Annotated in this window: 58 protein-coding genes, 4 tRNA genes and 1 other RNA gene (1 of these 63 running past the window's edge); 12 read left to right on the forward strand and 51 right to left on the reverse strand. The window is 39.6% G+C overall.

Going from position 1 to position 57,671, the window contains the following annotated elements; genetic code table 11:
* The 8 genes from LC040_08420 to LC040_08455 form a co-directional block, all read right to left on the reverse strand.
* Positions 1-289 carry the 5' portion of a chromate transporter gene (locus LC040_08420; protein WLR52900.1) on the reverse strand. 242 nt of this gene lie to the left of the window's left edge, so the window shows 289 of its 531 coding nt (coding positions 1-289); its start codon is at positions 287-289; its stop codon lies off the left edge, out of view.
* A complete protein-coding gene (locus LC040_08425; protein WLR52901.1) occupies positions 286-882 on the reverse strand; it encodes a chromate transporter in 597 nt (198 codons plus the stop codon). Before LC040_08425 ends, LC040_08420 begins: the two co-directional genes overlap by 4 nt.
* A 105-nt stretch (positions 883-987) precedes the next feature.
* Positions 988-1,467: a heme-binding protein gene (locus tag LC040_08430; protein ID WLR52902.1), complete on the reverse strand. Its 480-nt coding sequence runs from the start codon at positions 1,465-1,467 to the stop codon at positions 988-990.
* A gap of 50 nt (positions 1,468-1,517) precedes the next feature.
* The gene (locus tag LC040_08435) at positions 1,518-2,987 is read right to left on the reverse strand and encodes an aldehyde dehydrogenase family protein (protein ID WLR52903.1); all 1,470 of its coding nucleotides are present in this window, start codon (positions 2,985-2,987) and stop codon (positions 1,518-1,520) included.
* A 96-nt stretch (positions 2,988-3,083) separates the two neighbouring features.
* Positions 3,084-3,812, reverse strand: coding sequence for an iron-containing redox enzyme family protein (locus LC040_08440; GenBank protein WLR52904.1), 729 nt, complete (start codon positions 3,810-3,812; stop codon positions 3,084-3,086).
* A gap of 266 nt (positions 3,813-4,078) precedes the next feature.
* On the reverse strand, positions 4,079-5,527 hold the full coding sequence (locus tag LC040_08445) for a hypothetical protein (GenBank protein ID WLR53233.1): 1,449 nt from the start codon (positions 5,525-5,527) through the stop codon (positions 4,079-4,081).
* Positions 5,528-5,642: 115 nt separating this feature from the next.
* Entirely contained in the window at positions 5,643-6,416 is a 774-nt protein-coding gene (locus LC040_08450) for a creatininase family protein (GenBank protein ID WLR52905.1), read from the reverse strand.
* A 53-nt stretch (positions 6,417-6,469) separates the two neighbouring features.
* Entirely contained in the window at positions 6,470-6,802 is a 333-nt protein-coding gene (locus LC040_08455) for a 2Fe-2S iron-sulfur cluster-binding protein (GenBank protein ID WLR52906.1), read from the reverse strand.
* 236 nt (positions 6,803-7,038) lie between these two features.
* Between LC040_08455 and LC040_08460 the strand changes: the two genes are divergently transcribed.
* The 4 genes from LC040_08460 to LC040_08475 all read left to right on the forward strand — a co-directional run bounded on the left by LC040_08460 (position 7,039) and on the right by LC040_08475 (position 8,924).
* Entirely contained in the window at positions 7,039-7,314 is a 276-nt protein-coding gene (locus LC040_08460; GenBank protein ID WLR52907.1) for a glutaredoxin family protein, read from the forward strand.
* Positions 7,307-7,642: a hypothetical protein gene (locus LC040_08465; GenBank protein WLR52908.1), complete on the forward strand. Its 336-nt coding sequence runs from the start codon at positions 7,307-7,309 to the stop codon at positions 7,640-7,642. The genes LC040_08460 and LC040_08465 overlap by 8 nt, the downstream gene beginning before the upstream one ends.
* Before the next feature lie 232 nt (positions 7,643-7,874).
* A complete protein-coding gene (locus LC040_08470; GenBank protein ID WLR52909.1) occupies positions 7,875-8,594 on the forward strand; it encodes a TerC family protein in 720 nt (239 codons plus the stop codon).
* Between the two features lie 24 nt (positions 8,595-8,618).
* The gene (locus LC040_08475) at positions 8,619-8,924 is read left to right on the forward strand and encodes a hypothetical protein (protein ID WLR52910.1); all 306 of its coding nucleotides are present in this window, start codon (positions 8,619-8,621) and stop codon (positions 8,922-8,924) included.
* Positions 8,925-8,959: 35 nt separating this feature from the next.
* Here the strand turns inward: LC040_08475 and LC040_08480 are convergent, their stop codons facing one another.
* The 3 genes from LC040_08480 to LC040_08490 form a co-directional block, all read right to left on the reverse strand.
* Positions 8,960-10,348 (reverse strand): hypothetical protein, encoded by a 1,389-nt coding sequence (locus tag LC040_08480; GenBank protein ID WLR52911.1) that lies wholly within the window; start codon positions 10,346-10,348, stop codon positions 8,960-8,962.
* Between the two features lie 629 nt (positions 10,349-10,977).
* The gene (gene lepB / locus LC040_08485; GenBank protein WLR52912.1) at positions 10,978-11,523 is read right to left on the reverse strand and encodes a signal peptidase I; all 546 of its coding nucleotides are present in this window, start codon (positions 11,521-11,523) and stop codon (positions 10,978-10,980) included.
* 101 nt (positions 11,524-11,624) lie between these two features.
* Complete coding sequence (locus LC040_08490) at positions 11,625-13,511, reverse strand: ABC-F family ATP-binding cassette domain-containing protein (protein WLR52913.1); 1,887 nt, start codon at positions 13,509-13,511, stop codon at positions 11,625-11,627.
* Between the two features lie 356 nt (positions 13,512-13,867).
* Between LC040_08490 and LC040_08495 the strand changes: the two genes are divergently transcribed.
* Positions 13,868-14,434 carry a hypothetical protein gene (locus LC040_08495; GenBank protein ID WLR52914.1) on the forward strand — a complete coding sequence of 189 codons (567 nt, stop codon included), beginning with the start codon at positions 13,868-13,870 and terminating at the stop codon, positions 14,432-14,434.
* A 21-nt stretch (positions 14,435-14,455) separates the two neighbouring features.
* Here the strand turns inward: LC040_08495 and LC040_08500 are convergent, their stop codons facing one another.
* Entirely contained in the window at positions 14,456-15,289 is an 834-nt protein-coding gene (locus LC040_08500; protein WLR52915.1) for a metallophosphoesterase, read from the reverse strand.
* Positions 15,290-15,379: 90 nt separating this feature from the next.
* On the reverse strand, positions 15,380-16,282 hold the full coding sequence (locus LC040_08505) for an aldo/keto reductase (protein WLR53234.1): 903 nt from the start codon (positions 16,280-16,282) through the stop codon (positions 15,380-15,382).
* Between the two features lie 177 nt (positions 16,283-16,459).
* On the opposite strand from LC040_08505, the gene fdhD reads away from it, so the two are divergent.
* From fdhD to LC040_08520, 3 genes are read left to right on the forward strand one after another with little or no spacing between them, the layout of a single operon-like run.
* Complete coding sequence (gene fdhD / locus LC040_08510; protein WLR52916.1) at positions 16,460-17,266, forward strand: formate dehydrogenase accessory sulfurtransferase FdhD; 807 nt, start codon at positions 16,460-16,462, stop codon at positions 17,264-17,266.
* On the forward strand, positions 17,250-20,237 hold the full coding sequence (gene fdhF / locus LC040_08515) for a formate dehydrogenase subunit alpha (protein WLR52917.1): 2,988 nt from the start codon (positions 17,250-17,252) through the stop codon (positions 20,235-20,237). The genes fdhD and fdhF overlap by 17 nt, the downstream gene beginning before the upstream one ends.
* Positions 20,227-20,697 carry a DUF1641 domain-containing protein gene (locus tag LC040_08520; protein ID WLR52918.1) on the forward strand — a complete coding sequence of 157 codons (471 nt, stop codon included), beginning with the start codon at positions 20,227-20,229 and terminating at the stop codon, positions 20,695-20,697. The genes fdhF and LC040_08520 overlap by 11 nt, the downstream gene beginning before the upstream one ends.
* A gap of 38 nt (positions 20,698-20,735) precedes the next feature.
* On the opposite strand, the gene LC040_08525 is transcribed toward LC040_08520, so the two are convergent.
* The 5 genes from LC040_08525 to LC040_08545 all read right to left on the reverse strand — a co-directional run bounded on the left by LC040_08525 (position 20,736) and on the right by LC040_08545 (position 25,791).
* The gene (locus LC040_08525; protein WLR52919.1) at positions 20,736-22,217 is read right to left on the reverse strand and encodes a UDP-N-acetylmuramoyl-L-alanyl-D-glutamate--2,6-diaminopimelate ligase; all 1,482 of its coding nucleotides are present in this window, start codon (positions 22,215-22,217) and stop codon (positions 20,736-20,738) included.
* Between the two features lie 669 nt (positions 22,218-22,886).
* Positions 22,887-23,279, reverse strand: coding sequence for a hypothetical protein (locus tag LC040_08530; protein ID WLR53235.1), 393 nt, complete (start codon positions 23,277-23,279; stop codon positions 22,887-22,889).
* Entirely contained in the window at positions 23,279-23,530 is a 252-nt protein-coding gene (locus LC040_08535; protein ID WLR52920.1) for a hypothetical protein, read from the reverse strand. The genes LC040_08530 and LC040_08535 overlap by 1 nt, the downstream gene beginning before the upstream one ends.
* A 706-nt stretch (positions 23,531-24,236) precedes the next feature.
* Complete coding sequence (locus LC040_08540; GenBank protein ID WLR52921.1) at positions 24,237-24,899, reverse strand: hypothetical protein; 663 nt, start codon at positions 24,897-24,899, stop codon at positions 24,237-24,239.
* 304 nt (positions 24,900-25,203) lie between these two features.
* Entirely contained in the window at positions 25,204-25,791 is a 588-nt protein-coding gene (locus tag LC040_08545) for a hypothetical protein (protein ID WLR52922.1), read from the reverse strand.
* 363 nt (positions 25,792-26,154) lie between these two features.
* On the opposite strand from LC040_08545, the gene LC040_08550 reads away from it, so the two are divergent.
* Positions 26,155-27,396 carry a type I restriction endonuclease gene (locus tag LC040_08550; GenBank protein ID WLR52923.1) on the forward strand — a complete coding sequence of 414 codons (1,242 nt, stop codon included), beginning with the start codon at positions 26,155-26,157 and terminating at the stop codon, positions 27,394-27,396.
* 72 nt (positions 27,397-27,468) lie between these two features.
* Here LC040_08550 and ssrA read toward each other — a convergent pair.
* From ssrA to LC040_08585, 7 genes are all read right to left on the reverse strand, one after another.
* Positions 27,469-27,831, reverse strand: a transfer-messenger RNA (tmRNA) gene (gene ssrA, locus LC040_08555).
* Positions 27,832-27,939: 108 nt separating this feature from the next.
* Positions 27,940-28,016 (reverse strand) — tRNA-Arg (locus LC040_08560).
* Positions 28,017-28,021: 5 nt separating this feature from the next.
* Positions 28,022-28,095: transfer RNA gene (locus tag LC040_08565), tRNA-Trp, on the reverse strand.
* 1 nt (position 28,096) lies between these two features.
* Positions 28,097-28,189 (reverse strand) — tRNA-Ser (locus tag LC040_08570).
* 13 nt (positions 28,190-28,202) lie between these two features.
* A tRNA-Lys gene (locus LC040_08575) sits at positions 28,203-28,278 on the reverse strand.
* Positions 28,279-28,423: 145 nt separating this feature from the next.
* Entirely contained in the window at positions 28,424-29,440 is a 1,017-nt protein-coding gene (locus LC040_08580; protein WLR52924.1) for an ABC transporter substrate-binding protein, read from the reverse strand.
* 164 nt (positions 29,441-29,604) lie between these two features.
* On the reverse strand, positions 29,605-29,823 hold the full coding sequence (locus tag LC040_08585) for a YozE family protein (protein ID WLR52925.1): 219 nt from the start codon (positions 29,821-29,823) through the stop codon (positions 29,605-29,607).
* 280 nt (positions 29,824-30,103) lie between these two features.
* Here LC040_08585 and LC040_08590 point away from each other — a divergent pair, with 280 nt between their 5' ends.
* Entirely contained in the window at positions 30,104-30,772 is a 669-nt protein-coding gene (locus LC040_08590) for a cell wall hydrolase (protein ID WLR52926.1), read from the forward strand.
* A gap of 69 nt (positions 30,773-30,841) precedes the next feature.
* Here LC040_08590 and LC040_08595 read toward each other — a convergent pair whose 3' ends face one another.
* From LC040_08595 to LC040_08610, 4 genes are read right to left on the reverse strand one after another with little or no spacing between them, the layout of a single operon-like run.
* Positions 30,842-31,141: an STAS domain-containing protein gene (locus LC040_08595; protein ID WLR52927.1), complete on the reverse strand. Its 300-nt coding sequence runs from the start codon at positions 31,139-31,141 to the stop codon at positions 30,842-30,844.
* Positions 31,142-31,153: 12 nt separating this feature from the next.
* Positions 31,154-31,564: an ATP-binding protein gene (locus LC040_08600; GenBank protein ID WLR52928.1), complete on the reverse strand. Its 411-nt coding sequence runs from the start codon at positions 31,562-31,564 to the stop codon at positions 31,154-31,156.
* Positions 31,561-31,884 (reverse strand): hypothetical protein, encoded by a 324-nt coding sequence (locus LC040_08605; protein ID WLR52929.1) that lies wholly within the window; start codon positions 31,882-31,884, stop codon positions 31,561-31,563. Before LC040_08605 ends, LC040_08600 begins: the two co-directional genes overlap by 4 nt.
* Before the next feature lie 27 nt (positions 31,885-31,911).
* Positions 31,912-33,300 (reverse strand): globin-coupled sensor protein, encoded by a 1,389-nt coding sequence (locus tag LC040_08610; protein WLR52930.1) that lies wholly within the window; start codon positions 33,298-33,300, stop codon positions 31,912-31,914.
* Between the two features lie 355 nt (positions 33,301-33,655).
* Here LC040_08610 and LC040_08615 point away from each other — a divergent pair, with 355 nt between their 5' ends.
* A complete protein-coding gene (locus tag LC040_08615; GenBank protein WLR52931.1) occupies positions 33,656-34,831 on the forward strand; it encodes a SpoIIE family protein phosphatase in 1,176 nt (391 codons plus the stop codon).
* A 30-nt stretch (positions 34,832-34,861) separates the two neighbouring features.
* Here LC040_08615 and hypE read toward each other — a convergent pair whose 3' ends face one another.
* The 19 genes from hypE to LC040_08710 all read right to left on the reverse strand — a co-directional run bounded on the left by hypE (position 34,862) and on the right by LC040_08710 (position 53,436).
* Complete coding sequence (gene hypE / locus LC040_08620; GenBank protein WLR52932.1) at positions 34,862-35,857, reverse strand: hydrogenase expression/formation protein HypE; 996 nt, start codon at positions 35,855-35,857, stop codon at positions 34,862-34,864.
* The gene (hypD, locus tag LC040_08625) at positions 35,854-36,969 is read right to left on the reverse strand and encodes a hydrogenase formation protein HypD (GenBank protein WLR52933.1); all 1,116 of its coding nucleotides are present in this window, start codon (positions 36,967-36,969) and stop codon (positions 35,854-35,856) included. The genes hypE and hypD overlap by 4 nt, the downstream gene beginning before the upstream one ends.
* Positions 36,953-37,177 (reverse strand): HypC/HybG/HupF family hydrogenase formation chaperone, encoded by a 225-nt coding sequence (locus LC040_08630; GenBank protein ID WLR52934.1) that lies wholly within the window; start codon positions 37,175-37,177, stop codon positions 36,953-36,955. The genes hypD and LC040_08630 overlap by 17 nt, the downstream gene beginning before the upstream one ends.
* Before the next feature lie 12 nt (positions 37,178-37,189).
* On the reverse strand, positions 37,190-39,478 hold the full coding sequence (hypF, locus tag LC040_08635; GenBank protein ID WLR52935.1) for a carbamoyltransferase HypF: 2,289 nt from the start codon (positions 39,476-39,478) through the stop codon (positions 37,190-37,192).
* Positions 39,454-40,122, reverse strand: a complete 669-nt coding sequence (hypB, locus tag LC040_08640; GenBank protein ID WLR52936.1) for a hydrogenase nickel incorporation protein HypB — start codon at positions 40,120-40,122, stop codon at positions 39,454-39,456. Before hypB ends, hypF begins: the two co-directional genes overlap by 25 nt.
* Before the next feature lie 15 nt (positions 40,123-40,137).
* Positions 40,138-40,491 carry a hydrogenase maturation nickel metallochaperone HypA gene (locus LC040_08645; GenBank protein WLR52937.1) on the reverse strand — a complete coding sequence of 118 codons (354 nt, stop codon included), beginning with the start codon at positions 40,489-40,491 and terminating at the stop codon, positions 40,138-40,140.
* Positions 40,492-40,503: 12 nt separating this feature from the next.
* On the reverse strand, positions 40,504-40,920 hold the full coding sequence (locus LC040_08650) for a Rieske (2Fe-2S) protein (protein ID WLR52938.1): 417 nt from the start codon (positions 40,918-40,920) through the stop codon (positions 40,504-40,506).
* Entirely contained in the window at positions 40,907-41,413 is a 507-nt protein-coding gene (locus LC040_08655; GenBank protein ID WLR52939.1) for a HyaD/HybD family hydrogenase maturation endopeptidase, read from the reverse strand. Before LC040_08655 ends, LC040_08650 begins: the two co-directional genes overlap by 14 nt.
* Positions 41,382-42,146, reverse strand: coding sequence for a Ni/Fe-hydrogenase, b-type cytochrome subunit (cybH, locus tag LC040_08660; protein ID WLR52940.1), 765 nt, complete (start codon positions 42,144-42,146; stop codon positions 41,382-41,384). The genes LC040_08655 and cybH overlap by 32 nt, the downstream gene beginning before the upstream one ends.
* A 13-nt stretch (positions 42,147-42,159) precedes the next feature.
* On the reverse strand, positions 42,160-43,872 hold the full coding sequence (locus LC040_08665; GenBank protein ID WLR52941.1) for a nickel-dependent hydrogenase large subunit: 1,713 nt from the start codon (positions 43,870-43,872) through the stop codon (positions 42,160-42,162).
* An 11-nt stretch (positions 43,873-43,883) separates the two neighbouring features.
* A complete protein-coding gene (locus LC040_08670) occupies positions 43,884-44,951 on the reverse strand; it encodes a hydrogenase small subunit (protein WLR52942.1) in 1,068 nt (355 codons plus the stop codon).
* Positions 44,952-45,142: 191 nt separating this feature from the next.
* The gene (gene tatC / locus LC040_08675; GenBank protein WLR53236.1) at positions 45,143-45,904 is read right to left on the reverse strand and encodes a twin-arginine translocase subunit TatC; all 762 of its coding nucleotides are present in this window, start codon (positions 45,902-45,904) and stop codon (positions 45,143-45,145) included.
* 108 nt (positions 45,905-46,012) lie between these two features.
* Positions 46,013-46,201, reverse strand: coding sequence for a twin-arginine translocase TatA/TatE family subunit (locus LC040_08680; protein ID WLR52943.1), 189 nt, complete (start codon positions 46,199-46,201; stop codon positions 46,013-46,015).
* 23 nt (positions 46,202-46,224) lie between these two features.
* Complete coding sequence (gene tatA, locus LC040_08685) at positions 46,225-46,419, reverse strand: twin-arginine translocase TatA/TatE family subunit (GenBank protein WLR52944.1); 195 nt, start codon at positions 46,417-46,419, stop codon at positions 46,225-46,227.
* A 471-nt stretch (positions 46,420-46,890) separates the two neighbouring features.
* On the reverse strand, positions 46,891-48,156 hold the full coding sequence (ilvA, locus tag LC040_08690) for a threonine ammonia-lyase IlvA (GenBank protein ID WLR52945.1): 1,266 nt from the start codon (positions 48,154-48,156) through the stop codon (positions 46,891-46,893).
* Between the two features lie 318 nt (positions 48,157-48,474).
* Positions 48,475-49,956, reverse strand: a complete 1,482-nt coding sequence (locus LC040_08695; protein ID WLR52946.1) for an FAD-dependent oxidoreductase — start codon at positions 49,954-49,956, stop codon at positions 48,475-48,477.
* Positions 49,957-50,086: 130 nt separating this feature from the next.
* Complete coding sequence (locus LC040_08700; GenBank protein ID WLR52947.1) at positions 50,087-52,090, reverse strand: methyl-accepting chemotaxis protein; 2,004 nt, start codon at positions 52,088-52,090, stop codon at positions 50,087-50,089.
* 220 nt (positions 52,091-52,310) lie between these two features.
* Positions 52,311-52,988 (reverse strand): putative metalloprotease CJM1_0395 family protein, encoded by a 678-nt coding sequence (locus LC040_08705; protein WLR52948.1) that lies wholly within the window; start codon positions 52,986-52,988, stop codon positions 52,311-52,313.
* Positions 52,989-52,998: 10 nt separating this feature from the next.
* Positions 52,999-53,436: a universal stress protein gene (locus LC040_08710; GenBank protein WLR52949.1), complete on the reverse strand. Its 438-nt coding sequence runs from the start codon at positions 53,434-53,436 to the stop codon at positions 52,999-53,001.
* A gap of 149 nt (positions 53,437-53,585) precedes the next feature.
* Between LC040_08710 and LC040_08715 the strand changes: the two genes are divergently transcribed.
* A complete protein-coding gene (locus LC040_08715; GenBank protein ID WLR52950.1) occupies positions 53,586-55,103 on the forward strand; it encodes an FAD-dependent oxidoreductase in 1,518 nt (505 codons plus the stop codon).
* Positions 55,104-55,132: 29 nt separating this feature from the next.
* Here LC040_08715 and LC040_08720 read toward each other — a convergent pair whose 3' ends face one another.
* From LC040_08720 to LC040_08730, 3 genes are all read right to left on the reverse strand, one after another.
* The gene (locus LC040_08720; GenBank protein WLR52951.1) at positions 55,133-55,621 is read right to left on the reverse strand and encodes a dihydrofolate reductase; all 489 of its coding nucleotides are present in this window, start codon (positions 55,619-55,621) and stop codon (positions 55,133-55,135) included.
* A gap of 100 nt (positions 55,622-55,721) precedes the next feature.
* Positions 55,722-56,669 carry a thymidylate synthase gene (locus LC040_08725; protein WLR52952.1) on the reverse strand — a complete coding sequence of 316 codons (948 nt, stop codon included), beginning with the start codon at positions 56,667-56,669 and terminating at the stop codon, positions 55,722-55,724.
* 111 nt (positions 56,670-56,780) lie between these two features.
* Positions 56,781-57,551 carry a LysM peptidoglycan-binding domain-containing protein gene (locus LC040_08730; GenBank protein ID WLR52953.1) on the reverse strand — a complete coding sequence of 257 codons (771 nt, stop codon included), beginning with the start codon at positions 57,549-57,551 and terminating at the stop codon, positions 56,781-56,783.
* Positions 57,552-57,671 lie beyond the last annotated feature (120 nt).

Consider the following 57,671-nt stretch of genomic DNA (forward strand, 5'->3'; position numbering starts at 1 on the left):
ATTTATAGAGAATAATAACAGCAATTGCAGATGGAAGAATCGTTGCTAATAGTGCAATAACCGCGCCTAAAACGCCTCCCAATTGAAACCCGATAAAGCCAGCCATTTTTGTTGCAATTGGACCTGGCAAGACATTTGCGATCGCCAGCAGGTCACTGAATTCCCCTAACGTCATCCAGCCATAATGATTCACAACTTCATTTTGCACAAGCGGAATTGTCGATGGTCCCCCGCCATAACCTAATAAATTTGAAATGAAAAATGCTAAAAAGATATCCCAATAAATCATACGCTCTCTCTCTTTCTTTTCATGTTCGTATCCTCAACAGGCTCGTTCTTTTTCTTTTGGTACGACGCAATCGCAAAAGCAGAACCGAGCACAACAGCAATCAATATACCAGGATGAATCTTCAAAAGCTCAAGAACGACAAACGAAACGCCAGCAAGCATTAGCATTTTCGACATGCCGAGCCCTTTTTTTGCTTTATCGATAAATTTATAGGCCATCCCGGCGAGCATAATCCCGATAATCGGCATCACCCCCGTTACCATCCCACTGACAATTGGGGAATTCCGATAAGAATACAATAAACCGAGCAGTGAAACCATGCCGATAAGCGAAGGAATAATATGAGAGAGAATGGCGATAACCGCCCCCCATGCGCCGCTTACTTTATATCCGATATAGGCTGCCATTTTCGTTGCAATTGGACCTGGCAATGTATTCGCCAATGCAAGCGTCTCGCCAAACTCGTCCTCGGTCATCCAACCGTATTTTTTTACGGCTTCATATTCAATTAAAGGGATTGTCGCAGGTCCTCCGCCATAACCAGTCACCCCTGTTCGCGCAAAGCCAATTACTAACTGCATGTACTTATTCATTCAGATACGCCTCTTTCATCCTTTAATCGTCTAAGACGAAATAGATAATAAATGGGGGAACGTATTCTATCCATTGGATAAATAGCTCCCCTCGTTTGTGACCTTTTATTTTTTAATATCTGCTTCAGTAATGACCTCAAAGCCATCCTTTTGAAGATGTTGTTGCAGTGCTTTAAGTGCAGCTGTTCCAACAGCTGTATCTTGTTCACCATTTCCACCGCTGATTCCGATTCCACCAACAACTTCACCATTTACAACAATTGGAAACCCACCTACAAAGACCGCAAATTTGCCTGGAATCATAAGTTGAATGCCAAATGCCTCATTTCCTGGCAGGACAGGTCCATTCGGTTCTTTATTGAACAAGTGTGTAGAACGACGGTGACCTGCAGCAGTATATGCTTTTGCAATCGCAATTTCAGCGCCTGTAATACGTGCACCATTCATCCGTTCAAGTGCAATGACATTTCCGCCGTCATCACTTACACAAATCGTTTCACATACATTGATTTCAGTCGATTTCTTCTTCGCTTCCTCTATCATTAACTTCGCTTCTTCTAATTCTAGTTTATAGACTTGCTTCACGTTCTACTCCCCCTATTATAAGTTCTATTATTGCAAATCACTAGCATTTCTTAGTAACCAACATAGACTGTTTTTACTTGTGTGAAAAACTCAAGCCCAGCTCTGCCAGACTCTCTAAATGTAGAGGTACTGGACATCTTCACGCCGCCAAAAGGTGCATTAATTAAGTTTCCAGTTGTTGTACGATTCACTTTCACCGTTCCTGCTTGACTTTCTTTCGTAAACTGATGTGCCAGCTTAATGTTATTTGTAACAATTGATGCTGATAAGCCATATTCCACGTCATTTGCGACTTGAACCGCTTCTTCATAGCTGTCCACTTCAATTACCGCTACAACAGGTCCAAAGATTTCTTCCTGAGCAATTCGCATAGATGGGTTCACGTCTGTAAAAATTGCCGGCTCAACAAAATAGCCATTATCATAGGAGTCACCTGTTAATTGATTTCCTCCATAGACAAGCTTTGCACCTTCATCTTTACCGATTTGGACGTAGTTTAAGACATTGTTTAACTGCTTTTCGTTCGCTAATGGTCCAAGGATAACGCCTTCTTCAAAGCCATCACCGATTTTTAGTGCCTTTGTTTTTTCAACTAGCGCTTGAACGTATTTGTCTTTCACTTCTTTCATGACAATTACACGGCTTGTTCCTGTGCACGCTTGACCTGTTAAGGAAAAACCACCATTAATTGTTAAGGTAGCTGCTTGTTCAACATCTGCATCATCCATGACAACAAGCGGATTTTTTCCACCTAGTTCCATCTGTGTTCTCGTTGTGAGCGATGTTGCTTGATCAATTGCTTTACCTGCTCCAGTTGAACCCGTAAATGTTACCGCACGAATTGCTGGGTGTGTGACAAGAGAATGACCAATTTGTGAAGAGCTCCCAGTTACAAAGTTTAGTACGCCTTCAGGCAAGCCTGCTTCATGAAGCGCTTCAACTAAACGGTAAGCAATTAAAGGTGTCTCAGAGGAAGGCTTGAAGATGACTGTATTTCCTGTGATTAATGCAGGAGCAATCTTTCGTGCGGGAATCGAAATTGGGAAATTCCATGGCGTAATAACAGAGATAACACCGAGTGGTTCCCGCAATGTTGAAACAGTCATATTTGGGTCATCTTGTGGGAAAGTTTCACCTGTGAAGCTTTGACCCTCGACTGCATAATAACGAAGCGTTTGCGCAGACCGTAACACTTCCTTCTTACTAGCACCAATAATTTTTCCTTCTTCCCGCGTCAATTCCTCAGCAAGCTGTTCAACACGCTCTTCTAATATCGATGCTGCTTTATTTAAAATAGCTGCTCTCTTTGAAGGAGCTGTTTTCACCCATGCTGGAAAAGCATTGCTTGCTGATTCAATGGCTGCCTGCACATCTTCTTCAGTTGAAGCTTGAAAGATACCGACAACCTCTTTTTTATTGGCTGGATTAACGCTTTCAAATGTTTGATTACTGACGGAGTCTGTAAATTTTCCCCCAATATAATTTTTAAATGTTTCTACTTTTGTCGTTAACAAAATCATCACCCTTTCCTTGTTACGCACATATCGTTGTTGGAATAAAGGAGGCAGCTTTCTTCAAGTAAGAAAACTGCCATATTATTCTGAACATTATCATTCTTACGATTGAACAAGTTGTCCAAGATCTTCTTCTAAATATTCTCTCCACAGTCCGTCCATGTACATCCGACGCATTTTAGCACCTACACGAACAATCTCTAGGCAGCGCTGTTGAAGCTCTGGGGTATCTGCATGGTCAAGAACGATTTTGTAACCACGCTCACCGTGAATTTCATCTGATACGATGTGTAAGTCAAAGAATTCAATTTCTTCATCTGTAAAACCATATTTCTCACGAAGTGCAGGTGTTTGTTTACGATAGATATCTGGAACTTGGGATTCAAGCCCAACAACTAGCGCAGCAGTTGCTACAACGAAATTTTCTCTTGCTGCGACTGCGTAACACCAGCTTTGCAGTCCTAGTGTTGTTGGTGCCATATTTGCTTTGTCTGTAACACGCTCACGAGTTGTGCCACACGCTTCAGCAAAGCGGATAAGTAAGTCTGTATGACGGTCAGCCGCAATTTCTTCTTCATACATATTTTGAAGTGTAAAATCTTTTGCATCTTCATATTGTGGTAGGTCTGGAGTGTTGTGATAAATATAAGCTAAGTAGTCTGCGAACGGGCCAACGTAGTGGTAGTGGTTTTCAGCCCATTTAGCAAAGTGCTTTCTTTCAAGCTTTCCTTCTGACCAAGCTACAGTAAACGGTGCCTTCTGGCTATGATTTCCTTTAATCGCTTCTTCCAATTGTTTTCTGAATTCATCTTTCGGTAGTAATGCAGTCATTCTCAAATTCCTCCTTTTTTTCTTTACACATTTTTCATAATTAAGGTATTTTGTATTTGGTATACCAAATAGTTTGAAATAAAAGCAACTATATCAATAAGGTTGGGAAAGATATAGTTGGCTGTTCATACGATTATCCAACAAAAGGTGTTTTGCCTTTATTTCTATTTGGTATACCATTTGATAATTATACTAACCTATTCTTTTTGAATTGTAAACACTATTTTAAATATTTTTATAATTTTAACTTTTTTAATAGTGTAATCTCACCAAATGAACACTGCGACACCTGTGGCAATCACTAAACCGCTAATAACTGGTGCAAAGTTCTTCCTTGCTAAATCAATAACTGACACACCGCAGAACCCGGCAATTGCAACAAGTGAAGACCATGCGATTAGAGTACCGCCACCTGTCCAAATTGAACCCATTTGACCAATTGCAGCAAGTGTCGATGAATCAATGCCCGCTCCTTCAGCCATCGCACCTGATAATGCACCTACTAACGGAAGACCTGAGAAGCCAGAGCCATCTAACCCGGTAATAATACCAACAATTAGTACACCAAATGCCGTTAAGAAAGCATTTTGCGGAATAACACTTTGCGTTGCTTGAACTAAATCAAATAAGAATGCAGGTGTTGTTGCATCTTCACCTAATGAAAGAATCGCACCTGTAAAGTCTGAGCTACCTAAGAAGAAGAAACCTGCAATCGGAATAACTGGCCCCATCGCTCGGAAGGCGAATACGAAGCCTTCTGTTAAATGGTCACTGATCTTATCAAGCGCATTTACACGTCCGAATGCTAATGTTGCTAGAACAAGCAATAGTGTTGCGACGCCACCGATAAAGGCTGCTCCATCGCCACCTTCAAAACCACCTGATGCATTTGGACCTACTTTCGTTGAGAACATGAAAATCATAACAGCAAGCATTGATGCTGGTACAAGGACAGCAAACCACTTAGCCCACTTGTCTTTCACACTTTCTGGAAGTGTTTGTTCACCTTCTGATACTTCTTCATTTTTTGATACACCTTGAATATTTTGAAGCTCAAGCATTGATTGCTCACTATTTGGTGTTCGGATCGTTTTACGAACTGTCACGTAAGCAATGAGAATTGCCACGCCCCCTACAATCAATGAAAGAATAAGTGCCTTATCAACTACTTGCACAGTTTCAATTCCTGCAGATTTTGCACTTAACATTGGAGCAATTTGCATAATATAGTCTGAGGAAAGCGCCATTCCTTGTCCAGCAATTGCTACTGTCATTGCAGCTCCCATTGCTGGTAAACCTGCCCGTATCGCTGCCGGTACAAGAAGTGCGCAAATTAATGGTACAGCTGGCGTAGGCCAGAAGAATAAAGAAATAACAAATGTTACGCCAATAAGAACAAAAAATGCAATATGACCATTTTTAATCAAGTTTTGAATTGGCGTAATCATCTTTTCATCTGCCCCAAGGTCTCGTAAAGAGTGTAAAAGGGCTACCATAAGGGTAATGATTAGAAAGATACTGAATAATTCTTTCGCAGCAACAAGGTTTGCATTAAATACTGCCTGGAAAGCACCTACAAAGGAAGAGTTATAGATCCATGCAACTAAGAATGTCCCTAAGATTGTAGGTAAAACAACACCCTTTCTAAATAACATCGTAGCAATGACAACAACTGTAACCAACGCATACACCCAATGAGCTATAGTTAGTTCCAACATTAACCACCCTTCCTGAACTGTTTATTATTAAAATCCTAATGTTTAACTTTTTAGCAGACGTTTAAATCTTATTCTCTCTTTTTTATTTTTCTTATTTTAATAGCAAAGGATATTACGAATGAACAGAACCAACTTCAAGTTCTAATATGTGTTCTAAGCTGCTTGCAATGTTTTCAACAGCTTCTTCCACTATTTCTCTACCAATCAACTCGCTTCCTTTCGTCCCGTTTCCAATACAGCCGTTTGCTGTCATCTCTTCATATTTATATGCACCTTGTATCGGATTACCAGGACGTAAGCGCTTCCATCTTCCATTATCATTAATTTCTCCTTTTGTTAACTTCTCTTTTCGAATTAATTGTGGTGCAAGATAGAGCGCCTCAGAGATTTCTCGTTCACAGCTATGGCCAAAAAGCGTGGATTCAATGTGTGTGCCAATCGCTTGTTTAGCTGATGCTGTAGTTTTTGCATAGTAGATTTCAACATTTAATTCCGCAGACAATGTCGTGCTTGCGATATTAAGTGTAGATTGGTTGCCACCATGAGCATTAAGAAATAAAAACTTTTCAATACCATGATGTTTAAGAGATGTAATGATATCTCTAATAAGTGCGAGCAGCGTAGACGGCTGCAATGTAATCGTTCCAGGAAAATTAATATGATGTTGCGAAACCCCCATATTAATCGTCGGGGTAATCAGTACATGTGGAAACATTCTCTTACCTAATCGTTTCGACATTTCCTCCGCCAGAACAGCATCACAGCTTTCAACCATATGTGGTCCATGCTGCTCATGCGCTCCGACCGGAACAATTGCCATCTTCACCGTCTGTAATGAATCCTTCACCTCCTCCCAAGTCATATCTGTTAAGTCATAGATTTCCACTTGACTTTCACCCTCTCTTCACTTGGCATATTGTATACCGTTAAATGCCAAATTTAAGACTCTTTAACTTTTTCTAACTTCTTTTCCTTTTTTACAATAATATTCTCTTGGGTAATTTCAATATCTTCTGTAATTGTCAACTGACAAGTTAAGCGATAACCTTCCTCAACTTTATCACCAAGCATTTTCTTCTCTTTCCAATTTGGCGGTGCCAGCTTGTCCTCTCCTTCTAGCACTTGGCATGTACATTTTGTACATTTCCCCATTCCACAACCATACTTAAGCTTTGGAAACTGGCGAATTCCTGCAAGAACAACAAGGTTAGCGTTGTCTTTCACTTGTTGTTCAATCGTTTCCCCATCGACATGTAGTTTTACATTTGGCACGTTTTTCACCCCTTTTGCAAATTTTTAGATTCATGAAATTTTTCTGAATCTTTCTTAAATTATAACAAGTTTTTGAATTATGTAAAGTGTTTCTCTTATTTAGATAGTGATAATATTTTCTATTTTTCTAATTTTCTATTAATTTAAAAAATTATATTGATTATTCTTTATGCTTCATTTACACTATAGAAAAGTTGGTATACAAAATACCGATTAATAATTTGGAGGTGAATCTTTTGGCAAAAAACATTACATTATGGAGCTCTTATTCTTGTCAGCTCTGCACAGACATTAAAGAGTATTTTGGTGAACAAAATATTTCTTACACTAACAAAGACATGAAAGCTAACCCTGAATTACGCGATCAATTAGAAGAAAAGTATCAAGTTCGTAAAGCACCTGTTATTGAAGTGGACAATGAAGTCGTCATTGGCGCTGGAAAGTTCAATGAAGAAGATTGGACAAAACTTAAGCAGCTAGTGAAAGAAAAGGAGGTTACGAACAATGGGTAAGTATATTGTATTAACAAATAAAGATACGTTTCAAACAAAAGTTGATGGAGAAGGCTTAAAGCCAATTGAAACCTATCACTTCTACTTCTTTGACACAATTAAAGCGACTTACACGATCGCAGAAGTACTAGATGATAACATTAAGATTAATCTTTATGAAGAATATGAAGGCAAAGAGTTCGTCAACAATATTAAAGTCAAATTCTTTGAAACATTTGCGACGATTGAAGAAGCACAAGAAGAATTAGATGAAATCGTTAAAGCTTCCGGGAATAGTGAAGATTCAAAGGATTCAAAGTTAGTTAAAGCTGATAATGCTGTTGTCTAACCTTTTAATTAACAAAACTTCATAACAAAGGGGAGTAGCTAGAGACAATAAAGTCGTCATTACGGGTGTTCAATAACCCCGGCTTTATTGGCAGCGTGTCTGACGCTGTTAGCGAGACCTTTGCCGATAGCTGGCAAAGGTGATGTATGCCCTTCTCCCCTACTCCCCTTAAACCTTGCCCTATCGGCAAGGTTTTTTTATTCATTTTACGTCTATAAAGGAGCGAACTGTAATGGATGCAGCCATGCTTGATTTCTTAGGAAAATTATTTTCAATTGTCATTATTGATCTTGTGTTAGCAGGAGACAACGCCATTCTAATTGGACTAGCCGCTCGTAACCTGCCTGCTCATCAGCAGAAGAAAGTTATTATTTGGGGTGCTGCCGGCGCGATCTTAATCCGTTCTGTCGCCACAATCGGTGTTGTTTGGCTTCTCAAAATTCCTGGTCTGTTGCTAATAGGCGGCCTCGTTCTTATCTTAATTGCGTATCGACTCTTAATCGAGGACCAAGAAGAAGAAAAAACAATTCAATCAAAAGCAAACCTATGGGGTGCCATCAAAACGATTATTATTGCGGATGCAGCGATGGGCTTAGATAACGTTATTGCCGTAGCAGGAGCAGCACATGGTAACTTTACACTTGTCATTCTCGGGTTATTGATCAGTATTCCGTTTGTCGTCTGGGGAAGCACGCTAATTCTGAAATTAATTAATCGTTTCCCAGCGATTATCTATATCGGCTCAGGGGTTCTCGCTTTTACAGCTGGAAAAATGCTTTTTGAAGATCCATACCTTACAGGCGGGGCCCATGATGCGGTGAACCCTCTATTAAAATGGAGCGTAACACTTATCATCGTTTCAGGTGTACTCGGTTTTGGCTATCTTAAGAAAAAACAAAAGCGCTCAGAAAGAGAACTTGTTACGAAAGAAAAGCAAGCTGTAAATAATTAACCTAGACTAAAGGGAGGAATAAAAATGGAGATTTGGGAATTGATTGAGGAAAGAGAATATCTAACTGGTGAAACAACAGACAATTACAAAGTAATCTATAAAAAGTATTGGAAACGAGAAATGGATATCAATCACCCGCTTGTATATGAAAAGAAAAAGAAAGTCGAAGAAACGATTCAACTTATTAGCGGAAAAGAACATGATTCCGTTCAAGTTGTCGCTGAATTTCAAGTAGGAGAAACCTACCCTTCAATTGACAACATCTTAAGCACGCTGAAAGCAGACTACAGTAATGTCTTTCAAGCCCTTCTACTACATGAATCTATATAATAAGAAGCCCTCCACTAAAATGGAGGGCTTCTTATTTATATAACGATTTGCAATGTCACAAGATACATCATTAACACAACCAAATAAATGACAGTGAATTGGATATTCCAATTAGAAATCTTAAATGGACTTTCATTTACAATACTAGACATTAACCCGATTGTTGCGTTGTATGGTCCCATTAAGAATGCTGAAACTGCTCCACCAAGCATCGAAACAGTTAATATATGCGGGGAGATATCTAATATATTTGGATCTAAGGAACCCGCCATTAAAGCTAAGGCGACTGCTGGATGAAGACCAGTAAACGCTAAAAGTAACGGAATGACTGGAATTAGTACAAGGAAGATTTCACTGCCAATTACCCCTTTAAATGTACCAATCCAGCCGTTCAGCAAATGATCCATACCTGATACTTGGATAGTTGATATGAAAAAACCGGCTGATAGGAATATAACAAATTGTGCTCTCATTTTTAAAAGATGTGTTTGAAAATGCTCTTTCAATCCAGAGAAAAACGCTGATGTTTTCTTTAAAAATAGTGACCAAATAAGTGCAAACGGAATAACCGTTAATGCCACTAAGACAATAAAACTAAAATGGAAAACCTGTTCAAGAATCGAAATGATCACATTAAAAATAAGAATGGCTACAAAAATCTGCAATATCCTTCTCGCGCTACCCTTCTTTCCAACCTTTTCTTCTGTTATTGCCAATTCCTCAGCAGTCTTCCCTTCTACAAGGCCTTGATTTTCTCTTTTTGAAGAAACACGCAAACCTAAAAACCAATCAAGGGCTAATCCAAAAATACTTAAAGGGATTACATAAGGAAGCACAGAACCCCAGCTCACACCTGTCATTTCAATTACAATCCCTACAATTGGCGTGACCGGAGCCCACAGAAGCGGCATCGCAAATCCATGAGTTATTGCCCGGCTCATAAAGCGTTCACGGTTTTGCAGCGTGAAAATATCAAGTGCTGGACGCATTGAATAATACGTCATCGGCAAGGTTGCCAAATTCATGAAAATACTAAAGAAATACGAAATACCAGAAGTCATCATATATAAATGTCCAGTATTCTTTACACGCTTTTCAACAAGTCCTTGAATACCTGTTGCATATTCTCCTAATCGAATTGGCAGCGCCAAAATTGGAATCAACGTAAAAAGCGTTAATAAATTCAACATTGGTCCAAACGATAAAACGTAATGCTTCCAGCCTGCACCAGCTGAAATAAGCATGATCACCCCTAACGATAAAAAAATAAGGCCAAGCACTTTGACGAATCGTTTTACATAGAAGAAACTCGTTAAGACAATGACAAGACAAATTGAGGAAAGTAGAAAGTCAATTTGCACTTTAGGAAAAATCGTCTTTACTAAATAAAGAAGGATTGATAATCCATACAAATAAATAATCATTGCATCACCAGTCTATTATTTTTTTGAAAATTTAATAATTTCTATTATAGCACTACTGGTTTGATTTTGGTATACATTATACCAAAATGACTTCATGTTATTTTTCTTATTTTTTTATCCTTCCCTACCAGCATTTCTATTATGACGATTAGCAATTTAAATAGACACCCTTTACCTTTCTCACATAACCTCAAAATATTAAAAGAAGTTATTATAATTTTGCTCCTCAAAACACCATATTGTATACCAAATACCTTTTTTAACGTCTTTTTTGTGAACATTTTATAAAAAAATCGCATTTTGGTATACAATTTTGTTCAAATGATATTGATTATCATCAGATTTTTGTTATAATAGCATTAAGCAAGATGATAATTACTACTAAGGAGGAATCCTAATGTTTAACTTCCTATTTGGTTCAAAAAAAGCTTTGAACAAAGCGGAGCGTAAGTATAAAACACTTCAAAAGATTTTAAAGTTTTAATCAGCTCACCACCCAATGAGCACTTGAACGTTTAAATTTTTTTATAGCAGACGATATAGAAAAACCACACCAATTTTTCGGTGTGGTTCTTTTTTGTATAACAAAAAAAGCTTGCAATTTTGCTGCAAGCTTTTCTGCACTCTTCTTATTGAATAAACCGAAATGTATCAAAAGGATAAAAGACGAACTCTGCTTTTCCGATTACTTTCTGGACTTCAAATGAACCGAGCTCTTCACTATCTAGGCTATTTGGACGATTATCTCCAAGCACAAAAACATGACCTTTTGGAATCACTTGCGGTGGTATATCATTTGTTAAGTTCAGGCCTTGCTGTTTTGCTTGTTTTTTCTTTTCTTCTAGGTAATCTTCTTTTACAGGTTGATCATTAATATAAAGCGTGTCGTCCCGTACTTCTACCTTATCACCAGCAATCGCAATAACGCGCTTCACATAATTCTCATCTTCCGTTGCCCGTAATATAACAACATCGCCCCGTTTTGGTTCATCAAATAAATAGACAGCTGAGTTCACCAACACCCGATCATGGTTTTTTAATGTACCTTCCATTGATGAACCTTCAACTAAGTATGGCGCAAATAAGAAGATTTTTACAAAAAGAGCGATTCCAAACACGATGAGAAATGTTTTACCCCAATCCCACGTTTCTTTCAGTAGTTGTTCTTTTTTCAACCTTGTCACATCCTCGATTTGATCCTGTTACCTCTAATATTACATAACAATAACGTTTTCTACAATATTTAACATTACGAGGGAGTACAATAGATTTCCAATCATTCTTCTTCCATTAATAATGAGAGCTCTTCCCACCGCTCCATCGCTTGCTCTAATTCTTCTTCGACTTGTTGCTGTTCTTTGAACAAGTCATTGACTGCCCCAATGTCACTGCCAGCCTCTGCGATTTTTTGCTGTAGTTCCTCATTACATTGTTCGAGGTTTGTAATGCGGTCTTCAATTTCATTCCACTCAATTTGGTCTTTATAAGATAGCTTCTTTCGTTTTTTCGGTTTTGCTTCTACTTTTGGTGCCTCGTGCTTTTCTTTTGGTTGCTTTGTACTGCTTTCTTTTTCAAGCTTTTGTTTTTCTAAATAGTCACTGTAATTACCTTGAAAACGGTCAATCACACCATTTCCATGAAAACAAATCAGATGGTCAACAACTTTATCTAAGAAATAGCGATCATGGGATACAGTAATAACAACGCCAGGAAATGATTCTAAATAGTCCTCGAGGATTGCTAATGTCTGGACATCCAAATCATTGGTCGGCTCATCTAAAAACAGCACATTTGGTTCGCCCATTAACACGCGAAGCAAATACAAACGACGCCGTTCCCCGCCTGACAGCTTATGAATGTACGTCCACTGCATACTTCGTGGGAACAAAAACCGTTCTAGCATCTGTTCAGCTGTAATGACTTGCCCATCTGCTGTCTGAACAACCTCTGCTTCTTCCTTAATATATTCCACAACGCGTAAGCTTTCATCTAAATCAAGGTTTTCTTGTGTATAGTAGCCAATTTTGACGGTTTGACCTGTTTTGATGGTGCCGCTGTCTGGTTCTACACGTCCGGCCATCATATTCAGTAAGGTTGTTTTTCCGCTTCCGTTTGGTCCGATAATGCCAAGACGCTCATTTGGCACAACAAGATAATTGAAATCATTCAGAACAGTTTGTTCACCATAGCTTTTTGTCACGTCCTCAAGCTCAAGCACATCATTTCCAAGCCTTGTTGAGCCAATCGCAATATCAAGCTGGCCTCCTGCAGCTGGTCCCTTCGTATCTTGAAGCTTATCAACTCGTTGAATACGGGCTTTTTGTTTTGTCGTCCGTGCTTTTGCACCGCGTCTTAGCCATGCTAATTCTTTGCGAAGAAGGTTTTGACGTTTGCGCTCATCACTGATTTCAAGCTCTTCCCTTTCAGCCTTCTTCTCCAGAAAGACCTCATAGTTGCCCTCATATGTATACAGCTTTCCTTTGTCTAGCTCAAAAATACGATTCGTTACGCGGTTAAGAAAATACCTGTCATGCGTAACGACGATAAGTGAGCCCTTATATTGTGACAGAGCGGTTTCAAGCCATTCAATTGTTTCATTATCAAGATGGTTAGTCGGCTCATCCAAAATCAATAAGTCTGCTGGCTGGATTAATGACCTCGCAATCGCAATCCGCTTCTTCTGTCCGCCTGATACTTCATTTACCTTCTTTGTAAAGTCTTTAATACCTAGCTTCGTGAGTATAGTTTTTGCTAATGTATTGGCTTCCCATGCATTTTGTTCATCCATCTTTTGTTGCATTTGAAGAAGCTGCTCTTGTTTTGCTGAATTTGTCGCATCTTCATTTAACTCAAGCAATGCTTCTTCATAAGCCCTCATCACCCGCATAAGCGGTGAATCACCATAATAAATTTGCTCAAGCACTGTCAGTTCTTCCTCAAAATCAGGATCCTGGTCTAAATATTCGATACGGAATTGGTTAGAATGAAACATCTGACCTTCTTCAGCTGACTCAATACCCGCAAGGACCTTCAAGAGGGTTGACTTCCCTGTGCCGTTCACCCCTATTAAACCAATTCGCTCCCTTTCAGATACCGAAAACGAAATGTGATCAAATAATACTTTTTCACCATATGTTTTTAATAAATTTTCTACAACAAGCATTCTGAGCTCCCCCTCTCAACCCAGGAATGGAAATAAGCATAATGGGTAAGCTCAGCACCAACTTAAGAAAAGAGGTGTGAGCCAAATTTCGCCTCATTCTTTATTTCATAAAAGGCTGTCAACGTGGATAATGGATAGGCTCTTTTCCACGAAAAAATACTCATCGCTCAACTCATTCCTTGCTTCCAATGATATGTCTAACTGCTATTTTACTATCTCACACTTTTCTTGAAAACAAAACAAAAAACGATACGTCCTTTCAGGCGGTATCACGGTTAAATATTTTACCACCCATATTCTTAACTCAGTCTAACCACAATATTAGAAACAGGACGACTACAAAGGATGAAGAAGAGATGAGAATACATTTGCTTAATTTATGGACGTTTTTTGATCCGCTTTACTTTCGGTGTACACGTTTAACTTACCTGCAAGAAAAGAAAAATATCCTTCGTATTCGGCTTACCACTTATAAAGGCCGGCCCGTTACACTGGCAGATGGCACACGTATTCACAGAAAAGATACACTTATTAAGGTCCATTTGCACAACTGCCGTCTGCTTCAAGAGCTGAATGCGCTCGAACATGAGCTAAAAAAAGTACGCTACCTTTATCGTTCTGTTCAGGAGTCATTACCAGAGCTTGTCTCGTATATCCAAAGCCATCCACAGCGAGATAAAATAAAAGGGATCGTCGGAATTACAGCCTTAAATAAAAGCTGTGAACGACTTGGCTTTGAAGTACATGCGATTTCCAATCCATTTTATAAATGGTTCAAAGTGTTTGCCCACCTGCCAATTCACTTAATTTCTATGCCGCAGCCTACACTTTCAAGCATCGCAAAACACGAGCCTACCTACTTATTCATGTCAACGGAAACGCTATTTGATAAATATAAAAATGAAAAAGCCAAAAGCACCTAAATTGGACTTTTGGCTTTTTTGTTATCCAGCACTCGCAGCTGTTTGTGATGGAATCATTAGTTTGTGAATCGTGATTTCAGGCCGACTTCCGACCCTAATATTGACGCCGGTTTGGCCTAATCCTTCATTAATATAGAAGCGTTTTCCGTCGTATTCCTGTAATCCTTTCACCATATCCATCCGCGGCAGCTTTCCCATCTTCACAAGGTGATACGCCTTCGGATAGCAAATCTGCCCGCCATGAAAGTGACCAGCAAGTAAATAGTCAACACGATAACCCTTCATGTGAAGGACAACGTTTGGATCGTGAGTTAAGACGAAATGATAGCCGCTTCCTACTTGTTGATAAGCAGCTTCTACATCACTACGGTTTGTACTATGATCATCAATTCCAATTAATTGAATCGTATGCCCATCAATTTCAAGTGTCTTCGATTCGTTTTGTAATGTCTTACAATGATACGCTTCTAATATTTGTTGTAATGCTGTAAAGTTTTTCTTGCGTAAGACATAATCATGGTTGCCAAATACAGCATAGATTCCATGCTTTGGATTTAATTTGTTAAAGGCTTTCAAGTAAGGAATGAGCTTAGGAATGCTTCTTTTACGGTCAAGGAAATCACCTGTTAAGGCAATGAGGTCAATCGGTTCGTCTTTTAGCTGTTCATAAATGTCTTGAGCTGAGACAGAAATGTTTTCAAGGTGCATATCAGAGATTTGAAGTACGTTTAAGTGAAGAGATGATTCACCATCATTATCTATTTGAACATGATTTAATTGGACTTGCTTTGTATTATGATGCGCTCGGTATAGTAATGAAGCGAGCGGTATAAACAATAAAAACAATAAGGCCATGAAGCAACACCTCCATGGTCCATTATACATAAAAATAAGTTAATTTCTGTTAGTAATTCATGGAGGCATTACCACTGCCAAAAATACTCTTTAATCAACTTCCTTGCCTGTTGAGCTTTGCCAAACCTCAAACCATTGCTGACGTGTTAGTTTGATCTCTAATGCCTTTACAGCAGAGCGAATACGTTCTATGTTGCCAGTTCCGATAACAGGAAGAATGTTGGCTGGATGATTTAATAACCATGCATAGGCAACTTGGTCGATGGAATCTGCCCCTACTTCTTCCATAATTTTTTCTAATGTTGAGCGGACACGTACAGCCTGCTCATTAGCTGCTTTAAATAATTTCCCGCCAGCAAGAGGCGACCATGCCATTGGTGAAATGCCCTTTTGCTGGCACTGCTCAATCGCCCCATTGTCAAAGCTGCCTAAATACAACGGTGAAATCTCAATTTGATTTGTTACAAGCGGGAAGCTCAAATATTCACTCAGCATATTAAATTGTGAAGGGGTAAAGTTTGAGACTCCAAAGTGTAGCACCTTTCCTTGTTTCTTAAGTGTTGTAAAGGCTTCAGCTACTTCTTCAGGGTCCATATATGGGTCTGGTCTATGTATAAGCAATGTATCAATATAATCTGTCTGAAAGTTTTTTAATGAATTTTCGACTGACTGGAAGATGTGCTCTTTGCTTGTATCATAATATTTGATTTGATGTTCTGGCCGGTTTTTTGATTTTAATTTTATTCCGCACTTTGTAATGATTTGAAGGTCTTTTCTTAATCCTGGCTTTAGTGCTAATGCTTCTCCAAATAACTGCTCACATGTATAACTACCATATATATCCGCATGGTCAATGGATGTAATGCCAAGCTCAGCTGTTTGCTCAACTAATTGTACTCGTTCTTCCTTGGTCATGTTCCAATCTGCCATTCTCCAATGCCCATGCACTAATCTTGAAAGCTTTAAATTATCACTTAATTTCACTTTTTCCATTATCAATGCCTCACTTTCTTCATGTTGGTACAACATTTCACGTCCTTCATTCTAACAAACTTGTACTCGAAATCTCTCCTATTTCGTTTTCCCCTATTTAATGAAAAGATGTTTCACCTCCTGCACAATAGGAAAAAAATTTTATATAAAACCTTTTATGAAAAGAGGGAGGGTGAAATGGAAAAAGGAACAAACGTTTGGAAGACACTTAAATTTCAAAAACACTTAATGAGCTATGAAGATGACGTGATCGCTGAAGAATTTCCACTAACTATTCTAATTAATGGTCAAGAATTTGCTACGATGGCCTGCACACCTGCCAATCTCAAGGAGCTTGTCGTTGGCTTTCTTGCTTCAGAAGGCATTATCCTTACTTATTCTGATATTCAGACGATATCCATTGATTCTACAGATGGATTTGCTTATGTAGAACTAAATAAACCTTTTACAAATGATCAAGCATCTCAAAAACGCTGGATCGGCTCCTGTTGCGGGAAAAGCAGAGTTTTTTATTTTAAAAATGATGTCAAAACAGCAAGAACGATTACATCACAAATGACCATCACTCCAGCGCAATGTATGGAGCTTATGAACACATTTCAATACGAAGCAACAATGTTTCAGCAAACAGGCGGCGTCCATCAAGCATCCATAGCAACAGAACACGGGTTAATGATTAGTTTCGCGGATATAGGCAGGCATAATGCACTCGATAAGCTGTATGGAAAAGTGCTCATAGACAGAATTCCTTTACGTAACAAATTGATTATTTTCAGTGGAAGAATTTCTTCAGAAGTATTGTTGAAAGTCTCAAAAATGAGAATCGGGCTCGTTCTTTCTAAGTCAGCCCCTACTAACCTTGCATTACAGCTTGCACAAGACTTAAATATTACTGCTATCGGGTTTATAAGAGGGGACCGTATGAATGTCTACACTCACGAAAAGCGAATAAACAGTTCTCATCATTATGAAGAAAAAGCCTAGCAGAAGGAGGAATTTCATTTTGCCTGAGAAGGAACATACGACCGTTACGATTAATGGCCATGATTACACTGCAGCTCGAGACCAAAACTTGTTAGAACTGATCAATGAAACCGACGAAACCATCCCACAAATTTGTTATAACGAGGCGCTTGGTCCAATTGAAACGTGCGATACATGTATCATTGAAGTAAATGGTGAATTAAAACGTGCCTGCGGAACAAGAATAGACGCCGGCATGCAAATCAACACCCAAATCCCCCAAGTGAAAGAAGCCCAAAAAGAAGCGCTCGATAATATCTTAGAAAAGCATGAACTCTATTGCACAGTATGTGATTACAACAATGGCGAATGCGAGATTCATAACACAGTGGCTGATTTCGGCTTAGATCATCAATCTAAAGAATTCAAACCTTCCACATATGAAGTTGATCGTTCACACCCTTTCTATCGTTATGATCCAAACCAATGTATACTTTGTGCCCGCTGTGTTGAAGTGTGTCAGGATGTTGAAGTGAATGAAACACTGACCATTGATTGGGAGCGCAATGAACCTCGCGTTATATGGGACAATGATGTATCAATTGATCAATCTTCATGTGTGAGCTGCGGTCAGTGTGTGACTGTTTGTCCATGTAATGCATTGATTGAGAAGGATATGGAGCATGAAGCTGGCTTTTTAACAGACCAAAAACCAGGCACACTCCGCTCGATGATTGATCTAACGAAAAAAGCAGAATCAGGATACGGGCCTTTATTTGCAGCTTCCGATACAGAAGCCGCAATGCGCCAGGAACGAATTAAGAAAACAAAGACTGTCTGCACGTATTGCGGTGTTGGATGTAGCTTTGATATTTGGACAAAAGATCGGAAAATATTAAAAGTACATCCACATTCAGAAGCACCAGCAAACGGAATCTCCACCTGTATTAAAGGGAAGTTTGGCTGGGATTACGTGAATAGTGAAGAACGGCTTACAAAACCTCTTATCCGTCGTGGCGACTCGTTTGAAGAAGTCGAGTGGGATGAAGCCATTACATATATAGCGAATCGCTTTCGTGAAATTAAAGATGAGCACGGAGCCGACGCATTAGGTTTCATCGCCTCTTCTAAAGCAACAAATGAAGAATCCTATCTTATGCAAAAATTAGCACGGCAAGTTATTGGAACAAACAATGTCGACAACTGTTCCCGTTATTGTCAAAGCCCCGCTACAAAAGGGTTGTTTCGGACAGTTGGGCACGGCGGAGACAGCGGTTCAATTGACGATATTGCTTCAGCTGACCTCGTTATAACAATCGGATCAAACACTGCTGAATCACACCCTGTATTAGCATCCAGAATTAAACGTTCTCAAAAGCTTCACGGACAAAAGCTACTTGTATTTGACTTACGTAAGCACGAAATGGCTGAGCGTGCAGATCACTTCTATCAACCAAAGTCTGGAACCGACCTCGTCTGGGTCTCAGCTATTACAAAATATATTCTGGACAAAGGATGGGAAGATAAGCAATTTCTCAAAGAATGGGTAAATGGCTTAGATGAATACCGAGAAAGCCTGCAAAAATTCACGCTTGATTATGCCGAACAGCTAACAGGAATTTCCGCAGAAACGCTTAAACAATTAGCAGAAGAAATTGCTCATACAGATAAGGTCGCCATTTGCTGGGCAATGGGCGTAACTCAGCATTCATTAGGAAGCGATACAAGTACAGCCATTTCAAACCTTCTCTTAGTCACAGGAAATTATCGAAGACCAGGCACAGGTGCTTATCCACTGCGCGGTCACAACAATGTTCAAGGGTGCAGTGACTTTGGCAGTATGCCGAACTTCTTCCCTGGTTATGAGAAAACAACGGATGAGCAAGCTCGTAAGCGTTATGAACAAGCTTGGCGTGTGAACTTGCCGAGCGAACCAGGCATGGATAATCACGAAATGATTAAAGCCATCCATGAAGATAAATTAAAATCATTTTATGTCATAGGTGAAGATACTGGAATCGTTGATGCAAATATTAACTATGTGACAGATGCGTTTGAAAAGCTTGAATTTTTTATCGTTCAAGATTTGTTTTTCACTGCAACTGCACAGTATGCAGATGTCGTTCTACCTGCTGTACCGAGCTTGGAAAAGGAAGGGACATTTACGAACACAGAACGTCGTATTCAGCGACTCTACAAAGCGCTTGAACCTGTTGGTGACTCAAAGCCTGATTGGGAAATCTTAATGATGCTCGCAAAAGAATTTGGCTATGATTGGGGCTACACACACCCGAGTGAAATTATGGAGGAATCAGCCAAGATTTCACCGCTATTTGCCGGGGTCAACTATGAAAGGTTAGAAGGGTACCAATCATTGCAATGGCCAGTAGCGGAAGATGGCACAGACGAGCCGATGCTCTTTACAGAAGGGTTTCCGTTTGATGATGGGAAAGCAAAGCTTTATCCATTAGATTTTGAACTACCATTTGATACAACCGAAGAATATGATTTGCATGTCAATAACGGCCGGCTTCTTGAACATTTCCATGAAGGAAACATGACCTATAAGGTGCCGGGCATTGTAAGCAAGACTCCAAACCCATTCATTGAAGTCTCGCCAACACTTGCGAAAGAACGCGACATAGAGGAAGGTGCTGAAGTCAAGCTCATTTCCGATGCAGGTGAAGCAACCGGCACTGTTACCATTACCGACCGTGTCCGCGACAATGAATTATTTATACCGTTAAGTGCAAATGGAAAATCAGCGGTCAATTATTTGACAGATAATCGTGTTGATAAAGACTCCGACACACCAACCTACAAGGAAATTGCCGTGAAAATGAAAGTACTGAAGAAAAAAGGAAAATCGCCTATTCCATCTAACAACCATCGACGTGGAAATCGACAGCCACAAATAAGTGTAAAGGTGAATGAAAAATGGCAGCGCGATGACTACCAATTCCCGGGAAGAAAGGTGGATCATGATGGCTAAAGCAATCTCAAATATCAAAAAAATGGACGTCCCTAAAGAAATTCAAGTCGATAAAGACGTACAAGAAATCAAAGAAGCCCTCTCTGAAAACAAAGAGGCTGTGCTAAAAGGAATTAAGCTACTTCGCGCTTTAGATGATGGCGATACATTAGATTTACTGTATGCTCTTACGAAGCAAAAAAAAGAAGCCATTCATAACTTCTCGGAAGAATTAAATAGACCCCAATATTCAAAGATATTCGAAAACCTTCCAGAGATGATGTTTCTATTTGGAGAGCTTGATTTACCTGCTATTCGAAACATTACAGGCCGTATTAACGAAGGATTGAAAACAGCTGAAGCTGAAAGCCAATCCCATAAGACAAGCTATATGGACTTAGCAAAAGCATTAAAAGACCCTGATATTAATCGAAGCATCACCATGGCCCTCTACTTTCTTAAAGGAATGGGCCGAGAGTAAATGGAAAAAATCCCGCACAACCGTTTGTGCGGGACCTTTTATCTTGCCATTTGATTGATCTCCTTCTCCAATGACCATTCATTGTCGACAAACCTTACCGTTTCATTGTCATTCTTTGTCGCTAAGGCATAGTCTTGCTGATAAGGCTCATTTCCTTTCCCGGTTATAATCACCCAGTCTCCTTCCTCAGCACGTTCAAGCGCTTCTTTTATCGCAAGTGTTCGATCTGAACAGAACGTACCATTGGAATGCCCACAGCCGCGCTGCAGTCGGTTCATCTCTGCTTCCATAATCTCTTTCGGCACATGATTCAAATCATCAAGCGTTAAGATATATTCATCACTAAGCTTCGAAGAAACAGCCAGCATCTCTTCTCGTTTGCTTGTATCCCGATTTCCACGATAGCCAAACACATGCATAATACGCCGAGCGCCAGACTTCTTCGCCGTATTCAAGCAATGATAAATAGCAGAAGCCGTATGGGCATAATCGACAACAACCGTTATCCCTTGCGTTGTTTTCATTAATTCAAACCGCCCAGGGACGTGTTGAAGATGCTTCAAAGACGCAGTTATTTCATTCGCTTCTACTCCACATTCATTTGCTACGATATACGCAAGCGACGCATTGCAAATATTATGCTGACCTGGAATCGATAAGGCAAGCGTTAAGTTTGTCCCTTTTCGATTCAGCGTGCCAATTGATTTAAATGATTTGAAATGATGCGTAAGCTGAATATCATTTGTTTCCTCTTCCCCAACCGAAAGCGTCGCAACACCTTTTGCACGAAGATCTTCCGCTAATCGCTTCGCCCACTGGTCTTCTGCATAAATAATTGCTCTACCGTCTTCTTTCAGCTGATCAAACAGCTTACATTTCGTTTCAAAGTAATTCTCCATCGTCTTATGGTAGTCTAAATGATCACGATCCAGGTTTGTAAACAGCGCATAATCAAAGCTAATCCCTTCAATCCGATGCTGTGAGATCCCATGTGAAGACACTTCCATAATGACAAAATCATCTTCACTTTCACTCAACAGCCTGTTTAACTCCAACGGTTCTGGGGTAGTGTTAATTGATGGAAATTCTTGTCCGTTTACAATATTTTTCACTGAGCCAAATAAAGCACACGAATAACCGGCAGTCTCTAAGATATGCTTCACCATATAGGAAGTCGTCGTCTTCCCGTTCGTACCAGTTATGCCGATCATCCTCTTCCGTCGTGAAGGCTCTCCATAAAACTTACTCGCTAGCTTCGCAAGTACTTTACGACTATTGGACACTCGTATATATGGAACATCTAACGCAAGGTCCTTTTCTCCAACAATCAAGCTCGCCCCTGCTTGTATCGCGTCCGCTATATAATCATGGCCATCAGCAGCATGTCCACTTATCGCTACAAAAAGGAATCCTTCCTCTACCTTTAACGAATTCGCTGTGATGCCTTTAATCATGAAGTTATTATCTCTTTCTATTCCTTCCACCTCTTCAATACCAGTAATCAATTCATGAATATTCATCTCGGTATTCCCCTTAGCAGTAATTTAGTTTTATTCCGTATTCCCTTATTCTTTGATTAACCTTGATTATCAATTCGTAAACTTGTATTATTTTTTAGTCGATTGGGAAGTGGAAGTTATGGGAAGGTTGAGGTGAAAATTAAATTAAATACGGTAAGTGAAATTTTAAATTTTGAATTGATTGTTCCTCTTCTGCTCATATGAGAGCGTTCTATAAACGATTAAGAAGAAAAGGTTGAGCTGCTTGATCGCCCCAACCTTTTATTTGTTATTTCTTTTGCTATTATCCGCTACGAAAAATGTGATTAGTGAAATTTTAACCCACGCACTCATATAGAGTGCGACGAAACATCTCAACACTTATCAGACATTATGTTGATTTCAATCCACACACTCATATAGAGTGCGACCAGGCAGATTAGGAGTATCGTTGCCCCACACAAATTTCAATCCACACACTCATAAGAGTGCGACAGCGATTTCTGAACAAATCTATTTATTATTAGGTAGATTCAGTTCAAAATCCGCTATTTTCTTTGATAAAATAAAGAACCTAATAATAATTATAGCAAATAATGTTTATAAAGTTACAATATAAAGAAATATAAGTGTCTTTTTTAAAGAAAGAGCTATAGTGAGCTATTAAATGACTCATAGTTGTGTTGGTATTTACCCTTTAATTAATTCTGCTGCAACCTTCACTGTTATATCTTTTAGTTCATTATAACCCCATTCTGTTAATCTCTTAACTACTGTACTAGTTTTTTCTTCACCAGTATCCGTTGGGTTGATGTTCAATTTACTCTCTACATAACTAAGACCTCTTGGTGACACCATTAGAAGCTTAGTATTCACCATCACCGGTAATTTCTCACGTCCACCTACTACAAACTCCACATTAGTGATCAAACCTTCGTTGACTAACTTTTGTAACGCAACAATAAAAACATCATTACTTAATTCAAGTTTTTCTGCTGTTATGCTTTCCATATCAGGCAAGTCCTTTTGGTACTCAGTATAATATGCTAATAAAACTTTTTGTTTAATATCTAACCCCTTCATCACTTATACATATCTCCTATTTTAATTTGAACATCAACATAGATATCCCCAGCTTCTTTTGGTGTAATACCAAATTTTTCACTAGCTAATTTCGCAACAATTTGATCATGTACCTCAGGTAAATAATTCTCCCCTTCGTTCGTGATAGCATTATAATTACTATCCATATAAACAAAAATACTCTTAATTTGGTCCTCTAATTCGTTAACCATTTTTTCAACTGCAGAATGCGGATTTCTGTATTTATACAAGTCAACACTCTCCTTCCACCTACTCTATTTAACAAAAGGATATATTTCCCTTTATATAAAAATTTCATGTTTTTCAAAAATAGATACCAAATATAACAATGCAATAATGGAGTATATTGATACAATCTTAACAGTAACCTTTCGAGGAATATTAATCATTATTAATATTTTCCCTATCAACATGCTTGTCACAATAACAATTAAAGAAATACCCCCAAGCGCATATGCGATATTGTCAAATGTTTCAGTATATACTTTAAAAAATACATCCATACTCTTCAATCCCCTTTAAATCAGATACAGGATGCTATGAAATAAGTTAACGAAGCAACAAAAGGTCGAGTTGAGTGAGAAAAGCGCTCTTTTCAACTAATACTCTAATAAAAATTAGGAAAAACTGAGGTAGACTTTTTAAAAAATTTACAAAATACACAAATATGCTCTTTATAGTGATAATCCAAGCATAACAGTTCCAAGTGCTCGTGGTTCAATAAGACATCCACATTATAAATTTAATCTGGAGTAAACCAGGTCTTATGATGAACTATATTCCCCGCTCTTACCCAGTTTGCATAAACCAAACTGACTGATAAAATATGAATTCCTACAATCTAGCTATGCTTTTGGTTTATAAAACTTTTTACTAAATAGTTTCATTAGAATCAACTACTAAAATAAACAGCGTTTCTTATGAGATAATACTTTGTTACCAATATAGTGCCATATTAAATTTATCCTCTTGATTACCAATTAACATACAGTGTAACTGATAGCCCTTAATATCTGGGGTTAAAGAATCTCTTACAGTGTGAGCCACATCATATGCAATTTCAAGGTCTTTTGCTTTAGAGCCATGTGTTCTAAGGAACGGAAAATAATCTACTTTTGTTTGATCATAATCAGGTATTGAACCTGCACCTTTCCCTAATTGAACTATCTGAGAAAAATAATCAAAGTAATTAAACCACCCGATTACAAATACACTTTTGTACTTCTTACCATGCTTAATTTCACTTATTAACCAATCAAAATCATACTTTATTTGTTTCCAAGGGGTACTGTTTGAATTCGACTTTTTATTGCTTGCAAAATAATTTCTCAAATACTTTACTTCTATTTTAAAATCTTTGTCTTTAATATAAATATCTGTTTTAGGTAAGTTTCCTCTTTTATCTTTGTTCTCAAAGTAAGCCATTTGTTTAAAGGGAAAGCCTACTCTAAAAGCTAAGTCAGTCTCATTAAATTCATTATTCGCAATCTCCTTAAGTTCTTCTTTAGATTTTACATGCCGGAATTGCTCATTAAATTCATCAATGATAAACAAACAAGTAGATATTAAATATTGGTCTATAGTTGGGTTCTTTCCCATACTTTATTCCTCCCTTTTCTTTATCATAATTTCGATAAAAAGATCTAAACACCTTCAATATTTTGTAAATTCTCCTCTAACTATAAATTGGAAAGCGAGTGACAAAGTTTCCTTCAGTGAATAAACTGAACTGGGTAAAACGCTAAAATTATTCCTTTCCACTCAATAGATACATATTTTCATAAATTCTGATTTAGTTTTATCAAACGCAAAGTGGCATATTGAAAAAATAATTTATCAAACTCTCTCTGATTTTCTTTGGAAAAAGTGTTGTTCACATCAATTGCATGGGGTGATGAGACTATTAATTATAATTATTTATTCTCTTATTTAATAATTCAGTTTCTTTTAATGATAGCTCTAACAACTCAATATTTTCCTTGTTGACACTTTGTGCTGGCTCAATTTGTGCTTTCATTTTTTCTAAAAGCAATTGTTGTTCTACAATTTGAGGTTCTAATTTTTTAAAATCTTTTTTTATTGCACTCAATTCATTCTTTATCTTACTATCGCTTTTTCCTTTAAAATAAAAGATTATTAATAAAAAAGAAAAACTAATTATCGTTATTTCTGATACAATTTCAGGTTTTATCCCTTCTGTGACCATTGGAAAAACAACAAAACAAAAAACCGCCAAAAAGTTCCACACTTCTGTTTTTAACAACCAATTAACTAATTTAACCAACAAATTTAATAGCCAATTTTTTTCTTCTTTAATTCTCGGAGTATATGAAAGTAGCTCTCCCATTGTAAAGAAAAAACTAGACACAGCTAGTGAGGATACATATTTTTCTGAAATTTCTACTAGTCCAATATATTTATAGACTAGCGCTGATAAATAAGCCCAAGCTATATATAATAAAAACTTGTCACCAAGGTGATTGCTCTTCAAAATTCTTCCCCCTCACAATATCCTCAAGTTTGTAACTACTTAAGGGCTTTTTTGCTACAGTGTAAATAATTTCAATAGTTCTATCTTTTTCCATATAAAACAAGAGGAATACTGGCTTTTTAACTTACATTATTTTGGTCGGGCCTATAGGATAATCGTTTTCCAAGCCTTCTGTCCCAGCAAAAGGAATTAAGGCTATCCCAACCCCCATAACAAACCAGCCTATGACACCAATTTTCCTCCATACATCTCTTACAATAAATCTTTGTAAATTTCTACCTTATTTTGTCGAAACTCCTATAATTATTGGATAATATGGTATATTATAGTTATATTTTACTAATCGTGCAAGGAGTGTTTACTATGAACTTAAAAGAAACACTAGCAGCGCTGGCAAAAGTAATTGATGACAACCATGAATTAATCAAAAATGAAGAATCTACGAAACAATTTTTAGTTTTGCCGTTATTAAGAGGTCTTGGCTATGACACATTTAGCCCGCAAGAAGTTACGCCTGAATTTACAGCTGACTTTCATAAGAAAAAAGAAAAAGTAGACTACGCTATTTCAATGGATAGTGTGCCCAAAATTTTTATTGAGGTTAAAGCAAAGGATCGATCCATTAACAAAAGCACACCACAGCTAAGTCGTTATTTTAGTACTTTCCCGAGTGTTCGTTTAGGAATTTTAACAAATGGTATTGAATATCGCTTTTTTACAGACTTAAATAACGCAAATATTATGGATGCGAAGCCGTTCTTCATTTTTAACTTGTTAGATTACAAGGAAGAAGATTTCAATAATTTAATCCAGTTTTCAAAGAATATTTATGACTATGAAAGAATTAAATCATTAGCTGAGTCACTCATGTATTATCAATCTTTCAAATCTGTGATTAAAGAGATTTTAGAAGACCCAAGTGATGATTTTGTTAAGTTTGTTATTAAAGAAAGATTTCGGTTTAAAGTCACACAACAGTTCATTAACACTGCAAAGCCATTAGTAAAAAAAGGTATTCAGGAGTCTTTATCAGAGATGATTAGCGAAAAACTTGGGACAAACTTAAAGCAAACTTCCATTGGACACGAGAGTGTGGCAGAAGAAACCGATGGAGAACTTCAGAAGAAGGACAAGAAAAAAACATACTCTGCAGAGGAAATCAATTCATTAGGACGTTCTGAGGAGTTTGAAAACATACGTGTTGTATTACCTAATGCAAATGCTTACGATAACCTGTTAAAAGCCACAAAAGCCGAGTACTCCGTAGAAAAAGGTAATCCATTCAGTAAGTTTTTTGTCTCTTCAGTTCTTACTCAAGGAAGCAGTATTGTTGGATACTTAATTGGACAATATGTGGATGAAAAAAATGAAGATGTTACACTGTACGCAGTAAAGTCAAATGGAATTGAAAAGTTCTTAGAAGAAAACCCGGTTGTGAAAGAGGCAGGCTTTATAAATGCAAAGCTTGGCTCACGTACAAAGAAAGATACTCAAGAAACGACTTACTATCTTAAAAGTAGCATTACAAACCTATCTTTCCGTGATGTTCCAAACTTAGTTTCTCAAATTGAAAATATTGATGAGTTCTTCATGTGTCTCCAATAAAGCCTCAACCATCGAGGCTTTTTTTGTGCTTGGGAGCTAAAAAACCCCATAAAAAAACCACCAATTATGTATTGGTGGAGACGGTGGGAGTCGAACCCACGTCCAGAGACATCGCCACTTAGGCATCTACGAGTGTAGTTGGCATATTTGCAATTCGCTCTCTCTTATGCCTACCAACAGGCGTCCGAGGAGCTAGTCTGATTAGTCTCTTCTAACATCCTCAGACGGTGGATGTTAGCGTAGCCCGTTCAGTTTGAGACCCTGCAATCTTCCACACGGGCGATGGAAGCCAGGATCCTCTAGGCAGCTTACGCTGCTGCTAGAGAGTAGTTGTTTTCTTTGCCAGTTATAATTTAGGCGACGTTATTAACGAGGACGGTCCCCTCGACTCGCAGCCTAAGCTCGAACTATCCCTGTCGAATCCGTAACGTCCCCATATGAGGAATGGAGCAATTGAGCTTAAGAAGCTTCACGATAACTGGCACTACATCTATCATACCAAATATAAAACATTTGTAAAGTGGTAAGTCTTAGTCGTGCGATTGGCGCGCCCTAGAGGATTCGAACCTCTGACCGACGGCTTAGAAGGCCGTTGCTCTATCCTGCTGAGCTAAGGGCGCAGAATTGGCAGGGGTAGTAGGAATCGAACCCACATCGAAGGTTTTGGAGACCTTTGTTTTACCATTAAACTATACCCCTATGGCGGAGGAGGAGGGATTCGAACCCCCGCGAGCCGCAAAGCCCCTGGCGGTTTTCAAGACCGCTCCCTTCAGCCAGACTTGGGTACTCCTCCGCGTAAATGAAAATGGTGAGCCATGAAGGATTCGAACCTTCGACCCTCTGATTAAAAGTCAGATGCTCTACCAACTGAGCTAATGGCTCGTATATTGTTCCCTTGAAGCGACAGTGAATATAATAGCAAAGCTTTCTTTTTTCGTCAAGAATCTTTTAATAGGAAATCTTCCTACACTCATATGATAAAAGCTTGCAGACGATTCTGCAAGCTTTTATCAATCATTCTTTTTGTTTATTCGACAATAACTGCGTCCTTCTTCATTTCCTCTGTTAATTCAATGCCTTGTTCTTCGGCTGCCTTTTTGTTGATAACAAGCTCTAAGTTATCAGGGTAACCGACAGGCAGATCACTTGGTGCTTTTCCTTCTAACACTTCGATCGCCATTTGGCCCGTTTTGTAGCCTAAGTCTGTGTATTCAAAGCCGTAGCCTGCAAAGCCGCCTCGTTTTACAGAATCAGATTCACCGACAAATAGTGGAATATCATTTTCATTTGCAATGGCGATAACGGATTCAAGTCCTGCCACAACTGTGTTGTCTTTCGGAATGTAGATAATATCTGCGCGGCCGACAAGTGATTCTGCGGCTTGCTTTACTTCTGCGGTTGTTGAAATTGATGCTTCAACAGGTGTTAAGCCTAGTTCATCCATTGCTTTCTTTGCATTTTTCACATTAACTTCAGAGTTTTGTTCTCCTGAGTTATAGATAACCCCAATGTTTTTCGCTTCTGGGAAGTATTTCGTAATTGCTTCCATCGTCTTCGGAATAGCATCTGGATGTGTGTCAGATGTACCTGTTGCATTGCCGCCTGGGCTTTCAAAGCTTTGGACGAGTTGTGCACCAACTGGGTCTGTAATTGCTGTAAATAAGACTGGGATATCAGCTGTTTCGCTTAATACACTTTGTGCGCTTGGCGTTGAAATCGCTAAGATGAGATCAACTTGGTCCCCCACAAACTTTTGAGCAATTGTTTTGTTTGTATTCATATCGCCTTGGGCAATTTGTGTATCAATCTTTACATTTTCATAGCCGTTTTCTTCAAGTGCCTTCACAAAGCCTTCTCTCGCTGCATCAAGTGATGGATGTTCAACAATCTGTGTAATTCCAATTGTAATGTCTTCTTTCCCACCAGCAGCTTGTCCACTGCTTCCTTCTTTCTCTTCTTCTGGTGGTGATTGTGTGCTCTGGCCCCCACAGGCTGTTAACACAAGCATAAAAATTGTTAATACGAGTACTCCTAGACGTTTCATTCGTCTTCTCCCCCTCCAAGATGTTAAAATGTTCTGAATTTTATACACTATCATAAAAGAAAACCCAGGCAATTACAATGCCTGGGAGCAAAAAATATTATCACTTTAACGCGTTTATGCATTTTCGTACTAAATACCGTAAGAATGATGGGTCATTCAGCTTCTTATCCTTCGATTTCGTAACGTTCCCATAGCTCATCAAATACAGAAATCGCATCCAAAGCAGGGCTGTTTGTTTCTAAATATTGGCTAATTTCATGATAAGATGTTGAATGCTTTGGAAAGGCTCCATCCTTGTAAATATTATTCGCAAATTCACGGTACGAATTAGGACTTCCAGGTGGTCTGAAAGTCATTACATATTGATAAAACGTCTTGCGCATCTTTTCTTCCCCCTATACTTACATGACTGACCTTAACTCATTACTCTAACATGTTGTCTCACAGTATTCATGTTTGAGCTGCAATATTCGATGTTTTATTTTTCAATTATACAACGCTTCTTTTTTCCATTCTCAACGAAATTATGTACATATGCTAGCATTTCCTTCTGTTACCTTCACCCTACTATTGAGAGGGTTAATTTTCCCTCTCTATAATAATACATGTGCAAAAAATCATGGCTCCAGTAAATCTACAATAAATGATTAGGAGGTTCTTAGAATGAAAAAATGGCTTAAAACATTAACAGTAGCTGCACTGTTAACCGGAACGGCATATACGGCAATGCCAGCAGAACAAGTTCAAGCTTACACAGTCTCAGCGAAACCACTTCTACAGCAGGGAAGTCAAGCTGGATACGTATGGGATTTGCAGCACCGTCTTAATCAGCTTGGCTTGTACAACGGGCAAATGGACGGTATTTTTGGTCCGATCACAAAGCAAGCTGTCCTTAACTTTCAGAAATATAACGGCCTTGGTGTTGACGGAGTTGTCGGAACAAGTACGTGGACAGCACTTGATCGCGTAACACTAGAGGCAAATGAAATTGATTTACTTGCACGGATGGTTCACGGGGAAGCGCGTGGTGAATCTTTTAAAGGAAAAGTAGCGGTAGCATCTGTCGTGTTAAACCGCGTAGCATCAGAGGACTTTCCAAACACGGTAAAAGGTGTTCTTTATGAGCCATACGCCTTTACAGCGATTGCAGACGGCCAATTTTATGCTGCTAATCCTACACCAAGTGAATATAAGGCAGTTTACAAAGCGATTCAAGGCTGGGACCCGTCACATGGCTCCCTCTTCTATTTCAATCCTGCAAAAGCAGAGTCTGATTGGATGTATACACGTCAAACCGTAACTCGAATTGGCGGACATATCTTCATGAAATAAAAAAAGACGCCTATAACGTCTTCTTAAAATAAATAAAAGCAGGAGGCTTTGCGATTCTCCTGCTCTTTTTTACATTACTTCTACAAATTGTTCTAATTTACATATCCGTAATACGTTTTTTATCGGTGCTGACGCATTATGAATGCGGACGATTTTTGAATTAGTTAACGGGTGAAGCCACTTGATTAACAAACTTACTCCTGTACTATCGACAAACCTTACACCTTTGAAATCAAGGTTAAGCTCTGTGATATTACTTGAAATGTCATAATCTTGAAGAATAAGCTCCATTTCTCTTGTTGTTTCGAAATTAATATCAGTGTTAATTGTAATGTTTAATGTTGAGTTTGCTTCTTGGAATGTGATCAACTTGATTCCCCCTTAGTTTTGACCATCATATTTAAATATCAACGTTGCCGTTTTTCCTTCTCTATCAAAGGTGAACGTATCACATAAGGTTTTTGTCATTAACAGGCCTCGACCACCAATTTGAGTAAAGTCGGGCGGTTCTTCTGGAATACATTCACTCCATTTAAAACCCTTTCCATAATCCGTAATGGTGATCGTGATTGTTTCATCTGTCCAGTTCAACGTCATATCAATCTGGTTGTCAATATTCCCCTCAGAATGTTCAATGATATTGCATAAAACTTCCCATATGGCTAAGCGTACGTTGTAAAAGAGAAGGCTGTCTTCATTTAAGCTCAATTCCGTTTGTAACGGAGCGATCATCTTATTCATTTGTTCTGTTAAGCCTTCTCTTTTTAATTTACAGTGTTCAAATTTAATCATCGAACATCACGTTGGGTTTGTAATTTCATTATCATTTCTTTTAAATAAGGATGCTTAAATTCATCTTGATGTTCGAGTCTATACAGTTGACTCCACAGTGAGTTATACATTGAACGGTAATCGATAGGTGTAAAATTGCGATACGCACGCTGCAGGTGCATTAAACGAAACTTTGCAATGTTGCGCTCTTCTTTTGTATTTCGTTTTTCACCCATGTCAATATACAAAATTTGTTCATTTACCTCATGCAAAAGTACATCTGACATCTCTTCGAGTGAAGAGAATGTGCGGTCTTTATATTTGAGTTGGAGATTTCCCATATTCTCCCCTTCTTTCTATAGCCGTTATCAGGATTTAAATTTGTCACGTAATTCATTATTCAAGTAAGCCAGTTGTTCTGCCATATCTGTTACTTGGTGCGAAGCAGTGGAGATCTCACGGAATGTTTCTTTAAATGACATAATGAAGCGTCCAAGGTCATGGATTTTCTCATCATTTTCTTTCACGCCGCCAATCGAATCTTCAAGCACCTCAATAATGCCGCGGTTAATGTCTCGGAAGCTCCCAGCCTGTTCAACAATTTGTTGGAACGCACTCTCGAAATGATGAACTTTCCCTTGCACATTTGCAATTTGTTCTTGGATATGATCAAGCGCCTCTTCTGTTTGATGAGCTAAATTTCGGACTTCTTTTGCTACGACAGTGAAGCCTCGTCCGTGTTCCCCTGCACGTGCCGCTTCAATGGTTGCATTCAAAGATAAAACGTTTGTCTGGCTAGAGATATCTCGAATGACCTTAACGACCTGCCCAATTTTATTCGAACTATCTGTCAGTTCTTCTGTCATCTGTTGTGTTGATGTAATAAGGTTAACGATGTTATCAATTTCTCCAAGTGATGAAGTCACTTTCCCTTTTCCACCTTCAACACTGTGAATCATATTCTCAGAGGTTATTTGAATCTCTTCAATACCTTGCATCATTTCTTCAACATGTTGTTCTTTCTCTGAAATGGTTGCAGTCGTTTCTTCTGCATTCGCAGCAAGCGAGGAAGATGATTCACTCAACCGGTGCTGCAGCTCTTCCACCTCATTCAATTTCATCATTGATGAAGAGTACGAAGCAATATAAGTTGAAATACCGATTTGAACATCAAATGAACAAAGTCTCATGAAAGAATGATAGACTTCTTTCACCCGTGCTGCTGGTAGTTCCTCCATGAAAATTTCTAACACGGCATTTTGAATAATCGTGTATGCACCAATATACCATTCTGGAAATAAATTAATTCGGTTATGAACATTTCCAATTACTTTACGACGTATGACGTAATCTTTCCCAACATCCCCGCTGAACATATCTAACAAATAACGACGAAGTGTTTGTTGAAGCTTATCGATTGTAGAATGATTATCGATAATCTCTAAAAGGTGCGGAATTTGAGTCAATCTCTTGTAGAAGGCATTTACGACTTCATCGACACGTCGTGACATGATTTCTTCTACATCTGCCAACCGTTGGATATCTTCTGGTGTTAAGCCGACAAAAAAGATTTGTTTTGCTTCGGGGGAGTTTTTCAGCTCTTGAAACTTTTCATTCACTTTTTGTGAAACATTCACTTGACTCCCTACTTGATTACTTTCAGAATGCCCAGCTGCAAATTCTTCATCTATTTTTCGCAGAAACTTAAATGCCCCGTCTTGATTAGACAAAAGGTCTTTAAAATTATATCCACCCATTTTATTTCTCTCCCTCAATACAGAGTCAATCATTCATATATTACCAATCTATTAATGCGCCTTACCTTTTTATCGGCTACATATAGACATGTTCCACGCTTTTTAATTCCTATTTAAAATTCCTTTTAACAAATTGTTATATAATGTTAACAATTATCACATACAGCCTTCCAAATTTACATTATAATTAAAATATATGTGAAAATCGGCCTAGTTTGCAAGTAGTTTTACAATAAATTGAACATTATTTAAAGATATTTCACAATTACACAATTATTTTCCACTAATAATCTGATAAATTAATGAAAATAGGCAAAAGCCTCGTCAGTCATTTAAGAAAGGACAAGTGTAAAATATGCGCATCATGCTAATCCACCCTTCGGCAGAAGAACAAACAATCCTTCATCGTGCCTTAATCACTGAAGGCTACCATCGCATCATGCCTTATTATTCTCTCGATTGTGTAAAGCATTTTTTGTTAAATGTAAAGACACAGCCACCATGTGAAAATACTCTCCCAGATGTAATTTTAATGGATGACTTTAATTGCAGTGAACAAATCTTTAACCTGTGCTCCTTATTTCGGGAAGATCCTCTTTTGCACCATATCCCAATCTTGCTTCTGTCGGATACCTCCCATATGGCATTTTTGCAAAAGGCGATTGAGCATGGCGTTACTGATTACATTCAAAAACCAGTTCACCCGACAGAAATGCTTAACAGAACACGCCTTGCATACCGATTGAAGCAGGAAACAGAGCAAAATATGAACCGGGAAAAAGAACTTGCAAATATGTTTTCCCGCATGCAGGAAGATGTTCAACTAGCAAGGCAAATTCAATTTGGTATCCTTCCACCCGAGACATGTGAAAAGAACATACATATTAGTGCAGCCTACCTACCTTCTGAGCACTTGTCTGGCGATATGTACTACTGGGTAAAGATTGATGAACACCGCTACTCAGTTATCTTAATTGATGTTGTTGGGCATGGCATTCATGCTGCTTTAATCAGTATGTCGGTCCGCTCTCTGTTGCACGGGTTGTTAACACGGGTTATCGACCCGATTCTTGTGATGCAGGAACTAAATAAACATATCCATACTCTTTTCGCGGAACATAATAAGAATCATCTGCTAAGCTATTACTTTACGACGATTTACGCTGTCATTGATACGAGAGAACACACAATTGAATATGTCAATGCTGGTCATCCTTCAGGCTTCTTCCTTACAGAAGAGAATGAGATAACGATGATGAACGATGGCTGCCCGCCTATTGGACTTATCTCGGATATGGCAATTAAAACTGGCAAGCTGCATTATAACTCCCGGACTAAGATGGTTTTCTTTACAGACGGGCTTGTTGAAATGTCGAATCACCATTTTTGGACCGATAATTTAAAAGAACATTTACTTCAATCCGTCCATAGCGATAATTTTCAATTAATGCAGCACATTGTTAAAAAGCGTAACATCGCTTCACCTCAGCGGGATGATATATGTATTATCATTATTGACTTAACACCATAAGAAAGGGCTGACCATTCCGTCAGCCCTTTTCTAACAAATCCGTGGCAATTGCATTCCTGATAAGCGCTGCAGTATGCGGTGACTGCCAAGGGGTGTTTTCAGCAAAAGCCTTCCGCCGCCTGTCGCTGATACTTTACCAATCACAACAGCATCTTTCGTTTCGCTGTAGCTCTTTAATATTTCTAAGACCGCATCCTTATTTTCAGCAGAAACAACGAGAACTACTTTGCCTTCATTTGCAAGATAAAGCGGATCAAAGCCAAGTAAGTCACATGCTCCATGCACCTCTGCACGTACAGGAATGTGTTCTTCTTCTAGTTCGATCTCAATTTTTTCAGATTCACATATTTCAACAAGTGTTGTCGCCAGTCCGCCACGAGTTGGATCTCGCATAATCTTCACGCCTTCAACCTTCTCAAGAACCGCTTGAATCGGTTCATTCAAGCAAGCACAGTCACTCTCCACCTCACTCCGTAAGCCTAACTCCCCACGAGCTGCCAAAACAGCGATACCGTGGTCACCGATAGGGCCGCTCACGATAACGGCGTCACCTTCAGTAAAAGGTATTCTCTCTCGTTCTTCTACAACCCCTACACCTGTTGTATTAATAAAAAGTCCATCGGCAGAGCCTCGCTCAACCACTTTTGTATCGCCTGCCACAATCTTAACACCAGCTTTTTTTGCTTCTTTTGCCATATCGAAGACGATTTTCTTCAAATCTTCGAGCAAGAAGCCTTCTTCAATAATAAAAGAAGATGTCAAATATAACGGCTTTGCCATGCTCACTGCCAAATCATTGACTGTGCCTGCAACGGCAAGCTTTCCAATTGAGCCGCCAGGAAAGAAGAGCGGTTTGATAACAAAGCTGTCTGTCGTTAATGCCAGCCTGATTCCAGGACTTTGAAAGATAGCTGCATCACTTTTCGCCTCTTCACTATGACCGAATGCTTCAACGAAAACGTTTTGAATAAGCTGATGCGCGAGTTCACCACCATCACCATGGGCGAGACTTATTCTTTTGTTCATACGCTCACCTCCCTCAAGAATTGATAGGATGCACTGCAGCTGCCTTCACTTGATACCATACAAGGACCGATTGGCTGAAGCGGTGTGCATGCTTTTCCAAACAATACACATTCTTCTGGAGTAATCTTTCCACTGATGACTTCTCCGCAGCGGCACTTTGTTTTACGAGGAACAGAAGGCTTGATTTTAAATTTCTTCTTCGCATCATGAAGAGCATATTCTTCCCGTAATGACAGACCACTGTTTGGAAGTACCCCAAGGCCACGCCAATTTTCATCTGAACGCTGAAAATAAGTCTCCATGAGCTGCTGTGCGGCTTTATTCCCTTCATAAGTAACAACCGCTTTGTAGCTATTTTCAATCCGAGCTTCCTCATTTAGCAGCAGAGCTAAACATTGATACAACCCGCTTAACAACTCCACAGGTTCAAAGCCCGTAATCGCGCCTGCGATGTTATATTCTTGACTAAGAAACTCAAAGTGCCCGCTTCCTGTCACAATTGCAACATGACCGGGCAGTAGGAATGCATCAATCTTCACCTCTCCGTTATCAAGCAACGTACGTAAAACAGGTTCCACAAGCTTTGTCGTTACCCAAACGGAAAAGTTGTCAATAGCTTGTTGCTTAGCAGAAGCCACGGCCGCTGCTAGAATCGGAATTGTCGTTTCAAACCCAACGCCTAGAAAAACAACTGCCTTGTCAAGGTTTTCAGCAGCAATTTGCACAGCATCTAAAGGCGAGTATACGATACGAATATCGCTTCCTTCCGCTTTTGCATCCATCAGTGTGCCAGTAGAACCTGGAACACGCATCATATCACCGAATGTACAAACAATTAAGCGTTTATCTTCTGCAAGCTGAATCATTGCATCAATTTCTTCTTGAGCTGTCACACATACAGGACAGCCCGGCCCTGAGATAAGCATCAAGTCATCTTTCAGCGCTTGCTTTACACCTGTTTTTGCTAACGCCATCGTATGTGAACCACACACTTCCATCAGGACAGGTAAGCGATGATGTTTTCGTTTATAGGCCGTACAAAGGTGCTTCACTTCCTGCAGTAATTTCTTACTAAGCTGTGGGTCAGAGGCCGCTTCAAGCATCTCGCGCATCAATGATCTTCCTCCATTCCTCGAGACTTTCCTTCGCAAATTGTTCATCGATAATCGACATCGCTTGTCCTGCATGAACGATAACATAGTCACCTAACGCCACTTCAGGCACAAAAATAATCCCAATCGTCATCGTCGACCCCATCACATCAACAACAGCTTGATATTCTTCCTTCTCAATTACTTTAGCCGGAACGCCGACACACATTATTTTCACTCCTCATTCTTTTGCATTTGCAGCTTGTTTCGCAATGATGATTTGACCAAGTGCCAGCCCGCCATCATTACAAGGCACACGCTTATGTTTGTAAACATTAAGATGGTGAAAATGAAGCATTTCTTCAATCCTTCTCGAAAGGTAGGTGTTATGAAAGCTTCCTCCAGACAAGACAACATTCTTTGAGTAAATCGCATGCTTTGTTGCTGCCGTTATAAGCGCATTCACGACAGCTTCTGCCACTGTTTCATGAAAGTCACCAACAATCGCATCTATACTTCTTCCATTCAACCGGTCAAGCGTCACTGCTTTTAACATGCTTGTAAAATCAATTTTCACTATATCTTCTGTTTCAACTAAGTCATATGGATAACTAGTAAACGTACAATTCTCTTGTCCTCTAATCCGCTCAGATAATAAGATCGCTGCCTCACCTTCATAACTTGCAACCTTGCAAATACCGAGAATAGCACTAACAGCATCAAATAACCTGCCGCATGTACCAGCAAGCGGGCTATTAATCTTATTCTGGACCATCTGCTTTATAATCTGGCATTCATACGTTTTGTCAGGGAAACATTTTTGAACATAGGTTCGTTCAGAATCAAATGTCGTCATCATCATTGCCGCTGCATTTCGCCACGGCTCTTGAATCGCTTTTTCCCCTCCTGGAAGTGGTGTATAGGTTAAGTGGGCTAAGCGTATGAAGCTATCAGCATCGCCATACAACACTTCAAACCCCCAAATGTGACCGTCTGTCCCGTACCCTGTTCCATCTAAAATGATACTCAAGCAGCGTTCATTCATGCCGTTGTCAGCCATACATGACACATGATGTGCATGATGGTGCTGAGCAGTGAACATGGGTTGTTCTTCTACTAACTGGCGTGTCGCGTAATTTGGATGCTGATCGACAATGACGTGTTGTTCTTTTATTCCCAAGAGCTTTCTAGTATGCGCAACCTCTTCTTGAAGGTGTGCACGCATTTCGAATCCTTTTATATCTCCGATATGCTTAGAAAGAAAGATTTGCTGATGACGACCGAGTGCAAAGGTATTCTTCTGCTCTCCACCATATGCTAAGATTCCATTTACATTGTGTTCTATTGAAATTGGTTCTGGTGCAAACCCTCTCGCTCTCCGTATAAAAAACGGTCGCTCACCTTCGCTATACATAACAGAGTCATCAATCGGATGTAAGATTGGTCGATTATGGATTAATGCTGCATCACAAATCGGTTGTAAATGGGTAAAAACATCTTCTTCTCGGTAAATCATCGGCAATCCGGAAACATTTGCACTAGTGACCACAAGTGCATCAAACTGTGCCTTATCAAATAACAAATGATGAAGCGGTGTATAAGGAAGCATAATTCCTAGCGATTGATAACGAGGAGCGACATTCCTCACCACACCCCAATGATGAACAGGCATTACAACAATTGGTGCTTCACTTGATGTAAGTAATTGTTCATCCACCTTGTTTACGGTACATAACTGATGAGCTGTTTCTAATGACCTCACCATTACGGCGAGCGGCCGTGTTGGTCTATTTTTTCTCATTCGTAGCGTGTGAACAGCTTCTGTATTTGCCGCATCACAAACTAAGTGATACCCGCCAATGCCTTTTACAGCCAGAATTTTTCCGTCTTCAAGTAAACGCTTTGCATGATGAATTGCTTCCTGTTGCTCTGCGATAACCGTTTGGTCCATTTGTTGAAGCGATACAATTGGTCCGCACGTTTCACATGCAATCGGCTGCGCGTGGTGCCTGCGATTATTCGTGTCATCATATTCAGAAGCACACCGCTCACACATTGCAAAATCGTTCATCGACGTTCTCGGTCTGTCATATGGTAATGCCTCAATAATTGAATAACGCGGACCACATTGTGTACATGTAATAAACGGATAATGATAGCGTCGATTCAGCGGATCGAACATTTCTTGCAGACAATCCTTACAAACAGCTAGGTCCACAGGAACAACAAGCGAAGAACTCCCCTCATCATCACTAGAGGCAATTGAAAAATCCTTATAATCAATCTCACTTTCAATACGCTTACTAGCGATCTCCTCAATCCTTGAAGCATTCGGCTTGTCGGTAGACAGTCGAGTTAAGAATGTTTGGAGTGTTGATTCTTTTGCTTGCGCAATAATCGTCACACCGTCCATATTATTTTTCACCGTGCCAGTTATTGATAGAGATGATGCTAGGTGATAAACAAACGGTCGAAAGCCTACTCCTTGCACACGTCCTTTTATTGTTATTCGCTTTGTGATTGCTGACATGTGTTATACGCCTCTTTTACCCAGTTCAGCCATGCATCCATGCCTTCATCTGTTCTTGCAGAGACAGTCATTAAGAAGGAATCAGGGTTAATTGCTTCTAAATCTTCCTTCGCTTGGTTTACATCAAAATCTAAATATGGTAATAAATCAATCTTATTTAGCAACACCATTTCTGTTCGACGGAACATCACTGGATATTTCGGAATTTTATCATTTCCTTCTGGAATACTTAAAACTGCAACTTTATGGTTTTGGCCAAGATCATATCCAGATGGGCAAACGAGATTGCCGACATTTTCAATGAACAAAATGTCAATTTCATCGAGGTCAAACTCTGGAAGTGTTTTCGCAACCATGCGAGCATCCAAATGACAGCCGCCATTTGTATTAATTTGTACCGCTTGTGCTCCTGCTTGACGAATACGGTTGGCATCATGCTCTGTGGCTAAGTCTCCTTCAATAACGCCAATACGGAATTGCTCTGAAAGAGATGCAATCGTTCGTTCGAGAAGTGTTGTCTTACCTGCTCCTGGTGAACTCATCAAATTAATTACTAATGTCTTCGTATTTGTAAATTGTCCACGGTTAAATGCCGCCGCTTCGTTATTACTTGATAGTACATCTGTATTCAAGGTCACTTTCATCTTGCTGTCCCCTTTCTATTCATCCGTTTCATAGGAATGTACTTTGAATGTTTCACCACTTGTTAGTTCACCGCCCGGCATCGAGCAGGACGGGCATAAAGCAATACGTTCTTTCGGTTCATATTCTTCTCCACAAAAAATACAAACAGCATGTGCAGCCTCTCGAATAATTGTCAAAGTCGCATCTTCTGCTAACCGTGCTTTTCCCTGCTTCTTAAAGACAAGAAAGGCCATTTCAAGAGCATCAGGCAATGCATTACTTAAATCCCCAACAATCAACTGAACATCTGTAATCCGTTTTACCCCACGTTGCTGTGCATCTTGATCAACAATACTTAAAATATCGCTCATAAGTGCCATTTCATGCATAGTCATCTTCCTTTACTTACGTTCAAATCCTACGAGAAGTTGTCCATATTCCCGCTTAAGCGGCAGCTCTTGTATTTCGAGTTCTCCTGTCATGTGGCTTACTTGATACGTATGCTCACACGTCAAACATTTGAACTCTTTTTGAAATGCGTACCAATGGACAAGCGTTTCACAATTAACACACGTTAAATCAACACAACGCAGCACCTCATCGTTATAAAAGAATGCAAGGCTTTTGCCGTTTAAGAAAGTTGTCATGCATTCTGACCGAGACAAGTCAAGCTCGCAAGGAATCCAAACAATTCCTGCAAGCTCATCTGTCCAACGGTCGATTTTCTTAACATCTTCCTCAATAAGTGGAGATGCAGCGTATTTGACTGTATCGACAACGCTTTTCTTTACGTAGTGAAAGAACTCAAGCCGGTTCATCCATGCTTCTCCACTGTTGAATTTGTGTTTTAATGCTTGAAATCAAAGCCGGAATTTGTTCTTCAACAGCTTCTGATAATCCAATTCCAAAATCAAGCGAATCAGGCTGAACGCCAAACATGATCATCTGCTCCGGTAACCGTTCCCGAAACCTTGCAGCATGCAGCACTTCTTGAAAGCCGAGCTGATGAATTGACATTTTAATGCCAAAGTAGCTCGGAATTTCATCATCACGGAGCACAATCAATGTACCAGGTTCTTTGCCAGCATTTATCGCATCAATAATTAGCAATAAATCTGTGTCCTCTACAGGCTCAAGCAAACGAATTCCGTCTGTCGCACCTTCAATGATTTCGATATCTTCAAACTCATTTAACGCTTTCTCAAGCTGTGGAAGGACATGGACACCAATGCCTTCGTCTGTATACAACGTATTGCCAATTCCTAGCACTGTTATTTTTTTAACTTGTTTTGCGGCTATGCTTTCTGTCATTTTTATCACCTTCTGTACCACTCTCATTCTTGTAGCCTGTGAAAATCGATGAAACTGTTCCGTTTTTAGCAAGCCAATCTTCACGAAATGCCATATAGACATGTACAATCGTAAAAATAATAAATCCCCATGCAGCTAGATGATGCCAGGAGCGAACCATATAGCTGTCTCCACCAAATACGGCTGGCACCCACGCAAACATCTTTCCGTAGGCTGATTCAGGCTGTGGTTCAAACAACAAATAATAGCCTGTAAATGTCACAACAATTGAACCGAGCCCGATAAAGATCCAATAGCTTAATTCCGCCATCGGATTATGACCGATATAATGCTTCTTTTTATTCTTTAGAAACAAATAATATTTCATCGTTTCAAAGACACCGCTCCACCATGACAGCTTAAGCGGATTTGAACGTGCATATTTATTACCGACAAACACCCAATACAAGCGGGCAATCAAGTTAAACGTAAACACAAATGCCGTAATAAAATGAACAATACGTACCCAGCCCATTAAGTAATTATAGGAAGCGTCCTCAGGCACTGGCGCACTAATAAACGGATTACCAATATAAATACCAGTAACGATCAGCACGAGAATTGAGAAGGCATTCAACCAATGAAAGATTCGCACTGGTGCTTCCCATACGTACACACGACCGTTTTTCGCTTGAGCATGCACACTTTTTCCTTCTGGGTCAAAACCTCTGAAAGGTTGTTTTCGCACCCCCATCCCATTTTCCCCCTTAATTGATTTTAATAGAAACAGAGCTGTCAGACTCTAAATCTGTTAAATGAACCGCACATGCAAGGCACGGGTCAAATGAATGAATAATGCGCAAAATCTCTAGAGGTTTATTTGGATCGACAATCGGTGTTCCTTTTAGTGATGCTTCATAGGCGCCAATATTGCCTTTATGGTCTTTCGGTGATGCATTCCACGTCGTAGGTACGACAGCTTGATAGTTCTTCGTCTTCCCGTTCTCAATCACAATCCAGTGACCAAGTGCGCCGCGTGGAGCTTCAATCCAGCCAACGCCTTTTGTTTGCTTCGGCCAGCTTTCAGGCTCCCATTTTGTCCGATCAAATGTAACTTGATCACCATTTTTAATGTTATTTAACAGGCTATTCATATCCTCAACCATCCAATCGGCAACTAGAACAGATTCCAGACCGCGAGCAATTGTCCGGCCAAGTGCTGATTTCAAAGCTGTAATTGGAACATCAAGCTTTGCAAGGGTGCTGTCAATAATGTTGACATACTCTTTGCGACCAAGTGCATAACCAATCATCATCCTTGCAAGTGGACCTGTTTCCATCGGCTGTTCTTTCCAACGAGGTGCTTTCAGCCATGTGTACTCTTCATCCGTATTCAACTGTGTGTATGGCGGTTGAGGTCCTGTATAATTAAAATTCGTTTCCCCTTCCCATGGATGCAAACCTTCTTCACTGCTCTCATACGAGTACCACGAATGATCGATAAACTCTTTTACTTGCTCAGGGTCTTTCGGATCAACATCATGCACCTTACTTAAATCCCCATTCAAAATAACACCACGTGGGAAGCGGTAGCTTTTCGTATCGTAAATATCAGTTGTTGAAAAATCACCATAGCACAAGTAATTATCAAGTCCGCCGCCATGAAGCCAATCTTTATAGTAAGAACCAATCGCAAGTAAATCAGGAATATACACTTTGTTGACAAACTCGTGGGCTTGTTCAATCAGTTGCTTAACGTGCATTAACCGCTCGGCATGAATGGCATTGTCACTATTGATATCAATTGGCGTCGCCATACCACCCACTACATAGTGTGGATGTGGATTTTTGCCACCAAAGATCGTTTGAATTTTGACGATTTCTTTTTGCCAGTCAAGCGCTTCTAAATAATGTGCCACCGCAAGCAGATTCACTTCAGGCGGAAGCTTATAGGCTTCATGCCCCCAATAGCCATTTGCAAAGATTCCAAGCTGACCACTATCGACGATTTTCTGGATCTTCGTTTGAATTTCTTTGAAATAACCTGGTGAAGACTTCGGCCAATCTGAAATAGATTGTGCAATCTTACTCGTTTCGTTGACATCTGCTTTTAGCGCACTGACAACGTCTACCCAATCAAGAGCATGTAAATGATAAAAGTGAACAACATGGTCATGCAGAAAAATCGCACCGTTCATAATATCGCGAATCAGATGAGCATTCTTCGGAATTTTTATGCCTAACGCGTCTTCTGAAGCACGAATCGATGCTAAAGCATGTGTTGACGTACATACACCACAAATCCGCTGTACATATGCCCATACATCACGCGGGTCACGCTCTTTTACAATTAATTCAATTCCACGGACTGCTGTACCTGAGCTATATGCATTTTCAATTCTTCCATTTTGAATATCCGCTTCAATGCGGAGATGACCTTCAATCCGTGTGACCGGGTCGACTACAATACGTTGACTCATTGTCCTTCACCTCAATCTTCTTTCTCTGTTTTATTCTTTTTCACAGCTGTTATTGCAGCATGAGCTGCTATCCCTGCGGCTGTCGCACCTGCTGCGTATGCCCCAATTTTTTCAGGATTAATCGTTGTCTGCCCGCCTGGTACCTTTGCTCGGCGTACAAAGAATGGTCCATTATCCCAGAAATTCGCTTCGGAACAGCCGATACATGGATTACCGGATTGGATTGGGTAACTTACACCGCCATTCCAGCGCATTTCTGCACAGGAATTATACGTAGTAGGTCCTTTACAACCAACTTTATATAAGCAATAGCCTTGCTTTGCACCTTCGTCGTCAAAAGACTCCGCAAAAAGGCCAGCATCAAAATAAGCACGACGATTACATTTATCATGAATGCGATGACGATAAAATGCTTTTGGCCGTCCAAGATGATCGAGTTCAGGCATTGAGCCGAATGTGAGAATGTGGGCCAATACCCCTGTCATTACTTCTGCGATCGGCGGGCAACCCGGTACTCTGATCACCGGTTTATCTTTAACAATGCTTGTTACAGGCATTGCCTCAGTCGGGTTAGGCTTTGCTGCTGGTATGCCGCCCCATGTTGAACAACTTCCATATGTAATAATTGCTTTCGCATGCTTTGCTGTTTCAATTAGAGAATCCTTCGCTGAAACACCACCTACCGTACAGTAAATGCCATCTGCTGGAATACTACCTTCCACCGCAACGATATATTCACCTGGATAATTTTCAATGACATGCTTGCGGGCTTCCTCGATTTGATGACCGCTTGCTGCTGAAAGCGCTTCACTATATTCGAGTGAAATCATCTCTAATAACACACTCTCAGTCTTAGGGTGTGTTGAGCGGATAAACGATTCTGAACAGCCTGTACAATCTTGAAATTGAAGCCAAATAACAGGAACACGAGACTTCGTTTCCATTGCTTTTACGACATTATTTGTATCATCATAATTAAGCCCCATTGTGGCAGCTAATGCCGTACACATTTTCAAAAAGGAACGCCTCGAAATTCCACGCTCTAAAGCTGTTTCGTAAACGGTTTTTCTTTTTTTCATTTTTATTCCCCCCTATACTCCCATTTCATTTAAAAATTTTTATACTTTTCTAACGTTAAATTAGCATAAGATATTAACGGTGTCTGCAAGTATTGGAATTTTGTAACAGAACGTCCTTAACTGCATGAGCACAGGGATTATCTATTATATTAAAAAAACGGTTACCCCTTTAAGGTAACCGTTTTTTCGAATTAATCATTTTGTAGATGTTGGTCATACGTTTCCTTTTTCAACTTTTTCAACCGACGTTTATATACAAACTTGGATACGAAAATACTACACTCGTATAAAAATAATAACGGAATAATAACAAGTACATCAGACAAAAAGTCAGGCGGAGAAATAAGTACCGAAATCACAACAAGCACAAAGTATGCATATTTTCTAATTTTCGAAAGCTTGTACGGGTCAATGATGCCGATACTTGTTAAAAACATTGTGACAACCGGAAGCTCAAACAGCACGCCAAACGGTAGTGTCATCCGCATAACGAATTGGAAATATTTTTCAGTTGTAAACATTGTCTGAAACATATCTTCACTTAAGCTCATTAAGAAATTCATTACAATTGGGAGGATGACAAAATAACCGAACGACAACCCTCCGGCGAATAAAATAAACAATGCAGGAATGTATGAAAGGGTAATTTTCTGTTCATTCGGCGTCAAGCCAGGCTTTACAAACAACCAAATTTGCCAAGCGGCGACAGGAATTGTGGCTGCAATTGCGATGACGCCTGCAAACATAAAATAAACCCACACAACTTCCGTTGGGCTCAAAACGGTTAATTGAATATCAAGGTCTTTCACAAACCACTCATAGATATCGCCAACATAAATAAAACTCGCAATTAAAAAAATAAAAAACGCGCTGCCCGTTATAATAATCCGCTTACGAAGTTCACCTAAATGATCAACTACATTCATTGATTTATCTCTTTCTTTCTCTTCCATTCCCATCGCCTTCCTTCCTCACAAAACCAAACAACCGACAAGCTTTTATTAAAATTACACAAACAAAGAAGATGTAAGCAACCTCTTACACCTTCTCAAGCGAACATATTATTTGTCGTCGACTTTTTTCTTTTCTTTATCATCATCTTCACTCATTAGATCATTTGTTGCATTTTTAAATTCACGCAATGAGTTTCCAAACGCCTTGCCGATTTCCGGTAATTTACTTGGACCGAAAATAACGAGCGCAATGACAAGTATAAGTATAAGGCCTGGTACTCCAATATTCGAAAGCATGTTTTCACCTCACAATGCGGTTATTACTTCTTAACCGTTTCTTTCACATCATCCGCTACTTCTTTTACCTCATCTGTTAAACCCTTTGTTGACTTCTTAAATTCCGACAACGTTTGCCCCGCTGCTTTCCCTAACTCAGGAAGCTTGTTCGGCCCAAAAATAATCAAGGCAAGTACTAAAATAAGAATCAATCCAGGGATTCCGATATTTGTCAGCATCTTCATTCCTCCATTAAGGCTCATATCCAATAAAGTCCTACACCTATTATAACGCGAACCCCACACCATTTGGCAAGAACCAAAAAAACTTTCACCATTCGTTCACATTCGAAAAGCGGAGGCGAATCGCTCAGAAACCTTGTTTGCTGGAGCCTTCACGCATAGAGGCGCCCTTTGCCTCGGAGCGGGAAGGTGAAGCAATACAAGTTTCTATTCGCCGCAGCTGGACATCTCGAAAAGCGGAGGCGGCTTGACCAGGGGCGAAAAGCATAAGGCAGAATGTGAAGGGGACTGCTCTTTGGCCCCGCAACAGGCTGACTTATGACCTCGAGCCCCTAGCCGCCGCAGCTAGACATTCGAAAAGCGGAGAAAGCCCGCTTAAACCGATCGGCTGGTGGAACTCCCAAAGAAAACCGAACAATTCTAGCGGCTATTAATGAAAAAACCGCTGCAGTTGCAGCGGAACTTGAATTAGATTAACAAATTAAATAATTGCTCATCACGATTGATCGGCATGTATTCGAAGCCTTTTTTCTTCATGCGTGCAATTAATGGTTCATAATCTTCACGTTGTTTTAATTCAATACCGACGAGGGCTGGACCATTGTCTTTGTTGTTTTTCTTTGTATATTCAAATCGTGTAATATCATCCTGTGGACCAAGCACTTCATCTAAGAATTCACGGAGTGCTCCTGCACGTTGCGGGAAGTTTACAATAAAGTAATGCTTCAACCCTTCGTATACAAGTGACTTCTCCTTAATTTCTTGCATTCTTCCGATATCATTATTCCCACCGCTAATAACGCAGACGACATTCTTCCCTTTAATTTCATCTTTATAGAAATCAAGAGCCGCGATGGAAAGAGCTCCTGCTGGCTCGGCAACGATTGCATTTTCGTTGTAAAGCTCAAGGATTGTTGTACAAATCTTTCCTTCTGGCACGACTGTTGATTCGTCTAACAGCTCTTTACAAATTTGAAATGGCAGCTGGCCGATTCGCTGTACTGCTGCACCATCTACAAATTTATTAATACTTTCTAGCTTAACAACTTTATCTTCTGTTAAAGACTGTTTCAATGCCGGGGCACCAGCTGGTTCAACGCCGACAAGCTTTGTTGCAGGACTCAAACTCTTCATATACGTCCCGATTCCAGAGATCAGTCCGCCACCGCCGACAGCTGCAAATAAGTAATCAACATTGTCGTCTATCTCATTCATAATTTCCATCCCGACTGTACCTTGCCCTGCAATGACTTTCGGGTCATCAAATGGATGGATGAAGGCACGTCCTTCCGCATCACAGCACTTCATCGCTTCATTGAAGGAATCATCAAATGTATCTCCAGTAAGGATTACTTCTACATTATTAGCACCAAAACGTTTAACTTGAGATACTTTCTGTCTTGGAGTTGTCGATGGCATAAAGATCTTACCATGGATGTTTAACGCTTTACATGCATAAGCAACACCTTGGGCGTGGTTCCCTGCACTGGCGCATACAACACCATTTTCAAGCTCTTTTGGCGTTAAGCTTTGTACTTTATTATAGGCGCCGCGAAGCTTGAATGAACGGACAATTTGAAGGTCTTCTCTTTTTAAGTAGATATTACATTCATAACGTTCGGATAGGATTTGGTTGCGCTGCAGCGGCGTTTGCACCACTACATCTTTTAACACTTGATTTGCAATTACAACATCTTCTAAATGGACGGGGTTTTTCATCTTTGTCTTCTCCATTTCTTCCAACTATCCTTTCGTGGTAAGGTTTAAACTTCATGGTTGACCACTGTTTGTAACAGCAAACGCGGTACTACCTATACCTATTTAAGAAACTTGATTTCAACTCAAGCTTTCGCATATCGTTATCCGCTTTTTCAACGTAACAATTGGTAAAAAGAAAACCTACCTGTAACGGATAGGTTGTAACGGAATAATCTATATGTTTCGAAAATTTGTAAACCTATTATAACACGATTTTTTTATCTGAAAACCCCGTTTGATGAATCCATCGCTGTTTTTCAAAATGTAGGCGTTTACATTGAATTATCAACGATTTTAGCCTCTTTGTTTTACAATTGAGCGATACACATGATATCCGCTTACTGATACTCCAATTGTCCCTGCTCCCGGAAAAATACTATCACCACAAAGCCACAAGCCGTCAATTCCGCTTCGGTGTGATAAGCTATTAAATAAACTGTGTGCAGGTGATTGGCCAAAGCCGCCAACCATCCCATGCGGCCTTTTTGTAAAACGTTCCCAAGCACGCGGTCCACCCGTTATCCATAACTCCAGCCCTTCATCTAGCTGTGGAAGTACTGTGCGAAGCCCTTGTTTCATTTTTTCAGCTAGTTCAACATTCTTACGATCATACTTTTCTTTTGTTTTCCACTTCGAAAGGTCTGTATGTGTACTTGCCGTTAATGTGCGGAATCCTTGCGGGGCCCGCAGACAGTCATGTTGAGCAGAAATTGAAACAAATAAGTGATCCCCTTCACTCATACTGCCATCTTCAGTCAACATTACTTGCTGAAATACCGGCATATTATTTGGGACAACCTTTTCATTTACAGCCGCATACACCGTAAATGTGCCCCATTGAGGAACGTTCGCTTTCCTTTTATACCGATTTGATAACTGCTGATAATCTTCCTCACGCAGCAATGTTGACAGCGCTTGGACAGGCACGTTGCATACGACATGATCAGCCTCTTCAATATGGCCTCTTTTGTCTGTTACATGCCACTTGCTATGCTGTCGTTCCAAATGAACAACTTCACGCCGCTTATAAACCTTCCCACCATCTCTCATTACTGCATCCTTTAACTCTTCAGCCACTCGATACAAGCCACCTTCTACATAAAAGGCACCTTGATGATAAATATCAAGTGCATAGCATGCCAGCACAGCTGCACATTCTTTTGTGGTTACCTGCATACTGTCAATCAGCTGTGCATCAAGCAGGTGAACAAACTCTTTCGCTTGCTCAAGCTTGTGTTTTTTCAATAAACCGTCCATCGTTTGAGTGAGATAAGGAAGAAGCCTCCATGATGAGAGAGGAAGGGAGCTGATTAAGTTAACAGCATCTTTTGCACTTGTTAACGGAAGAACAGGAAGAGGGTCGAGCAGCTGACGCACACGCTCTGCTATTTGCCATACTTCTTTATAAAAAGCATTTATCTTATTTATTTCATTCGGAAAATGTGTTTTTAATTCTGCAAGGTACTGTTCACGATTCCGAAAATAATGTATCGTTCTGCCTGGCGTATGAATCGCCATCACTTTATCCAGTTCTTTTGTTTGTATTGACACATTTAAGGTACTTAGAATACGTTCGTGGACTCCGCCTTTTTCAAAGCCCATTCCTAATGTGGCCCCGACAGGAAAGAGAAATGACCCGCGCTGAAATTTTCCCGCACATCCTCCCCATTCATTCGAGGCTTCAAATACCGAGACGTCGAATCCATCTTTGGCTAACAATGCTCCAGCTGTCAACCCTCCAATTCCTCCGCCGACAACTATTACTTTTTTTCTCATGGCTAACACCTGCTTTCAACATTATCATACCCAGTAAGCAAATGGTGGCGCCATTTCCAATGTGTTGAAAAATCAAAAAAACATAAAGCGAGGCACAAACAACAAGAAAAGCACAGGAATCTCCCCGTGCTTAGCTCACTTTGAAGCGATTTATCATCGCTTGCAGTTCTTTTGTTTGATTAGCAGTATCTTGTGCGGAAGTTGCGATTTCTTGGATAACCTGAAGCTGGTGATCGGTTAGTCTTGAAATTTCTTCGGTTTTTTGTGCTGAGCTTTGAGCTAAATTTGTCATCATTGTCAGTGATTCGCTTACTTCGTTAGAGCCTGCGCTCATTTCTTCTGTTGTAGCTGTGAAGTCTTGAACTTTTGCAGTTACTTCATGAACAGATTGATAGATATCCGAAAAGTAGGTGCTAATTTGATTAACCATGTCCCTTCCTTCACTTACTTCCTCAGAGACCATTCCCATCATTTTTAATGATTCTTTTGATTTCTCTTCATTCTTATGGATAAGCGCCGCAATTTGTTGAAGCGCATGTTGGGTTTGTTCGGCAAGATTACGCACTTCACCAGCAACAACGGCAAAACCTTTTCCATGTTCTCCAGCACGAGCTGCTTCAATTGAAGCGTTCAATGCTAACAGATTGGTTTGCTCTGCAATGCCGGAAATCATGCCAACAATCTTGCTGATTTCCTGTGCACCTTCATCAAGACTCTTTACTGACTGAGACGAATCAAAAACCGTTTTTTCAATATGCTCCATTTGATTTGTAACATTATGCAAAGCTTTATCTCCAAGCTGTGCTTTTTGAGCAGCATCAACTGTTAAATCTGCTACATTCGTAGACGCTGAGGCAATTGTTTGAATAGCATTCATCATCTCATTAATCATTGTCGAAGCATGCTTGGACCTTTCAAACTGGGCTGAAGAATCATCCGACACATCTTGTAAGTGCGTTGAAATATTTTCACTTTCCCGCTTCCCTTGGTCTGCGGATAGTACAAGCTGTGTTGTTGATTCATTCTCGTGCTCACCATTTGCTTGTACGTGACGCATAATGTTTTGGATTTTCTCAATCATTAAATTAAATGCAGATGCCAGCTTGCTCATTTCATCATGCCCTGAAGCATCGAGGCGAACTGTCAGATCACCTTCACCTTTGCTAATTTGAAGCAAAGAATTAGTGATTTCATCCATATGATGCAGTTGTTTGGATACAAGTGTAGGAACAAGTAACACAAACAGAACAAGTGTAGCAATTGTAAGCAGGAACATAATATTAGCAATTCCCGTAAGAACCTCATTTGAGAGCACTAGAACAAGATAGGTTCCATTTGAGAGTGGAGCAGCATAGAGCATCGCCTTCTTGTTATCTACTTGCAAGCGCTCGAATGTAATGTCTTTTTCATTTTTTATCTTGTTAAACTGCTCAAGTGCCCCATTAGATATGCCTGCTTCATCACTTGACATTAATGCCTTTCCATCTCCTGAAACAATCGCTGCTGTAAGCACTTGGTCGCTAAGCTCTTTCTTCATATTTGTTAAAATGGCTTGGACACCAATCATTTCCTCAAGCTCTGTCAGCGCCTGGCCGTTACGACCGACCTGTACAATTTGCGGGCGATTCCAACCGGTTACACCGACAAACTTAAATACTTGATCATCAACCGTCCGCACTTGAGCAGGCTGCGTGACCACTTCTCGCTTTCCTTCAATTAAATCCATAAATTCATATGCTTGACCATTTGGGTCACTTCCGAAATTAAAATCTACCTTCGGTGCCATATTAGTTAAAGTTGTATTGCCCTTCTCGTCTGTTAACCAAAATTCATCAATTCCAGAACGTTTAGATAACGCAACAAGCTCATCATAATTGGTTCCTTTTTCTACTAAAAGCGCTAACATCACAGATTGCCCAATCATTTCTTTTTCAAGAATTTGTTCAGAGTAATTTCTAGCCTTTATCGCATTTTCCACAGCAAACCGAGCTGTTTCCGTCATCCCTGCTCCTTGCTTTTCTAAGTGATTAGCTGTGTACCAATAAATAATTGCAGCCATTATTGTAATAATGATTGCCATCACAAGCAAAATCGGCCAAACCACTTTCCATTTCATTGAATGAAAGAACGTCACTTCTTCTCCCCCTCTACAAAAGAAACTCCCCTTCAATAATTATAACGAAAATAATGGATAGACTTACTTTAAATTTTGTATAAATTTTGTATTTTATGAATTTTTTGATAAAAGATACCTTAATGCCCTTTTATGACTGGTGAGCTCAAGTTAGCAATAGGATTTATCATACGAATTTGAATAAGAAAAAAAAGCATTTGCTCCGGTAAGGAACAAATGCTTATACAGCAATTGAAATACGCTCATAATTAGGTTGCTGTAGAGGGGATGTTGCTAAGCTTTCCACTTGATTTGTATTGGTCGTTATATCTTCTTGTGGTGGTTCCTGATTTGCTTGTTGCTTTTGCTCATTTGGACTGATACCTTTTTCTAGCCGATATTGCTCCATGCTCTCTTTATCTTTCTTATATGCCTCTTGTTGGGCTTTCATTTGAAGCATCGAAGCTTTCGCAGCAACTCGGTGATCCTGTGGAGACGGGTTCGCAGGAGCTAAGGCAGCTCTTTTCACCTGCTCCATGTTTTGTACGGTTTGCTCAGGTGTTTTACCTTTCGCAATCTGGATAGGCACTTCTCCACCGACAATGTATTTTTTCCCATCAGGACCTTGTGTATATTCAAAGCTAACCCCGCCGGCTAATCCGCCACCAGCTGACATATGAGCTTGTTCGTGCGCTTTCACCTTTTGCTCATTTTGCTTCAATTGTTGAATTTGAGCACGCACCTCTGGCTTCTCTTCATTTTTCTTTTCTTGACGCTCTGATGAAGACTTTTCCTTATTAATTGCTTGCTGCTTTTCTTGGTCATGATTTTGGTCTATTTTGTTATTGTGTGATTCTTGTGGTTTGGAATAATTCGGTTGGTGTAGTGCAGAGTAAGACGTCCCTGAAGAAATCTGCATTCATTTCACCTCATAATTCGCAATTTGCTGGCACTAATGTAAGTGGACAAGGAGCCAGATGAAGAACACCGTAACTGACACTGCCTAATGCTTTACTAACAACAGGCCCCATTCCTCTTGACCCCATAATGATACAATTTGCCTTTCGTTCTTTTGCTTCTTCAGCAATTTCAATGGTTGCTAGTCCTGTTCGGATTTTCTTTTCGTATTGAACATTCGCTTCTACTACACGCTTTGCTGCTGCTTGGAGTGCTTTTTCACCTTTTTTATAATGATCACTGCTTATCTCTTCATCATTGTGAGGAGGTGTTTCAAGTACTTCTTCAAAACGAGGCTGCACGTTAAGAAGAACCAATGTATCTCTCGTTGCTTTTGAAATCGATATTGCGTAGTCAAGTGCTTTATTTGCGTGGTCTGAACCATCAATTGGTACAATAATGTACGACATCTCTATCCCTCTCTTTACCTATAACTCTAGCTATTCACATTATATCATGAAATATCATCAATTTATGGCAAAGTTTTGATGTGAGGTTTTTTTTTCCTCTCGGTTGGGAAACGCTATGAACAACATGATTGTTATAGGAGGAGAAATACATGAATAGCACGCCTAAGCATGAGCCGTTCTGGAGAGAAACGAGTCAACTTCCGTCTTTCTCACCACTTGATAAGGATATTTCTGTTGACGTAGCCATTGTTGGAGGAGGGATTACAGGGATTACAGCAGCATACCTTCTCTCTCAAGAAGGATTAACTGTCGCTTTGCTAGAAGCAAATGATTTATTAAATGGGACTACAGGTCACACAACTGCAAAAGTCACTTCTCAGCATGACCTTTTTTATGATGAATTAATTCAGCATCATGGAGCAGAGCAAGCAAAAGCTTATTACGAAGCAAATCAACAAGCGCTACACTTCATACAAGATACAATTCAAACGATGGATATTCAATGTGACTACAGCGAAGAAGATGCATATATTTATGCAACAACGGACAAGTATGCCAAAAAAATTGAAGCAGAAATGAAAGCATATGAAAAGCTTGGGATTACAGGTTCTCTAACTGAAAGTATTCCGTTTGACATTCCAATTAAAGCCGCACTCAAAATGGACAATCAAGGGCAATTTCATCCTATAAATTATTTAAAAAAGCTTGTTGAAGAAACGACAAAAAACGGCGGTAAAGTATATGAACAAACAGTTGCCGTTGATATTGAAAAGGGTGACAGACCAAACGTCGTAACACGTAGTGGTGCAAAGGTTTCTTGCAGCCATGTGCTTATTTGCTCACACTTTCCTTTTTACGAAGGAACAGGACTATATTCAGCACGTATGTATGCGGAACGCTCCTACATTATCGGTGTAAAAACAAAGAACCCCTATCCCGGCGGCATGTATATTAGTGCTGAGGATCCAACTCGTTCTTTGCGCTCTACCCCTATGAATGGCGAACCACTTGTATTAGTTGGAGGAGATAGTCACAAGTCTGGTCATGGAAAAGCAATGAGCGAGCATTATAAAGCGCTTGAAACATTTGCAGAACAAATCTTTGACATTGATAAAATCGTTTATCATTGGTCAGCACAAGATTTATTTACACTTGATAAAGTACCGTATATCGGTCCAATCACGTCTCGGCAAACGAATATATTGATTGCTACAGGCTATAAAAAGTGGGGAATGACTTTAGGTACGACTGCCGCAATCATGTTAAAGAATGAGGTGCTGAAAAAAGATTCTCCATACTCTGAACTCTTTACACCTTCCCGTTTTTCTGCTGATCCAAGTATGAAAAACTTCATTAAGCAAAACACGTTAGTTGCAGGACATTTTATAAAAGGAAAGCTTGAACGAGCAGAAAAGCATATTGAAGAAGTTGCCAAGGATGAAGGGGCTGTTGTCATGGTAAATGGGCAGCGAACTGGAGCTTATCGCGATAAAAATGGGGAGCTTCATCTTGTCGATACGACATGCACACATTTAGGATGCGAGGTTGAATGGAACGATGCAGAGCGCTCTTGGGACTGCCCTTGTCATGGTTCAAGGTTTTCAGTAACAGGAGACGTTCTCGAAGGACCTGCTGTTGAGCCTTTACCGAGAAGAAACAAAGAGTAAAAGCATGAAAGGGAGCACTTGGCTCCCTTTTACTCATTTCGTTCATATACTTGAAAATAATATTCATAGGGGTTTTTCTCGTCGTGTAAGCCTTTTTCCTGAGAAACAAGCTTCCATTCTTCTGGGTCAATTTCAGGAAAAAACGTATCTCCATCAAAGCTCTCTTCAATTTTTGTAATATAGAGCTTATCAGCACCCTTCAACGTTTGTTCAAAAATGTTCCCTCCGCCGATAAAAAATACTTCCTCATCGCGGGATTTTGCTTCTTTAACAGCCTCTTCTACTGAATGAAAAACCGTCACACCTTCTACTTGAAAGTCCTTATTTCGTGTAATGACAATATTTTCGCGACCTGGAAGCGGTTTTCCGATCGATTCATATGTTTTTCGACCCATCACAATTGCTCGTCCCATTGTAACCCGCTTAAAATATTTCAAGTCCTCAGGCAGACGCCACGGTAAATCATTTCCTTTTCCAATTACTCGATTTTTATCCATTGCTACTAAAAATGAAATCACCTTAACACTTCCTTTCTGCAGAAAAAGAGCGAAAATAGCACGCTAAATACTTTTATGAAGGAGAGGCCGGTTTCGCTCACACCGCTTGAATGAAATTTCCTTATACAGCAACAGGTGCTTTAATCGCTGGATGTGGGTCGTAACCTTCAAGCTCGATATCTTCCATTTCAAACTGAAACACCGATTCCACAGCTTCATTTAACTGTAACTTCGGCAAATCACGCGGCTCACGGGCCAACTGTGTTTTCACTTGTTCAAGATGATTCACGTAAAGATGAGCATCACCAAGTGTATGTACAAATTCCCCTACACCTAAACCGCACTCATGCGCAATCAAATGTGTTAAAAGTGCATAACTTGCAATGTTAAACGGCACTCCTAGGAATACATCCCCGCTGCGTTGATAAAGCTGACATGAAAGCTTCCCATCACTTACATAAAATTGGAAAAGCGTATGACAAGGCGGAAGAGCCATTGTTGGCACGTCCTCTGGATTCCACGCTGATACAATCAAGCGGCGAGAATTAGGATTCGTTTTGATTGTATCAATTACATCTTTTAATTGATCAATCGTTTCTCCAGTCGTTGTCTTCCAAGCACGCCACTGTTTCCCGTACACATCACCAAGATGACCATACTTTTCAGCAAACAGGTCATCTTCTAAAATACGCTGCTTGAATGAAGCCATTTCGTGTTGATATTGCTTATTAAATTCTTCATCCTCTAAGCTGCGGCGACCGAAATCTGACATATTCGGTCCGTTATATTCATTACTTTCAACCCAATTCTTAAAAGCCCATTCATTCCAGATGTTATTATTATGCTGTAAGAGATAGCGGATATTTGTATCTCCTTTAATAAACCAAAGTAGTTCACTTGCAATTAATCGAAATGGTACACGTTTCGTTGTCATAAGTGGAAAGCCTTTCTCCAAGTCAAAACGCATTTGATAGCCGAACGTACTAATTGTTCCCGTACCTGTTCGATCACCTTTTTGTGAACCATTTGATAAAATATGTCGACAAAGCTGCAAATACTGTTCCATCATCTCACCCTTTTTGTCCGATTCTTATGCTGTTTCATTTTATCGTACTCCGACAAATCGAACAACAAAATAAAGAAGTTGCCTCTTTCTTCTAAAGAGACAACTCCAACTATTTTAGGATTCTTTTAATTCTAACAATGGGATACGCAAAATATCACCCGGCATTAGTTTGTTCATATCTTCGAGTTCATTGTACTCTTGAATTTCTTCAATATAAAGTGGCACTCCATAATAATCTTTCGCAATTCGATATAACGTATCCCCTTGTTTTACTTCATGTTCAATGAAAGAGATGTACGTATGAGATTGTTCCGTTTCATTACTCAATTCATCTAGTAATGGCAGTTTAATAACTTCGCCTACTTTTAAATCGTGAACATTTTTAATTTGATTATACTCAACAATGACATTTGTAAATTTGTTATCGCCATAATAATTTGTAACGACCTTAGAAATTGTGTCCCCAGGCTGAATTGTATATTCGGAATAGAATTCTTCATTTTTATTAACAGGTGTACGTACAGGTGTTAGAAGAGGAATATCGACCGTAGAGCCAACACTTAAATCTTCATATGTGTTTAACTCATTCACTTTGGCCAAAATATGGAGAAAGACAGGTGAACCATATTTTTGATTCGAGATACTCCAAAGTGTGTCTCCAGATTTCACTTGATAAGGTGTCGTCTTTATTTTGCCCGCTTGGATATCATTTAATATCTTTTCTTGATTAATTTCGCTTGTGTCCATTCCAACTGCTACCACTTGATTCGAAAACATCGCCTCTGCATCGTTCGCTATAACCCCATTAGCAAAAAGAATACCGCTCGCCAAAGAAATCGACATTACGACTTTCGAATTCCAAACCATTTTTTTACCGTTCCTCATAAAAATATTCCCCCTGTTACCTTTGATTTTCCCAAAGCCCACCGAACGTCTAAGTAACCAAAATATGCTCAAAGCTTCACGATTGAATCCTTTGAACAAATAACCTCCTATTATCTTCTA

The organism is Bacillus tianshenii (genome assembly GCA_020524525.2).
Lineage (GTDB): Bacteria > Bacillota > Bacilli > Bacillales > Bacillaceae_N > Bacillus_AV.

Coding starts and splice junctions, on each gene's coding strand:
- LC040_08425 (WLR52901.1), bottom strand. CDS start 882: ATGAATAAGTACATGCAGTTAGTAATTGGCTTTGCGCGAACAGGGGTG.
- LC040_08435 (WLR52903.1), bottom strand. CDS start 2,987: ATGATTTTGTTAACGACAAAAGTAGAAACATTTAAAAATTATATTGGG.
- LC040_08440 (WLR52904.1), bottom strand. CDS start 3,812: ATGACTGCATTACTACCGAAAGATGAATTCAGAAAACAATTGGAAGAA.
- LC040_08465 (WLR52908.1), top strand. CDS start 7,307: ATGGGTAAGTATATTGTATTAACAAATAAAGATACGTTTCAAACAAAA.
- LC040_08470 (WLR52909.1), top strand. CDS start 7,875: ATGGATGCAGCCATGCTTGATTTCTTAGGAAAATTATTTTCAATTGTC.
- LC040_08475 (WLR52910.1), top strand. CDS start 8,619: ATGGAGATTTGGGAATTGATTGAGGAAAGAGAATATCTAACTGGTGAA.
- LC040_08480 (WLR52911.1), bottom strand. CDS start 10,348: ATGATTATTTATTTGTATGGATTATCAATCCTTCTTTATTTAGTAAAG.
- LC040_08490 (WLR52913.1), bottom strand. CDS start 13,511: ATGCTTGTTGTAGAAAATTTATTAAAAACATATGGTGAAAAAGTATTA.
- LC040_08495 (WLR52914.1), top strand. CDS start 13,868: ATGAGAATACATTTGCTTAATTTATGGACGTTTTTTGATCCGCTTTAC.
- LC040_08500 (WLR52915.1), bottom strand. CDS start 15,289: ATGGCCTTATTGTTTTTATTGTTTATACCGCTCGCTTCATTACTATAC.
- LC040_08505 (WLR53234.1), bottom strand. CDS start 16,282: ATGGAAAAAGTGAAATTAAGTGATAATTTAAAGCTTTCAAGATTAGTG.
- fdhD (WLR52916.1), top strand. CDS start 16,460: ATGGAAAAAGGAACAAACGTTTGGAAGACACTTAAATTTCAAAAACAC.
- fdhF (WLR52917.1), top strand. CDS start 17,250: ATGAAGAAAAAGCCTAGCAGAAGGAGGAATTTCATTTTGCCTGAGAAG.
- LC040_08520 (WLR52918.1), top strand. CDS start 20,227: ATGATGGCTAAAGCAATCTCAAATATCAAAAAAATGGACGTCCCTAAA.
- LC040_08525 (WLR52919.1), bottom strand. CDS start 22,217: ATGAATATTCATGAATTGATTACTGGTATTGAAGAGGTGGAAGGAATA.
- LC040_08530 (WLR53235.1), bottom strand. CDS start 23,279: ATGAAGGGGTTAGATATTAAACAAAAAGTTTTATTAGCATATTATACT.
- LC040_08540 (WLR52921.1), bottom strand. CDS start 24,899: ATGGGAAAGAACCCAACTATAGACCAATATTTAATATCTACTTGTTTG.
- LC040_08550 (WLR52923.1), top strand. CDS start 26,155: ATGAACTTAAAAGAAACACTAGCAGCGCTGGCAAAAGTAATTGATGAC.
- LC040_08580 (WLR52924.1), bottom strand. CDS start 29,440: ATGAAACGTCTAGGAGTACTCGTATTAACAATTTTTATGCTTGTGTTA.
- LC040_08585 (WLR52925.1), bottom strand. CDS start 29,823: ATGCGCAAGACGTTTTATCAATATGTAATGACTTTCAGACCACCTGGA.
- LC040_08590 (WLR52926.1), top strand. CDS start 30,104: ATGAAAAAATGGCTTAAAACATTAACAGTAGCTGCACTGTTAACCGGA.
- LC040_08600 (WLR52928.1), bottom strand. CDS start 31,564: ATGATTAAATTTGAACACTGTAAATTAAAAAGAGAAGGCTTAACAGAA.
- LC040_08605 (WLR52929.1), bottom strand. CDS start 31,884: ATGGGAAATCTCCAACTCAAATATAAAGACCGCACATTCTCTTCACTC.
- LC040_08610 (WLR52930.1), bottom strand. CDS start 33,300: ATGGGTGGATATAATTTTAAAGACCTTTTGTCTAATCAAGACGGGGCA.
- LC040_08615 (WLR52931.1), top strand. CDS start 33,656: ATGCGCATCATGCTAATCCACCCTTCGGCAGAAGAACAAACAATCCTT.
- hypE (WLR52932.1), bottom strand. CDS start 35,857: ATGAACAAAAGAATAAGTCTCGCCCATGGTGATGGTGGTGAACTCGCG.
- hypD (WLR52933.1), bottom strand. CDS start 36,969: ATGCGCGAGATGCTTGAAGCGGCCTCTGACCCACAGCTTAGTAAGAAA.
- LC040_08630 (WLR52934.1), bottom strand. CDS start 37,177: ATGTGTGTCGGCGTTCCGGCTAAAGTAATTGAGAAGGAAGAATATCAA.
- hypF (WLR52935.1), bottom strand. CDS start 39,478: ATGTCAGCAATCACAAAGCGAATAACAATAAAAGGACGTGTGCAAGGA.
- hypB (WLR52936.1), bottom strand. CDS start 40,122: ATGAAAGTGACCTTGAATACAGATGTACTATCAAGTAATAACGAAGCG.
- LC040_08645 (WLR52937.1), bottom strand. CDS start 40,491: ATGCATGAAATGGCACTTATGAGCGATATTTTAAGTATTGTTGATCAA.
- LC040_08650 (WLR52938.1), bottom strand. CDS start 40,920: ATGAACCGGCTTGAGTTCTTTCACTACGTAAAGAAAAGCGTTGTCGAT.
- LC040_08655 (WLR52939.1), bottom strand. CDS start 41,413: ATGACAGAAAGCATAGCCGCAAAACAAGTTAAAAAAATAACAGTGCTA.
- cybH (WLR52940.1), bottom strand. CDS start 42,146: ATGGGGGTGCGAAAACAACCTTTCAGAGGTTTTGACCCAGAAGGAAAA.
- LC040_08665 (WLR52941.1), bottom strand. CDS start 43,872: ATGAGTCAACGTATTGTAGTCGACCCGGTCACACGGATTGAAGGTCAT.
- LC040_08670 (WLR52942.1), bottom strand. CDS start 44,951: ATGAAAAAAAGAAAAACCGTTTACGAAACAGCTTTAGAGCGTGGAATT.
- tatC (WLR53236.1), bottom strand. CDS start 45,904: ATGGAAGAGAAAGAAAGAGATAAATCAATGAATGTAGTTGATCATTTA.
- LC040_08680 (WLR52943.1), bottom strand. CDS start 46,201: ATGCTTTCGAATATTGGAGTACCAGGCCTTATACTTATACTTGTCATT.
- tatA (WLR52944.1), bottom strand. CDS start 46,419: ATGCTGACAAATATCGGAATCCCTGGATTGATTCTTATTTTAGTACTT.
- ilvA (WLR52945.1), bottom strand. CDS start 48,156: ATGGAGAAGACAAAGATGAAAAACCCCGTCCATTTAGAAGATGTTGTA.
- LC040_08695 (WLR52946.1), bottom strand. CDS start 49,956: ATGAGAAAAAAAGTAATAGTTGTCGGCGGAGGAATTGGAGGGTTGACA.
- LC040_08705 (WLR52948.1), bottom strand. CDS start 52,988: ATGCAGATTTCTTCAGGGACGTCTTACTCTGCACTACACCAACCGAAT.
- LC040_08710 (WLR52949.1), bottom strand. CDS start 53,436: ATGTCGTACATTATTGTACCAATTGATGGTTCAGACCACGCAAATAAA.
- LC040_08715 (WLR52950.1), top strand. CDS start 53,586: ATGAATAGCACGCCTAAGCATGAGCCGTTCTGGAGAGAAACGAGTCAA.
- LC040_08725 (WLR52952.1), bottom strand. CDS start 56,669: ATGATGGAACAGTATTTGCAGCTTTGTCGACATATTTTATCAAATGGT.
- LC040_08730 (WLR52953.1), bottom strand. CDS start 57,551: ATGAGGAACGGTAAAAAAATGGTTTGGAATTCGAAAGTCGTAATGTCG.